Genomic DNA, 57,671 nt, shown 5'->3' on the forward strand with positions numbered 1-57,671 from the left:
CTCAGTGAGCTGTTCTTCCTCTTCCTCACTGATCTTCTGGGTCGAGCGGATGCCTTCGAGGAACTTCTCCTCGGAGGCCCGCATGTGGTCGAGGAGTTCGGCTTCGAATCGCTTGACATCTTCAACCGGCACCGAGTCCAGGTGACCGCCGGTGCCGAGGAAGATCGAAACCACCTGCTCCTCAACGGGCATCGGCTGGAACTGTGGCTGCTTGAGCAGCTCCACCAACCGCTCACCGCGTTCCAACTGCGCCTTTGACGTGGCGTCCAGGTCAGAGGCGAAGGCGGCGAAGGCTTCCAGCTCGCGATACTGGGACAGGTCCAGGCGCAGACTTCCCGCCACCTCTTTCATGGCCTTGATCTGGGCGGCCCCACCAACGCGGGACACCGAGACGCCGACGTTGATGGCCGGCCGGACGCCCTGGTTGAACAGGTCGGTCTCCAGGAAGCACTGACCGTCGGTGATCGAGATGACGTTGGTCGGGATGTATGCCGAGATGTCGTTGGCCTTGGTCTCGATGATCGGCAAGCCGGTCAGCGAACCGCCACCGAGGTCTTCGGACAATTTGGCGCAGCGCTCGAGCAGCCGCGAGTGCAGGTAGAACACGTCGCCGGGATAGGCCTCGCGGCCCGGCGGGCGGCGCAGCAGCAGCGAGATGGCCCGGTAGGCCTCGGCCTGCTTGGTCAGGTCGTCGAAGACGATCAGCACGTGCTTGCCCTGGTACATCCAGTGCTGGGCGATGGCCGAACCGGTATACGGCGCAAGCCATTTGAAGCCGGCAGATTCCGAGGCCGGCGCCGCGACGATCGTGGTGTAGTCCATCGCCCCGCCCTCGTCCAACGCGCGGCGGACGGCGGCGATCGTGGTGCCCTTCTGGCCGATGGCCACGTAAACGCAGCGCACCTGCAGCTTCTCGTCGCCGCTCTCCCAGTTCTGCCGCTGGTTGAGAATGGTGTCGACACAGACGGCGGTTTTTCCCGTCTTGCGGTCGCCGATGATCAGCTGGCGCTGGCCGCGACCGATCGGCGTCATGGCGTCGATAGCCTTGATCCCAGTCTGTAGCGGCTCTTTCACGCCTTGTCGCTGCACCACGGACGGCGCCTGAAGCTCCAGCGCGCGCCGCTCGTCGGTCTCGATGTCGCCGCCGCCGTCGATCGGCTGGCCGAGCGGGTTGACCACCCGACCCAGGAACGCGTCGCCGACCGGCACGGACAGCACGTCGCCTGTGCGCTTGACCTGTTGGCCTTCTTCGATCTTGTCGAAGTCGCCCAAGATCACGGTGCCGACGCTGTGCTCGTCGAGGTTGAGCGCGACGCCAAGGACTCCGCCCGGGAACTCGAGCAGCTCCTGGGTCATGACGGACGGCAAACCTTCCACGTGCGCGATGCCGTCGCCGGCGTCGACGACCGTACCCACCTCTTCGCGGGAAGTGTCGGCGGTGAAGGAACTTACGTACTCCTCAATGGCGCTCTGAATGTCATCAGCGGAGATTGTCAAGTCTGCCATGGCTTTTCGTCTTCCTACTTCGATTTGTGCTGACTAGTTCGTGTTTTCGTCGGGCTTGGTTTTTCAGTCGGGGCTTCGTTTTTCAGTCGGGCAACTGAGCCTCGGCCGCGGTCAGACGAGACTTGAGGGTGCCGTCGATGACCTCGTCGCCTACGGAGATCAAGAGGCCACCGAGGAGTTCGTCGTTGATTTGCAACTGCACGGCCACCGGATGGTCGTAGATGCGGCTCAATACTTCGGTGAGGCGCGTGCGCTGTGCGTCGGTGAGGTCGGCCGCAGCGCTGACTTGCGCGACGATTTCGCCGCGCCGCGCCACTGCCGATTCGGCCAAGAATTCGACGGCCTCATCGGCGGTCTGGTGACCCCTCAACAACTCGACGGTGTGGGCCAGCAGCGCATTCGTAAGCCTGTTACCTCTGCCGCTCGCGCTCTTGAGCACATTGCGCAGCAAGCTGATGCGGCCTTCGGCCGGGCTTGTGTGATCGCCCAACAGGATGGCGAGGCGTGGCTGCGCTTCAAGAAGGCGGGAAAATCGGAACAACTGGTCCTCGACCTCGTCGATCCGCCCCTCGTTTTCCGCGACTTTCAACAGGGCTTGCCGCGACAGGTGCTCTATCGCGTCGACCAGGTCACGGTTGGCCGACCAACGTTCCGAAACGGCTGCCCGCAGCATGTCGAGCGTGGGATCGGCGACCTTGCCGTCGAGTATGCGCTCGATCAATCTGACCCTGGGACCCGAATCTTCTGCGGGCACAGTGAGATACCGGGTTACCACAATTTCGCGATTCAGCATGCTGGCTACTTTGACCAGCTCATCGGCGAGCTTTTCCAGTCCTTGATCGTCGAGGTTCCCGGCAATGGTTTCGAATCGCTCCACCACGTTGCCCAGCGCCAGGCGACTCGACGATCGCAGCTTTGCCAACACGGGAGACTCGACCTCAGCCGTCTCCGGTGCCATCGCGTTGAGCTCGTCCAGAAACCGATCCACCGTGGCCGACTGCTGCCGCGCATCGCTCACGTAGTCGCGCACCAATTCGCCTGCCTGACGCACCGATTCGTGGCCTAGCTCCAGACGAAGCTGACGGGTCAGTTGTGCGCGCAGCAGGTCAACTTGCCGACCACCCTGCGCTTTGATGCGCTCCGCCTCGATTTCGGCTTGGGCCTGTAACTGTTCGGCGATGCGTTCGGAGTCTGACTTGGCCTCTTCGACAACCCGCTTCGCCTCTTCTTTGGCGGCTTCGACGGCTTTGCTGTGCGCCGTAGTCGATTCGGTCAGCCGCTCGGCGGCGGCGGCCGAATCCTTCAACTGCTGGCGCACGGTTTCCTGGCGTGCCGTCATCAAACGGCGCACCGGCGGCACTACATAACGCACCACCAGGAAAACGATGAGCGCGAACCCGATCAGCTGTCCGACAAAAACGTCCATCGATGGTTACCTCGTCGCAGCCGAGGGCGTGACGTCGACGCCGAGAATTCGACTCGCCAGGGTGGATGACATGGACGCGACGTTGGCACGCAGATCCAGTTCCACGGCATCGCGCTCCCGCTTCAACTGCTCATTGGCCATCGCCAATGTCGTTGCCACCTGCTGTTCGGCGGCCGCGCGCGCGTCGTCGACGACCTTGCGTCCCTCTGCCCGGGCATTGTCGCGCAACGACGACGCCTCGAGTCGGGCTTCCTTCATGGCCTCTTCGTAATCGGCCTGGGCGGCGGCGAACTGCTCCGCCGACTTTTTGTTGTCGGCAGTCGTCTTGTTGACCATCGCCTCGCGTTCATGCAGCACGCGCATGATCGGCGGCACCACGAAGGTGCCGATGACGGCAAGCACGATGAGAAAGATGGCCAGCACGAAGAAAAAGGTGCCGTTAGGCGCGAGGAAGTTGTTGTTCTCGCCTTCCTCGGCTGCCTGGCTCGCGGCCAGAACAATCGCGGTCGCGTCCCCCATCACAGCGGATTACTTGACGGGAGTTGCGAAGACGAACAACGCCATAAACGCCAGGTTGATGAAGTAGGCCGCCTCGACCAAACCGACGGTGATGAAGAACGGCGTGAACAAGCGACCCTGAGCCTCCGGCTGCCGGGCGATACCCGAAACCAGCGCGTTACCGGCGATACCGTCACCAATACCGGCACCGATCGCGCCGCCGGCCATGATCATGCCGCCGCCGATGAGTGCACCCTGAGCGATCACGGGATCCATACCTTGTCCTCCTTTATCTGGTGGCTATCTGGTAGCGGTCTACCAGGCTTCTGTAATAGTGCGTGCGCCAGGCCAATTCGTGGCGGTTTCAGTCATGGTTGTCCTCGATCTCCATCGCCTGGCTGAAGTACAACACCGTCAGGATGGAGAAGATGAAGGCCTGAATGGCGCCGACAAACAAGTCAAACGACTTCCAAATCGCATTGGGCGCCCACATGACGACCGACGGGATAAGGGCCGCGATCAGCGTCACCAAGATGCCGCCGGCGAATATATTGCCGAAAAGTCGGAGGGACAACGAGATCGGCTTGGCGAGTTCTTCGACGATGTTGATCGGCGCCAGGAATGCGACGTGGCCCTTGACGAGCTTGATCGGATGGCCGAGGATCCCACGGCGCCAGACCCCGGCAGCGTGGTAGCAGAAAAACACGAAAAGTGCGAGCGCCAGCACGTAGTTGATGTCACCCGCCGCCGGTGTAAGCAACTCGGCGGCCTTTCCCGTTTTTGGGTCTTTGTATTGCAGGGGCAGCACCGACAGCCAGTTGGAGATCAGGATGAACACGAAGATGGTGACCGCCAACGGCAGCACGAACGGGGCGATCCGCATACCGATTGCGCTTTCGATCTGATCGCGCATCTGGATGGTGATGGCCTCCCAGAACAGCTGGACCCCGCCAGGCACATCCTTCGAGGTGACCTTCCTGCGCAGGTAGAAAGCCAGCGCGAGGACGATCAGCGCGGCGAGGGCGGTCGATATCACCGTATCGACATTGACCACCAACCCCAGCCAGTGTTCCTTGTGGTGATGGCCGACCTCGATTTGGCCGGCGGCCAGGACCATCTCAGTCGTCACTGGTGCTCCCCCCTTCCGTCCCTTGCGATGCAGCGGCCGTCGGTTCCCCTTCGCGCAGCTTCTTCACGACCGGCAGCGCGGTGGAAAACACAAGTAGTACCTGGAACAGGGCCAGGCCAAACACCACGCCCAAGCCGGCCGGCCGGAAAACGTAAGCGATGACCAGCCCGACAACGGTGATGACCGTCAGCCTCGACACCGAATTGAACGCCATCGACCTTTTCAGCGGGTGCTCTTGGGCCGTGATCGCTCCGACCGAACGCCGCACCAGAAGGGCGTTGAGCAAACCCAGGAGCAATCCAACACCGAAGAACACGCCGAGCATCAGATGGTTGATGTAGGCAGCCCCGAGCGTCGCGGCCGCGGTGAGCACAACGCAGATGACGAACAGGCGAACGGGTCGGAAAGCAACAGCGGGAAACACCAACGGCGCGTCTTGCGCTGGTGTCGTCACCGCAGCACCTCAATCCCAGGTTGATGGAGCCGATACCACCCAACTGACCGATCGGTGGCCCGCAGAGCGTATCGCAGTCGTCACGTCGGAATCACCCAAGGGGTAGCTCCTTTGTCGGTCGTGCGTCGGCACGGTCGAATCAGCGTCCGATCTGCCGGGTAGCCAGCGACCAGAGAGGTTGGTTTTCGGGGTTCTAGCTGCACCGTACCATATGGTAGAGCCCACTACTACTTTGTGTCGTAGTCCTCGCGGTGGTCATCCTCGAAGTCGTCGTCGTAGCCATCACCGCGACGCAGTAGCGGGATCACCGTCGCGATTCCGGCAACCACAATCGCGCCCAGCATCACCGCCGCGGTGTGCCGGGGATTGAAGAAGATCGTGCTCGCGGCGCCGAAGGCGACGATGCCGACCCAGAGGTAGATCAGCAGCACCACCCGGCGGTGTGAATGGCCGATCTGCAGCAGCCGGTGGTGCAGGTGCATTTTGTCGGGGCTGAACGCGCTGCGGCCGGCGCGGGTGCGGCGGACGATCGCCAGGAGAAGGTCGAGCATCGGCACGAACATCACCGCGACCACCAGCAGGAACGGTGACAGCAGAGCAAACACGTCGCGAGCACCGTAAGCGTTCTGCGAGATGGGTCCGGCGGCGGTCGTGGAGGCCGCGGCCAGCATCAGGCCGATCAGCATCGAACCCGAGTCGCCCATGAAAATCCTGGCGCGGTGAAAGTTGTGCGGCAAAAAGCCGAGGCATGCGCCTGCCAGCACCACCGAGATCACGGCGGGCGGATAGAACAGCACGTCACCGCCGTGGTCGCGAAGCAAACCGACCGAGAAGATGCAGATCGCCAACGCCGTGATGAGTCCCAACCCGGCCGCCAGGCCGTCGAGCCCGTCGACGAAGTTCATCGCGTTGACGATCGAGACGGTCAGCGCCAGGGTGAGCAGGATCGAAGACGCCTGGTCTAAGACGATGGTGCCGACGCCGCCGATCGGGATGTACAGCACGCTCCAGGCGACCCCCATGGTCACGAGCACGCTTGCCGCGGTGATCTGACCGGCGAACTTCGTCAGCGCGTCCAGGCCCCAGCGGTCGTCGATCAGCCCGATCCCCATGATCACCGCGCCCGCCACCAGCACCGCGGGCATGCCGGTGGAGTAGACGAAGCCACGGGTCAGCGCCGGAAGTTGGGACGCCAGGAAGACCGCGGCCAGCACGCCGAGGAACATCGCCAGCCCGCCCATCCGCGGGGTCGGGGTCACGTGCACGTCGCGCTCCCGTGGGTAGGCGACGGCTCCCAATCGAGTGGCCAGCACCCGGACCGGCCCGGTTGCGAAGTAGGTGATGATCGCGGCGGTCAACCCGACCAGCGCGAGCTCACGCAACGGGACACCGGCACCGCGATCAGACAGCGCGAGCAAACCACCGGCAAGGCTGGTTACATCGCTGGACACGTCGAGACCGTACTGCACCAACCTGAGTCGCGGACAACCGCGATGGGTTGCCGGACGCCTTTCGCCGAACGTGGGGCTTACGGATGAAATCCGCGGCGTGGACGTTCGTAGCCTCGCCCCTTGAGAGCTGGCGCGTGCTAGTCGACCAGACTGGCCGGGTCGACGCCGAGGACTTCGGCGATCCGCTCGGTGCTCACCGGTCCCGCTCTGAGCACGCGGGGCGTCTCGCCGGTCAGGTCGACGATCGTGGAGGCGGCCTGCTGCGCGGACGGGCCCGCGTCCAGGTAGACGTCGACGAGATCGCCCAGTTGATTGCGCGCCTCGTCCGCGTCGACGGCGGGTGGGCGGCCCGAGACGTTGGCGCTCGACACCGCCATCGGCCCCACCTCGCGCAGTAGTTCTATGGCGACCGGTTGCAACGGCATGCGCAGCATCACGGTGCCGCGGGCGTCGCCCAGATCCCATTGCAACGACGGGGCTTGCCGCACCACCAGACTCAGCGCGCCGGGCCAGAATGCGCGAATCAGTTCGCGGGCGCCGTCGGGCACGGTGTAGACCAGGCCTTCGATGGTGTGCCACGAACCGACCAGCACACCCACCGGCATATCGCGTCCGCGGCCCTTTGCCGACAGCAGCGCGGCCACCGCGGCGCTGTCGAAGGCGTCGGCGGCGATGCCGTAGACGGTGTCGGTCGGCATGACGACGAGTCGGCCGGCCTTGAGCGCTTCTACCGCCGCAGCGATTCCGCCCGCACGCTGGTCAGGATCTGCGCAGTCGTACGTGTCACTCAACGGCAACACTCCTTGCTGCCGTCACGAACCTGGGTCGGCCAGCCAAATCGTGCCGCGCCGCTATATCGTCGAAAAGGCCTGTGCTCGACACTAATTCGACGGTTGACGACCACGTGGTGTCGTCGTGCTCGACGGCCAGCAGGCCACCGGGACGCAGCCAGCGTCCGGCGAGGTCGACGACGGCCGCGATCACTGCCATCCCGTCCGGGCCGCCGAACACCGCGTGCGGCGGATCATGTTGGGCTACTTCGGGTTCCAGCGGGACATCCTCCGGCACGTAGGGCGGGTTGGCCACCAGCAAGTCGACCTGTCCGTCGAGTCCGGGAAGCATGCCCGGCTTCGTGATGTCGGCGCGCACGAGTTCTACCGCCGTGCCCTCCACGTTGCGCCGCGCGTACTCGAGGGCTGCCTCGGAGTCGTCGACGCCGACCACGCGGGCAGCCGGCCAGTGGTTGGCCAGCGCGACCGCCAATGCGCCGGATCCCGTACACAGGTCGACGATCAGCGGCTGCGTCCCAAGTCGCTGCACGGTCGCCCATTCCAAGATGGACTCGGTCTCCGGGCGAGGTATGAACACACCCGGGCCCACATGCAATTCAACCGGGCCGAAAGCCACAGTCCCGATGATGTGCTGCAAGGGAATTCGACGCGAACGCGCGGCGACGACGTCGTGGTAGCGCCCGAAGAATTCTTCGTCGGGGGGCTCGAGCACCGCGAGCCGGCCGCGGTCGGTGCTGGCCAGGTGAGCGGCCAGCAGCTCGGCGTCGTAACGGGCGGAGTCGATTCCCGCGTCGGCCAGCAGTGCCGCGGCGGAGTCGATCGCGCGGAGCAGTTGGGTCATGTCGTCTGTTGCAGCCGGGACTGCTTGTCGGCGGCACCCAGCGCGTCGAACAGCGCATCGAGGTCCCCGTCGAGCACCTGGTCGAGATTGTGTGACTTGTAGCCGATTCGGTGATCGGTGATCCGGTTCTCCGGGAAGTTGTAGGTGCGAATACGTTCGCTACGGTCGACCGTGCGGATCTGGCTGGCGCGGTCCGCCGAGGCGTCGGCCAGTGCCTGCTCCTCGGCCATCGCCTGCAGCCGCGCGGCGAGCACTTGCAACGCCCGCGTCTTGTTCTGCAGCTGCGAGCGTTCGTTTTGACAGGTGACCACGATCCCGGTGGGCAGGTGGGTGATCCGCACCGCGGAGTCGGTGGTGTTGACGCCCTGGCCGCCCTTCCCCGACGAGCGGTAGACGTCGATACGCAGATCCGACTCGTCGATCTGGACCTCGCCCACTTCTTCGGGTTCCGGATACACCAGCACGCCTGCGGCCGAAGTATGCACCCGCCCTTGAGATTCCGTCACGGGTACCCGTTGGACGCGATGCACACCGCCCTCGAACTTCATGCGTGACCACACCCCGTCGGCGCTGTCGCCCTTGCTCGCGATGGCCAAAGTAGCGTCCTTGTAACCGCCCAGATCCGACGTGGTTTCGTCCAGCACCGTCACGTTCCAGCCGTGTCGCTCGGCATAGCGGATGTACATCCGGGCCAAGTCGGCGGCGAACAATGCGGATTCTTCGCCTCCCTCACCGGATTTGACTTCGAGGAGGATGTCGTCGGCGTCGTGCGGGTCGCGGGGGGCCAGCATGTCGGTGAGTTGGGTGTCCAGTTCGGCCACCCGCGATTCCAATTCCGTGACCTCTTCGGCGAATGACTCGTCGTCGGCGACCAGCTCGCGCGCAGTCTCCAGGTCGTCGCGCGCCGACACCAGCTTGCGGTAGGTGGCGACGATCGGCGCCAGTCGGGCGAACCTGCGTCCGGCCTTGCGCGCCTCGTCGGGCTTGCTGTGCAGTTCGGGATCGGCCAGCGCACGCTCCAGGTCCGCGTGCTCGGCGAGCAGCACGTCAATGGTCTGTACCGGCTGCGTCATGTGTCACCTCCTTGCACCTCTTCGCACGATCCACCGCAAACGCGAACCGACGCCCGGCCTGTGCAATTTCCAGCACAGTTCGGGCGTCGGTGAGCCAGCTATTTGTCGGTTGAAGCCGCGTCGGCCTTGGGGCGCTTGCCGTAGCGCTTCTCGAAGCGAGCCACCCGGCCACCGCTGTCCAGGATCTTCTGCTTTCCGGTGTAGAACGGGTGGCACTGAGCACACACTTCGACCACGATGCGACCGCCCGGCTTGGTGCTGCGTGTCTCGAAGGTGTTGCCACATCCGCAGACCACCGTCGTCGCCTCGTAGGCCGGATGAATGTCTGATTTCATGCTGTCCCCTTCGATCGTTGGCCGCCCGCCACCGCCTTGAGCGATCGGGCGGTCGGGCTCGAACTCCTCCGGACCTGAACCGGTCCTGGGGTGGTCGACCGTCGATTATGCCAGGTCAACCAACATCAGCCCAAACACACAGATGCACCCGCGCATTCCCGGGCCGCCGGGCACCGTTCGTTTCGCCAAACTTAAGCTACTGCGGCGCTCACCGGCGTGTCGTCGCAGCGATTTAAGTGTCGCGTGAGCGGTGACGGATCTCGTCACGATCCAGCCGGGTATAAGTGCTGCTTTTCCCGTTGCGCGTCCACAGCACGCCCCCGTGGGGAGTGGCGCCACGAGCGGAGAGCTCGCGCTTGAGGACCTTGTTGGTCGCTGTAGCCGGCAGGCGATCGGTGAGCCAGACCCGTCGGGGCCAGGCCTTCGGAGACAGATCGGGCTGGCCGGCCAAGAATTCGCCGAACTCCTCGGGCGTCAGATCGGCGTTGTCGGCCAGCACGATCGCTGCCATCACCTGGTCGCCGACGTGTTCGTCGGGCACCGCGTACACGGCAACCTGGCTGACCGGCGTCAGCCGCTGCAAGATTCGTTCGATCGGCGCCGTGGTCATGTTCTCACCGTCGACGCGCAGCCAGTCTCCGCTGCGTCCGGCGAAGTAGATCCAGCCGTCGGCGTCCCGGTAGGCGAGGTCCCCCGACCAGTACATGCCGTTGCGAAGCCGCGCGCTGGTGGCATCCGGATCGTTGTAGTAACCGGAGAACAAACCGGCGCCCGTGGTGTTCACCAATTCGCCGATCGCCTCGTCGGCATTGGTCAGCGCACCGTCTTCACCGAAGGTGGCCGGTGGGCACTCGGTGAGCGTCTCGGGGTTGTAGATGGCAACCCCAGGGAAACCCCGGCCCAGCGACCCCGGCGGGCAGCCGTCTTCTCGGGTGATGATGATGGCGCCTTCGGTGGCGCCGAAGCCGTCCCACACCGTGCAGTCGAACCGGCGACTGAACTCGGCGATATCCCGCTCGCTTGCTTCGTTTCCGAACGCGACCCGCAGCGGGTTGTCGTGGTCGTCCGGTTGTTCGGGGGTGGCCAGCACGTAGGCTAGCGGCTTACCGACATAGTTCATGTAAGTGATGCCGTATCGCCGCAGGTCGGGCAGCAGTCCGGAGGCCGAGAATGTCGCGGGGACCATGGCCGCGCCGGCACCCACTGCCACGCTCCAACCGGCCAGCAACGCGTTCGAGTGAAACAACGGCATCGACAGGTAGCAGACGTCACTGCCGGTGATCTCGAAGCGCCCGATCAGGTTCATTCCGGCAAACAGGACGGTCAGGTGGGCGATTTGCACCGCTTTCGGTTCCCCGCTGGTCCCCGAGGTGAAGATCATCATGACCGTATCGGTCGGGGTGACCTCGCGATACGGGGTCAGCGGTCCCGCATCGGCCAGCCGGGCGGACCAGGACTCGCTGGTCACGTCGAACACCTGCACGCCGGGCAGGTCGAGACCGTCGAGCAGCTCCCGATGCAACGGATCGGTGAGCAGAATCTGGCAATCGGCGCGCACGATGTCCCGGACCAGCGCGGGACCGCGGCGCGTGTCGTTGATCCCGCACAGCACATATCCGCCGAGGGCAGCCGACGCCATGGCGGTGAGCATCTCGGGGGTGTTGCCCAGCAAGGCCCCGACATGCAGCGGTCGGTCCATGTCGGCGGCGCGGATCAGGGCCGCGGCGGTGGCGCTGGCATCGGCGAGGTGTTCGCGCCAAGTCCACACTCGCTCGCCGTATTTGAGCGCGGGCGTGTCCTGCTCCAAACGCTCACGAAGCAGTTGCTGAAGCGTCTCGGCCATGCGTCGATGGTGGCAGGCCGGAATGGGCGCGTCCCCGGCTGGGTGGGACCTGGAGTGCGATCGCCAGCTGTCCGATGCTGGCGACCCGCTTCGCCCGGCTACGCCGCGCTCGCGATCGCCAGCTGTCCGATGCTGGCGACCCGCTTCGCCCGGCTACGCCGCGCTCGCGATCGCCAGTTAGTCGTTGTCCATGGAGCCGGGCGTCGTCTTGGACACCTGAACCAGGAACTCGTAGTTGGTCTTCGTCTTACGTAGCTGCGACATCAGCAGGTCGATGGCCTGGTGGGAGTCCAGACCCGACAGCACGCGGCGCAGCTTGTGCACGATGGCGAACTCGTCGGGCGACAACAACAGCTCGTCCTTGCGGGTACCCGACGGGTTCACGTCGACCGCGGGGAAGACGCGCCGCTCGGAGATCTTGCGGTCCAGCTTGAGCTCGGCGTTACCGGTGCCCTTGAACTCTTCGAAGATCACCGTGTCGCCGGTGGAGCCGGTTTCGACCATGGCGGTGGCGATGATGGTCAGCGATCCGCCTTCTTCGATATTGCGGGCGGCGCCTAGGAACCGCTTGGGCGGGTAGAGCGCGGTCGAGTCGACGCCACCGGACAGGATGCGGCCCGATGCCGGCGATGCGTTGTTGTAGGCGCGGCCCAGGCGGGTGATCGAGTCGAGCAGCACCACGACATCCTTGCCCTGCTCTACCAGGCGCTTGGCGCGCTCGATCGCCAGCTCGGCAACCGACGTGTGATCTGATGGCGGCCGGTCGAACGTCGAGGCGATGACCTCGCCCTTGACCGAGCGAGTCATGTCGGTGACCTCCTCAGGCCGCTCGTCGACGAGCACGACCATGAGGTGGCATTCCGGGTTGTTCTTGGTGATCGCGTTGGCGATGTCCTGCAGGATCGTCGTCTTGCCCGCCTTGGGCGGCGACACGATCAATGCACGCTGGCCCTTGCCGATCGGCATGATCAAGTCGATGACCCGGGTGGTCAGCCGATCCGGGGTGGTTTCCAGACGCAGCCGCTGATTGGGGTAAAGCGGCGTCAACTTCTGGAAATCGGGACGCTTCTTGACGTCCTCGACAGGTCCGCCGTTGACGGTGTCCAGCCGTACCAGCGGGTTGAACTTCTGCCGCTGGTTGGGCTGCTCGCCTTCTTTGGGCACCCGAACCGCGCCGGTCACCGCGTCACCGCGGCGCAGGCCGTTCTTGCGCACCATGTTCATCGACACGTAGACGTCGTGCGGGCCGGCCAGGTAACCCGACGTGCGCACAAACGCGTAGTTGTCGAGAACATCGAGGATGCCTGCCACGGGCTGGACGACGTCGTCCTCCCGCAGTTCGGTGTCGGCACCTTCGCCTGTGCGCTCGCCGCGGCGCCTGCGGTCCCGGAACCGGCGTCCCCGCCGGCCCTGACGTCCCTCGCCGTCGTCTTCCTGCTGGTTCGAGCCGCCGCGAGGCTGCTGCCCGCCCGAGCTTTGTTGGTCGCCGTTGGAGTCGGCGTCTGGAGCGGTCTCATCGGGCTTGGCGTTCTGTCGGCCGTCCTGACGCTTGTCATCCGCGTCGGGCGTCGCACTCTCGCGATCCGGCTGGGTGGCCGTGCGGGACCCCGATCCGGCGTCCCGGGAGGCTTCCCTGGAGGCATTGCGGCGCTCGCGGCGCGGCGCCTCGGCTGACGAATCCTTCTGCTGCTCTTGGACAGCCGGACTTTCGGTACTGGCCGACGACTGCGGGGCCGAAGTCTCGGCAGCCTCTTCGGTTGCGGGGGCGGACGGGGCAGCGCTGGCGGATGCGCCGTTGGCCTGTCCCCTGATTTCCCGGATTGCGGCTATCAGTTCGTTCTTACGCATTCCCGACGTGCCCTTGACACCGGCTTGATTAGCCAGCGCGCGCAGTTCGGGTAGCACCATGGTGGCCAGGGAGCCGCCCGACGCAGCGGTCTTGACGTCGGAAATGTCGGAGGTCACGGCATTCGAGGGCGCATCGCCCTCGGTGCTTTCGCCAGCCGTGATGAGGTCCGTATCGGTCACGGATTTCCTTTCTTCCCTCGCTGATCAGGTCATACGAGGGTTTCTGAACCATCGGAGCATTCAGCTAGATTGCCGAATGCGCCTCATCGACTCTGCAACGGTGATCGCCAGGATTGGCGGTATAAAGCGGCGAACCTCGTCCACGAGAAGAATTGGTAAGTTGTCCTAGCGGTTAGGCAGTATGGATGCAGATGCAGATGCTGCGATTGCTGGACGGCTCCGAGGATAGCCCGCTTCCCTGCGCGAAGCAAGCAAACCCACCGGCAAGGGCGTGTTTCAACTGGCGACCGTGACTCCCGGGCTCCAGCGAACTCCGTCGCCGGCGGTCATCTCGGTGATGTGAAACCCATTTGCGGAACCGAACTGCAACGCTTCGGTGGGCAACTCCGCCTCCGTACTTAGTGCAATCACCGCAGGTCCCGCGCCGGAAAGCGTTGCTGCCACGTTATGACGCCGAAGGAGTCGCAGATATTCCGCGGAAGCCGGCATCGCCAGAGCGCGTTGCGGCTGATGCAGCACGTCTTCGGTGGCCGCCATCAGCAGGTCTGGCCGTTCGGTTAATGCCAGCACCAGCAACCCAGCTCGGCTGACGTTGAACCTGGCTTCTTCGTGGCTGACCTGGGCCGGAAGCAATACGCGAGTCTCCGCGGTCGACGAATGCTCCTGCGGAATCGCCAGGAAAAGCTGGATCTCCGGGTGTAGTCGCAGCGACGCCGCCGAGTAGACCGGCGCACCGCGGCTGCGGTCGATCCACGACACCACCGCGCCGCCGAGTACGGCAGCCCCGGCGTTATCGGGATGACCCTCGAACTCTGACGCCAGTTGGATCAGCTGGGTTTCGCTCATTGGTTTTGAATCCATTTGCGTGACAAGGCCATTCACGGCAGCCAGACCGCCCACGACCGCAGCCGCCGAAGAGCCCAGCCCGCGCGAATGCGGAATGGCGTTGCGGCAACGCACCGCCAGGCCGGCAGCGCTGACTCCCATCGCTTGCAGCCCACGAGTGACGGCTCGCACCACGAGGTGATCGGGGCCGAACGGGACGTGGTCGGCACCCTCGCCCTCGACGTCCACGACCAAGCCGGAATCCGTTGTCTCGACTACGATCTCGTCACTCAGGTTCAACGCCAGGCCGATGCTGTCGAAGCCCGGGCCGAGGTTGGCGCTCGACGCCGACACCACGGCGCTTCCCACCAGCCCGGCAGGCAGCACGGGGTCCGATACGTGGCGACCCGCTTCGCCCGGCTCCGCCGCGCTCGCGATCGCCACAGGGTCCGATACGTGGCGACCCGCTTCGCCCGGCTCCGCCGCGCTCGCGATCGCCACTACGTCAATCCCAACTGCTTGACGACAGCGACTGGATCTACGGGCAGCGGAGAAACAATCGGCATGTCCTTTAGCGCCGTGTCGGGATCCTTCAGACCATTGCCGGTCACAGTGCACACCACGGTCGAACCGGGGGCCACCCAGCCGTCGTCAATGGCCTTCAGCAGCCCCGCGATGCTGGCCGCGGACGCGGGTTCGACGAAGACGCCTTCGGTGCCGGCGACCAGGTGGTACGCGGAAAGGATCTCCTCGTCGGTAGCGGCCAGGAAGCGCCCGTTGGACTCCTGTTGAGCCGCTACGGCCGAAGCCCACGATGCCGGTGCGCCGATCCGGATCGCGGTAGCGATGGTCTCCGGATGGCTCACCGGCTCGCCGTGCACCAACGGCGCCGCGCCCGCAGCCTGAGTGCCCAGCATGCGCGGCAGCTTGTCGATGACACCGTCGCGGTGGTACTCGGTATAGCCCTTCCAGTAGGCGGTGATGTTGCCCGCGTTACCGACCGGAAGCGCGTGCACGTCCGGTGCTTCGCCCAGCGCGTCAACGATCTCGAAAGCCGCCGTCTTCTGACCTTCGATTCGCACCGGGTTGACCGAGTTGACCAAGGAGATCGACGGAAAGTCGGACGTCATCTTGCGGGCCAGTTCCAGGCAGTCGTCGAAGTTGCCGTCGATTTGGATGATCTTGGCGCCGTGCATAACCGCCTGCGCGAGCTTGCCCATCGCGATCTTGCCCTGCGGTATCAACACCGCGCAGGTGATGCCGGCGCGGGCGGCGTACGCTGCTGCCGACGCCGAGGTGTTTCCCGTCGATGCGCACAACACCACCTGCTGCCCACGGGCAACCGCATCGGTGACCGCCATCGTCATGCCCCGGTCTTTGAAGGAACCGGTGGGGTTGAGCCCCTCGACCTTGAGATAGATGGTGCAGCCGGTCTTTTCGGAGAGCCGGGTTGCGGCAATCAGCGGGGTGCCGCCTTCGAGCAGTGTTACCGGGGTCCAATCGTCGCCAACCGGCAGGCGGTCGCGGTACGCCGCGATCACCCCCAGCCAAGGTTGGTGGACGGCCGTCCGAGGGGCGCTCACCGGCCGTTTCCTTCGAGTCGCAGCACGCTTGTGACGCTCTGGACCACGTCCAAGTCCGCGAGCGCTTCGACGGTTTCGGAAAGTGCGGCCTCGGGGGCATGGTGGGTGACCACCACGAGGCGGGCTCCCACCCGCCGTCCGCCCTCGTCCGCCACACCTTCCTGGCGGACCTCGGCGATGCTCACCTCGCGCTTGGCGAATTCGGCTGCTACCGAAGACAAGACACCGGTCTTGTCGGCGACGTTCATGCTGACGTAATAGCGGGTAGAGATGAAGCCCATTGGCGCGACCGGAAGTTGAGCGTACTTGGACTCGCGCGGCGCGCGGCTGCCCAGCACCCGGTTGCGGGCCGCCATCACCAGGTCACCCGTCACCGCCGACGCGGTTGGCGCGCCGCCGGCACCCTGGCCGTAGAACATCAGACGACCCGCCGCCTCGGCCTCGACCACCACCGCGTTGAACGCTCCGTTGACCGAGGCGAGGGGATGCGACAACGGCACCAACGCTGGATAGACCCGGGCCGAAAGTCGTTGCTGCTCTTCGTCGATGGTGATGCGTTCGCAGATCGACAGGAGCTTGATGGTGCAACCCAGCGCCCGCGCGGACACGAAGTCGGCCGGGGTGATCTTGGTGATGCCCTCGCGGTATACGTCGTCGGCGGTCACCCGGGTGTGGAACGCGATGGAGGCCAGGATCGCGGCCTTGGCAGCGGCGTCGTAACCTTCGACGTCGGCAGTGGGATCGGCCTCGGCGTATCCCAACGCGCTCGCGTCAGCCAGGGCACTGTCGTAGTCGGCGCCCGTGGTGTCCATGGCCGAGAGGATGTAGTTGGTGGTGCCGTTGACGATGCCGGCCACCCGCAGCACCGTGTCTCCGGCCAGCGACTGAGTCAGCGGACGGATGACGGGGATGGCGCCTGCGACCGCCGCCTCAAAATACAGGTCAACATGCGCGTTTTCAGCGGCCTGTGCCAGTTCGCCGGTGGATATCGACAGCAACGCCTTGTTCGCCGTGACGACGGACTTGCCGTGCTTCATCGCACCGAGGATGGCCCTGCGAGCCGGCTCTAGCGGACCCATCAGTTCGACGACGATGTCGACGTCGTCGCGTGACACGAGTTCGTCGATGTCGTCCGTGAGCAGATCGATCGGCACACCACGGTCGTCGGCCACACGACGGACACCGATACCGCGCAGCACCAAGGGCGCGCCGACACGGGCTGCGAGATCCTGCGCGCTGTCCTCGATGATGCGGACGACTTCGCTGCCGACGTTGCCGAAACCGAGTACTGCTACGCCGATTGCCTTTTCGTCACCCGCCACGGGTCACCTCACTTCCAGACTCAGCAGATCGTCGACCGTCTCGCGGCGCAGTATCAGGCGTGACTGCCCGGAGCGCACCGCGACTACTGCGGGACGACAGATCATGTTGTAACGGCTCGACAATGAATAGCAGTATGCGCCGGTAGCGGCGACCCCGAGCAGGTCGCCGGGTTGCAGGTCATCCGGCACCCATGTGTCGCGCACAATGATATCGCCGCTTTCGCAGTGCTTTCCGACGATGCGCGCGAGCACCGCCGGCGCTTCGCTCAGTCGTGACACCAACCGGGCGTCGTACTGCGCGTCGTACAGTGCGGTGCGGATGTTGTCGCTGATGCCGCCGTCGACGCTGACGTAGCGGCGGTTCGCGCTGGCACTCACGTCGACGTCCTTGACGGTGCCGACTTCATAAAGCGTGATGGTGCCCGGCCCGGCGATGGCACGTCCGGGCTCGACAACCAGTTTCGGTGCAGGCAGCCCGACGGCCGCTGATTCCTTGTTCACGATGCCGCTGAGCTTGGCGGCCAGCTCGGCGATCGGGGGCGGATCGTCAGGTGGCAAATACGAGATACCCAGCCCGCCACCGAGATCGACGGTGGATAGCTGCGCGGTCTTCTCGGAACCGAATTCACCGACCACCTCGCGCAGGAGGCCGATGACACGGTGTGCGGCGACTTCGAAGCCGGCGACGTCGAAGATCTGCGAACCGATGTGGCTGTGCAGACCGACCAGTCGCAGGTGATCGGCGGCGAATACCTGTCGGATCGCTGCCATCGCCGCACCGCTGGCCACCGACAGTCCAAACTTCTGGTCCTCGTGGGCGGTGGAAATGAACTCGTGGGTATGTGCTTCTACGCCTACGGTGAGGCGCACCAGAACGTCTTGGACGATGCCCGCCTCGCCGGCGATCGCGTCTAGGCGCTCGATCTCGATCATCGAGTCCAAAACCACGTGCCCGACGCCGGCCTTGACTGCCGCTGTCAGCTCCGCGACCGATTTGTTGTTGCCGTGCAGGGTAATCCGCTCCGGCGGGAAGCCGGCGTGCAGCGCAACGGCCAGCTCTCCGCCGGTGCACACATCGAGCGAGAGCCCTTCTTCGTCGATCCAGCGCGCAATTTCGCTGCACAGGAATGCTTTCGCGGCGTAATGCACATTCGCTCCGCCGCCGAACGCCGCGGCGGTCTCTTGACAGCGAGAGCGGAAGTCGTCTTCGTCGACAACAAACAGCGGAGTGCCGTATTCTCCGGCGAGGTCGGTCAGCTTGACCCCTGCAATGTGGGTCACGCCGTCTTGGTCACGAATAGTGTTGCGCGGCCACACATTCAGGGCCAGTCGCAGCAGTTCGTCCGCCGACTGAGGCCGCGGCGGACCACTGGCGGGGCGGGTCTCTTCGGCGTGCCGGGGACCGGCGGGATGAACGTTCACATGCGCTCCGAAGCAGTGACGCCCAGTATTGCCAACCCGTTGGCAATCACCTGACGAGTGGCCTGGCACAGCGCCAGGCGTGCCGTGTGCAGGTCGGTAGGCTGCTCGTCGCCCTGAGGCAGCACGCGGCACGAGTCGTAGAACCGGTGATAGTCGCCGGCGAGGTCTTCCAGGTAGCGGCATATACGGTGCGGTTCCCGCAGGGAGGCAGCGGTTTCGAGTACCCGGGGGAATTCGCCGATGGTGCGCAGCAGCGTGCCCTCTTTATCGTGGTTGAGCAACTCGAGGTGGTCCGTGTCAGCGATCAGGCCCAATTCGGCGGCGTTGCGTGCCAGCGCCGACAGCCGAGCGTGCGCGTATTGCACGTAATAGACCGGGTTTTCATTGGACGCCGAAGACCAGAGTGCCAGGTCGATGTCGATGGGTGTGTCCACCGACGAGCGGATCAAGCTGTACCGGGCAGCGTCTACGCCGATCGCCTCGACCAGGTCGTCAAGCGTGATCACGGTGCCGGCCCGCTTGCTCATCCGGACCGGCTGACCGTCACGGACCAGGTTGACCATCTGGCCGATCAGCACTTCGACGGTGGCGGGATCGTCGCCGAACGCGGCGGCGGCGGCCTTGAGCCTCGCGATATATCCGTGATGGTCGGCGCCGAACATGTAGATGCACAAGTCGAAGCCGCGTTGCCGCTTGTCCAGGTAATAGGCGAGATCACCTGCGACATAGGCCGGCTTGCCGTCGCTCTTGATCACGACGCGGTCCTTGTCGTCACCAAAAGCACTGCTGCGCAACCACGTTGCGCCGTCCTTCTCGTAGATGTTGCCGGTCTCACGAAGCCGGGCGATGGCCTCCTCGACGCGGCCGCTGGTGTGCATCGAGTCTTCGTGGGTGTAAACGTCGAAGTCCGTGCCGAATTCGTGCAGCGACTCTTTGATGTGGGCGAACATCAGATCGACACCGATTTCGCGGAACGTTTCGCGCATCTCGGATTCTGGCAGGCTCAGTGCGTCGGGGGCCTTTTCCAAGACCTGCGCGGCGATGTCGCCGATGTAGGCGCCCGCGTAGCCATCCGCCGGGGTGGGCTCGCCTTTGGCCGCTGCGACCAGAGAGCTGGCGAATCGGTCGATCTGGGCGCCGTGGTCGTTGAAGTAATATTCCCGCACCACCTCGGCGCCCTGCGTGGACAGCAGGCGGCCCAGCGCGTCACCGACCGCTGCCCAGCGGGTACCGCCGATGTGGATCGGACCTGTCGGGTTCGCCGAGACGAATTCCAGGTTGATCTTGTGACCGGCCAGTTCGGCGGAGTGGCCGTACGCCGCGCCGGCGTCAATGACATCGTTGACGATCTTGGCCTGCGCCGAAGTCTCGAGGCGCATGTTGATGAAGCCCGGTCCTGCTACCTCAGCAGAGGCGATGCCGTCGACCTGGGTCAGCGCCTCGGCGAGCCAACCGGCCAGGTCACGGGGGTTTGCCCCGACTTTCTTGGCGAGCTGAAGCGCCAGGTTGCTGGCATAATCGCCGTGCTCGGGATTCCGCGGACGTTCCACGGTGACTGTCTGCGGCAACACCGACACGTCGAGGTCATGCTCGGCCAGCACCGCTGCGGCGGTGATTTTGAGCAGCTCAGCCAGGTCGGCGGGGGTCACGAGCGTCCATCCTATTGGCTAGTGTGCTCGCGCCCCGAATCCGTTGCGGTGGTCAGGCGGTCATGCCGATGAGTTAGTCTGTTCGGGCCCATTGGCGCAGCATGGTTTGGGTGCGCCCCCGTAGCTCAGGGGATAGAGCGTCTGCCTCCGGAGCAGAAGGCCGCAGGTTCGAATCCTGCCGGGGGCACTGTAACTAGCGGAATCGAAAGACTTGCTAGGCAGTGCTTTTGAAGGTTGCTACAGCGACCATCTGAACCGGCCTACCTATCCGATCCAGAAAAGTGCGGGATCAGTCCTATGAACCGGTGCTGGCAGACCCTAACCGCTCAGCCACACGCTCTTCGAGCGACCGAAGGTCATAGTAATCACGCCAGCGTGAAATTAGTCCATCGCTGTTGACTTCAAAAACCGCTGCCATTTCAACGTCGAACGTCTCGCCCGCCATCTGAAACACGTCAATGCGCTCCACCATCACGACGCTGTCGCTCACGACGAGATTCTTGACATCAGGCGTGGTGGTAGGCACTAACTCCACCAACGCTTCCATCTCGGTCTTGATTGCCTCCTTACCCTTGAACGTTCCGCGCGGACCGTCGGTATAAACAGCGTCATTGCTGAAAAAAGCGATCATTTCATTGACGTCAGATCGGGGCCATGTATCGAAGAACTTACGAATGACCGACTCCCGTGAATCTCCCACTTCCAACTCCTTGGCCTATACCAACACTGCAACGCGCCGCGGGGCGCGGGGGTAGCGTCAACAATCTACTCAAGCCACCTGCGTTTGAAGGTACGAATCCACGGACGGGGGTGCAATCGGCTCAGACCGGCTGTTCAAGCTCTCGGACTTCGGGTTTCGTGTTGGAATCCAGATGCGCTTTGATATCGGCCCTGATGTGCGGCGGGATCTCAACGGTTCTGGCCCGGGCAAAGCGATCCTATGCCGCTTACTTCATTGCTGGACGATTTTCACAACCGACCGGTATATGAAAGTCAGACCATTCCTGTCTTATTTGGGCCTGATGTGAGTGACCCGTGCAATCGCACAGTTTGCGCGCGACGTCTCGTGCAGTCGATCAAAGACGCGGTACCCCTTATCGGTATTGTGCGTCCTACCGTTATTGCGGCACGTTCGTGCGTCGAGGCCCCCATTCGTTCGGACGCGGCTTGTTTCGTTGCCTACAGGGGCAGCGGTGGTGCCGACGTTGTCGGAACACTCGGCCGAGGCGACTTTTCCGTACGTGGCTGATCGATCAAGACCATCGCCACCGCGATCAGGGCTATAAGCACTATGCCCGCCGCGATGATGGTCACGGTCGTCGTCACAACCGCTATCAGAACATCGCGGCGCATGCCCATCACCTCACCTCCAGCGGGGATGGCAGTGGGACGGGTTGCGAACGAGTGCAGTGGGCACGCAGCAAGTTCCTCCCCTGCCGGGTTTGCCCAGCGGCGCACTACTGCGCGTCTAGCCGGAAGTCCCTGACGGCGGATCTAAAGTCCCTGACGGCGAATCTAGTAGGTGCAGACGCCCTCGGTAGCCGCTTCATGACTACCGAGGACTAAGCAGCGCGAGTAGTGCCGGCTCCCCCCACGCGCCTAATACACGGCCTACCCGTCCCGACTTCAGCGAAACCGGAAACAGCATTCACTTGCCGAAACGGCTCGTTTCGTCGTTGTCAGCCAATAAGGGGCGGCCCTTCTCCGTCGGTCGCTGCAGCGACGCGAGGTGCCCTCGACGGCCGGGGGCGGACCAAAGTCTTGGGCGCGGGTGAACGGCTGGAAACCGCCCGACATAGCAGCACCTAGCCTCGGCCGGCAGTCAGCCAGCTGTCATCGAGTTCAAAATCCTTGCATAGCAATGTGGTTGTGGTGCGATTAGCCACACCACTCGCGCACATCCTTCGGATAGCCGTCGAGCGGTCCCAGGTCCTGACAGCGTTGCCCCGGCGGGTAGTTGACGCGGGCGTTGAGCAGATCACAGGGAATGTAGACCTGCTTGCCCTTAGGAGTGTTGGTCAAGCACTGCGTCGGCGGCTGGGCATGAGCTGGGGCGGGAGCACTGGGTGTCAGCAATAAGGAGGTGAGCACGACCACCACACGGCGATAGGTCATAGCGACTCCTTGAGTGGGGATCTGTCTGCAATTGGTAGTAGCCGTCAGAGCGAATAGCTTACTTTCGGATAGCGCAATCAGCGTCTGAGCCGGTACCTCAGCTCACCGCTATCGGAGTCGACGACGCGCCCATCGTCGCGAATGCGAAACAGTAGCTGCGTCCTGTCGGCATCGAGAATCCGGCTGTCGTCGGGAATGCGAAACACTAATCGGCGTGAGTTGACATCGACGATCCGTGGACCACGTACTCGAAAGACGGTCTTTCCGGAGCTCGCATCAATCATGCGGTGCCCGTCATAGCGTCCCTCGTACACGTCTACAAGCCTAGGGTTCTCAGCGCGTCTCGATCACGCCAAGGATTTATTGAGAATTCATCAAGGCTGGCTGCTGAGTGTGGGGACAACGCCATCCAGCGTTCGTCACCACCGAGGTCAGTACACGGAGATCGCGATGTCTTCTCATCGACTTACCGCCCCCTTGGCCGGCAGCGCCTTGACTGCCGCCACTCTTGGCTTTACCGCACTCGGCTTCGCTGGCACCGCCAGCGCGAGCGCGGTCGACGACGCATTCCTCGCCCAGATACAGGCGGACGGGATCACTCCGCCAAGCGCTGAGCGCGCCATCAGCGAGGCACACAAAGTCTGCGACTCCCTCAACCAGGGACACTCAAGCCAGCAGGTTTACAGCGAAGTGGCCGAAGCGACCGGTCTGAGCGCCAAGGGGGCTAAGGTATTCGCCGTCGACGCTGCAACGGCCTACTGCCCGCAGTACGTCGCCCGCAGCACCTAGGCGTGGTTAAGACCCGGGAGCCGCAGGGGTCCCCGCATCGTCTGCTTGAGCACGCGCGTGGGGACTGGCGTCCGGCGTCAGGCTTTGCCGCAAAACTCATCTCGGCGCGGTGAACGCCGCGTAAGATTCGCCCGTAATCCGCAGACCAAGCTCGCTGAGTGACGCCAACGTCGCCAGTAGGCCGCCCGAGGAGGGGACTTAGGACCATGGGCATGCGAGACATGATGCGCGGCGAGTTCGTCGACATCATCGAATGGCTCGACGACACGAACACCACATTGGCGTGGCGCTTCCCGCGGTATCAAAACGAGATCAAGAACGGCGCTCAGCTGGTTGTCCGCGAGGGTCAGCGCGCCATGTTCGTCTATCGCGGGCAGCTGGCCGATCAGTTCAATCCCGGTCACTACACCCTGACCAGTGAGAACATGCCCATCTTGGGCACACTGCAGGGTTGGAAGTACGGATTCAACAGCCCCTTCCGCTCCGAGGTCTACTACGTCAATACCCGCCCCTACCCCGACTTACGTTGGGGCACACCGCAGCCGGTGACGGTTCGCGACCCGGACTTCAAGATGGTGCAGGTACGAGCCAACGGCACCACCGTTGTCAGGGTGACTGACCCGACCGTTTTCCTGCGTCAGGTGCTCGGTACCCAGAGCGTGGTTGACATGGACCAGATCACCGAGATGATCCGCCGCAATATCGCGCTTGCGTTCAACGACATGGTCATGGGCAGCGGTCTCGGCGCGATCGATCTACAGGGCCGACAGGTGGAGTTGTCAGACAAGCTGCGCGAGTTCGTCGCCCAGCGCGTACAGGCGTTTGGCCTCGGTATCGACGCCGTGACCATGACTATCTCGCTGCCTGAGGAGATTCAGCAGGCCATGACCCGCGGTGTCGCGCGAGGTCTCGAGGAGAGCGGCTTCCTGAACAATGTCGGCGATCTCGACCGCTTTGCCAAAGCCCGCCAAGCCGACGCGATGTTGGCGGCGGCGCAAAACGAGGGCGGGGGCGCCGCCGGCTCGGCCATCCAGGCGGGCCTCGGCGTTGCGCTAGGCAGTCAGATGGCCAATGCGGCGCAGGGCGGTTATGCCCAGCCACAACAACCGCAACACTTTGCGCCGCAAGGGGCGCCGCCGCCGTTGCCGCCGCAGCAGCAATTCCATTTCGAGCGGGAAGGCCAGCCCGCCGGTCCGTACCCCATCGAAGGGCTGCGGCAGTTCGTCGCCAGCGGTCAACTGACCCGGGACACCGTGGTGTGGACCGAAGGAATGGCAAACTGGGCTCCCGCGTCGACGGTGCCGTCGCTCCAGTCGCTGTTCAGCACGCCGCCGCCGCTGCCCGGCACCCCTCCGCCGCTCCCACAGCAATGAGCTTCGAACCCATGGATCCTGCGCGCAATCAGCCGCACGCGCAGCCACCGCCGTTGCCGCGCCCACAGAGCGGCCCGCCACCACTGCCACCCCGGCCGCCGGCAGGCCCGCCGCCGATGCAGCGCCCGCAAGCAGGTCCCCCACCGCTGCAGCGCCCGCAAGCGGGTCCCCCGCCTCTCCAGCGCCCGCCAGCGGCTCCACCCCCGCCGACCATTCAGCCGTTCGCCGGACAACCGGGCGCGCCCGCGATGTTCCATCACACAGAGCGCACCCGCACCTATCCCTGCGCGTCGTGCGGTGGTCAGCTCAACTTCGACATCGCCAGCCAAAAGCTGCGCTGCCCCAACTGCGGCAACTACTACGACATCACCGCGCCGAACACTCCGGTCAGATCTCGTGAACTGAGCGGCGCGATGCAGGAACTACGGGCGTTGCAACAACGCCAGGACGGGCCAAGCGTTACCGGCATGCGGGAAGTCGCGTGCCAGAACTGCGGTGGCACAACAGAATTCGCAGGCAGCCTGACAGCCACCAAGTGTCCTTACTGCGCGACACCCATTCAGCGCGACGACGTGCACAACGCTCCGGCGCGACTCCCGGTCGACGGCCTGGTGCCGTTCCGAGTCGACGAGAAACAGGCCCGCGAGCTCATCGAAAAGTGGGTGACCAAGCGCTGGTTCGCGCCAACCGATTTCAAGAGGTACCGCGAACTCGGCGCCTTCTCCAGCCTGTACACCGCTTACTTCAGCTACGACGCCGACACAGACACGCAATACGAAGGCGAACGCGGCGAGGATTACGAAGTACGGGTCGGCACCGACAGCGACGGCGACCCGATATACGAAACGCGAACCAGGTGGTACCGCGTCGCCGGTCAGGTGAGCAACAACTTCGCCGACCTGCCCGTGCTGGCCAACGACGGCGAAAGTCTCAACCGCAAGCGGATCAAGGCGCTCGAGCCGTGGCCGATCGACCAAGCGCGGTCATACTCCCCCGAATTCGTCGCCGGCCACCTGTGCCGCACCTACGACAAAGACGCCGAGCAGGCGCTGCCGGAAGCGAAACAGGAGATGGAGAAAGCCGTCGAACAGACGGTCCGCTCTAACATCGGCGGAGACCGTCAGCGCATCCACCAGCTCCGCACCACCTGGAACTACCTCGGGTTCAAACACCTGTTGCTGCCGATATGGCTGCTGACCGTCATGTACAGCAACCGGCCGTTCCAGGTGTGCATCAACGGGCTCACTGGCGAAGTCGCCGGTGATCGGCCGTGGAGCAAAGTCAAGTTGGCGATCGCCATCGCGATTGCCGTCCTGGTCGTGATCCTGGTCATCTCGATCTTCGTCTACCTCCGCTCCCACGGGCATCATTCGACTCGAGTTCCGACCCACCACATCCACAAGAGGTAGCCAATGGAAGTCGTCATGGCGGTGATCCTCACGCTCGCCGTCATCGCGGGTTTGGCGGTCGCCGTGGTAGCGGTCGTCAATGCCAACCAGCAGCGGGCCGTCGCGCGCGCCAATCAACTGATTCCGGGCCGCCCGACGCACGCCCCTCGGACATGGGCCGTATCGCACGAGCCAGAAGCCCGGCTGCACCGCAGGCTGCGTGATGCGATGTCGGCGTTGCACGCCGTCAACGCACTCGATACCGGTTCAACACTTGTGCTACGTGCCGATCTGGAACAGACCGCACTCAGCCTTGACGATCACCTAGTGGCCGTCGCGCAGCTTGCGCCCGACCACAAAGACGAGTTACTTCAATCGATCACGACAACAGTCGAATCCATCGAAGCCGCAGTCGCGCGTTACGCCGCCGCCGCGACGATGCCCGACACGACCGCTCTTGAAGCCGACCTCGCCACGGTCCAACGCCAGCTCGACACCGTGAGCGAGCTGCAGAGGGGCCTTCCTCCGTCATGAACGACGCGGCTGCAACACGGGCGTGACCAGCTCGCCGGTGCTGAGGTAACTGTCCAGGTTGCGGATCGCGAGCAGCGCCATCGCCCGTCGCGTCCGCGTTGTGGCACTGCCGATGTGCGGGAACAACACCACGTTGTCGAGGGCCAATAACTGGGCGGGCACATGCGGCTCGTCGACGAAGACGTCCAGGCCCGCACCCGCCAGCCCACCGGCTTCCAGCAACTCCACCAGCGCGTCCTGGTCTACGACGCTGCCGCGCGCAATGTTGATGAGGTATCCCTCGGGACCCAACGCCTCCAGGACGGCCCGGTCCACCAGATTGCGAGTCTTTTGGTCGCCCGTCGTCGCGACGACGAGGACGTCGACCGTTTGGGCCAACTCCACGGGCGACTCGACGTAGCGGTACGGCGACCCGTCAATTCGCCGGCGGTTGTGATACGCGATGGCACAGTCGAACCCGAGGAGGCGAACCGCGATGGCCGAGCCGATACGTCCCAGGCCGAGGATGCCGATCTGCAGGCCGCTGACGTCCCTGCCGTACGGGAACGGACCGTCCTGCGCCCATCGACCGGCACGCACGTAGCGGTCGGCGGCGCCGAACCGGCGCGCTGCCATGAGGATCAGCCCCACCGCAGTGTCGGCTACGGTGTCCGACAACACATCCGGCGTGTTGCTGACCCCGATGCCTCGGCGCTTGGCTGCCGCCAGATCGATTGCATCCACACCGGCGCCGTTGTTGACGATCGCTTCCAAGTTGGGCAGCGCAGCAATGATGTCGGCGTCGACACCGGGACGGCCCCAAGTCACGACGACGCGGATGTCGGCCGCATGCTCCGCCAGAAATTCGGCCCGTCGCGGACCGTCGGGCAGCCGGGGGATTTCGTAGCGCGCCGCCAGTTCGGCATCGAATATCGGCTCGGACTCGCCGATGCGTAGCACGTGGTTGGTCTTCTGCGCCGTCACGCTGCCATCATCCAGGACCATTGGCGAGCAGACGCATAAGCACCCGACACGCCGAGGATTTGGGTGCTTTTGCGTCTGCTCGGCCCACGAACGCGCGCCTCAACTGCCGATGAGTTTTCCGGACCACAACGGTCTTCCTTGAGGTACCCGATCGCTCTCGAACGGAGGCGCGTTGACCAGAACCAATCTTTCGATGTCGATCTCTGCCGACGGCTACGTCGCCGGGCCCGACCAGAGCGAAGAGCACCCGCTCGGTGTCGGTGGCAGGACGCTGCATGAGTGGCATCTCGGCCCCGCGAAAGACCATCCGGTCAACCGACAAGTGATGTCAGACATGCTGGATGACATGGGCGCAACCATCATGGGGCGCAACATGTTCGGTCCTATTCGCGGCGAATGGGGGGACTCGGACTGGAAGGGGTGGTGGGGAGACGTCCCGCCGTATCACTGCCCGGTTTTTGTGCTGACCCACTATCCCCACGACCCGATCGAAATGACGGGGGGAACCACCTTCCACTTCGTCACCGACGGGATCGAATCTGCGTACGCCCAGGCCGAGGCGGCTGCCGGTGGCCGAGCCATCTCAATCGCGGGAGGCGCATCGTGCGCACGGCAAGCCATCGACGCCGGGCTGGTCGACGAAATCGACCTCCAGATCAACCCGGTGATCCTGGGGTCGGGTGAACGCCTGTTCGACGGCTTCGAGGCCGGCCGACCCAATCTCCAGCTCGTCCGCGTACTCGAGGCTCCGGGCGTGGCCCATTTGCGTTTCCGCGTGATCCGATGACACCTCGTTCGGTGGTCATAGCCGTTGCCGCGGCTAAGGCGCCGTTGGCGAGCAGACACAGAATCGCATGAATCAGCATCGAATCGTGCGATTCTGCGTCTGCTCGCCGGAAGAAGGCGCGCGTTCCAAGAATCCTTCAAGGATTTGCCAAGGATCCGAAAAGGCGGCTGCGTAATGGTCATACCGTCAAGCAACCCACACGGATTCGGACACTCGAATGACCGCTCTACCGGCCGACGCGCGCACCGTCGACGTGACAGCCCAGTTCGGACACGAGAACCTCGTTGCACACCTCCGGTCGCAATTCGACACCTACGGCGACACCCGCAGCTTCACCTACCTCCGCGAATTCGGCCGTGGACTCGTAGAGGAAGTGACGTCATTCCGCGACCTGGACCGCGGTGCGCGTGAGGTCGCCGCCTGGCTTGCCGACATGCCACAAACCAACAGGCCGGTGGTGCTCCTGTTCGAGCCCGGGGTGGAATTCTGGCGAGCCTTCCTGGGCTGCCTCTATGCGGGGGTCATCGCTGTGCCTGCGCCGCTTCCCCACGATCAACGCAGCCTGAAGCGCGTCGCCGGAATCCTTCGCGACGCCGACAGCCGCCTGCTGCTGACCAGTGCCAATCTGTTCGACCTGATCGCCAGGGGCATCGGCGGACTCGACCTCGAGCACCACGTCGAATGCATGGCCATGAACGAGGCGACGTTTTCCGATGGGGCCTCGTGGACGATGCCGTACCTCACCGCCGAGACCGTCGCGTTTCTGCAATACACCTCCGGATCGACGGGCGACCCCAAGGGCGTCGCGGTGACCCACGGCAACATCCTGCACAACGAATACGCGATCACCCAGTTCCTGGACTTCGACGACAACTCGAAACTGGTCGGCTGGATCCCGCACTTTCACGACATGGGCTTGATCAGCCAAATCATGTGCTTCTACGCCGGTATGGACCTGGTCATCATGTCGCCGCTCGCCTTCCTGAAACAGCCCATCCGACTGCTGCAAGCGATCAGCAGGTACCGCGCGACGGCTACCGCTGCCCCTAACTTTTCTTACGATCTGATCGCTCGCCGCGTATCGCCGGAGCAGCTGGACGGCCTCGACTTGTCCACCGTGCGGGTAGCTTTCAACGGCGCAGAGCCGATCCGTCGCCGCACTATCGAGGCGATCAACGAGTTGCTGGGGCCGGCCGGTTTTCGTCCGTCGGCCATGCGGCCGGGTTACGGACTCGCCGAGGTGACGCTGTTTGCGACGGCCACCCCGGAAACCGAGGCCTTCGTATGCCTCGACGCCGACGCCGCCGCGCTCGAGCGCAACGAATTCGCGCCGCCGGTGGAACGGGCCGTCAGCCTGGTCAGCTCCGGGATCCCCGGCCCCGGCATCGACGTCCGCATCGTCGACCCGGAGACACGGCAGCCGTTGTCGGATGGCAGCGTCGGCGAGATCTGGCTGCGCGGCGACAGTGTCGCCAGCGGTTACTACAACCGTGCACCCGAAAGCGAGGACCGATTCGGCGGCCAGACGGCCGACGGTGAGGGTCCTTATCTGCGCACCGGCGACCTGGGATTGATCAAGGATCGGCACCTCTACGTGACCGGCCGCCGCAAAGACCTGCTGATCGTCAACGGCCGCAATCTGTACCCGCAGGACATCGAGGAGCTGGTGCAGGACGTGCACCCAGCCACCTATGCCGCGCGCGGTGTCGCGGTCGCCGTCGACGGACTCGAAAACGAGCGCCTGGTCGTCATCCAGACGGTCCGGACCGACCAGCTCGACGGAATGTCGCTGACTCAACTGGCCAGCGCGATCAAGGTGGGGGTGGCGCGCGCGTTCGAGATCCCCGCCCCGAGCGTGGTCCTGGTGGGCCGCAACGGAATTCATCTCACCACGAGCGGGAAGGTGCAGCGCTCGTCCATGCGAACGGCCTTCCTGCATCGAGAACTCAGCGATGTCCTTCACGAAAGCATCGACCCCGCCGTCGCCACCGCGCGGATCGGCCAACTCGCACTCTTCGAAATCGCGTAATCAAAAGCAAACAAGGAGCTGTTAATGCACACCTCGCCGACGACTCGTAATGTGCTCGCCTGGCTCACCTCTCGGCTCGCCGGCCACCTCGAGGTGCCGTCGCACACCATCGACCCGACCCTTCCGCTCGCCGAAATGGGGGTCGATTCGGTTCGCGCGCTGGGCCTCGTCGGGGACGTCGAGTCGCACTGGGACATCGACGTCGACCCCACGCTGGTGTTCGACTACCCGACGCTGGCGCATATCGCGGACTTCATCCGCGACGCCGTCGGACCCCGGGAACTGGTAACGCAATGAGCTCAAGCGACATCGCGATCGTCGGGATCGACTGCCGCTTTCCCAAGGCGCCCGACACGGCGGCCCTGTGGGACCTGCTGATGAGCAGCGACGAGGGTATCGCCGAGGTGCCCGAGCACCGGTGGGACGTCGAGCAGTTCTACGACGAAACCGGTAAACCGGGCGCTGTCAACCACCGCACCGGCGGATTCATCAGCGACGCAGACGCTTTCGACCACGAGTTCTTCGGCATCACCCCCCGCGAAGCCCAGAGCATGGACCCCCAGCAACGGCTGCTCCTGCAGGCGGCGTGGCGCGCACTCGAGGACGCCACGCTCGACCCCAGATCGCAGGCCGGCTCCAACACCGGAGTCTTCGTCGGCGTGATGGCCAACGAATGGGCCCATCAGCACATGCGCGACTTTTCGCAGATCACCGCGCAAGCCGGCTCGGGCAACGGCTATTTCATGACAGCCAACAGGCTCTCGTATCAGCTCGACCTCAAGGGCCCCAGCCTCGCGGTCGACACCGCATGCTCGTCATCGCTGGTTGCCGTGCACGTCGCGGCGGCATCGCTGCGTGCCGGCGAATGTGACCAAGCCCTGGCCGCGGGTGTGAACATCATCATCAGCCCCGCGCTCAACGTGTTCTACACGCAGGCCGGCCTGTCCGCGCCCGACGGCCGGTGCAAGCCGTTCAGCGGCTCGGCGGACGGCATCGGCCGGGGTGAAGGCGTCGCCGTGGTCGTGCTGCGGCGGATGGACGATGCGCTGGCCGATGGCCTGCCCGTCTACGCGGTCATCAAAGGCAGCGCCGTCAACAACGACGGGCGCAGCAACGGCATCACCGCACCTAACCGGTGGGCTCAGGAGAAGGTTGTGGAAACCGCGCACCGGGCCGCCGGCGTCGCACCCGAGCAGATCAATTTCCTCGAAGCACACGGCACCGGAACGCTGCTCGGCGACATGATCGAGGTGAAGGCGTTGGCCTCCGCCCACCGTCGACGGCAGGCCGAGCCCTGCGCGATCGGGTCGATCAAGGGCAACCTCGGTCACACCGAAGGTGCCGCGGGCGTCGCGGGCCTGATCAAAGCGGTGCTGAGCCTGCACCACCGTGTCGTGCCACCTTCGCGTTTCGCCGATCAGGAGAACCCGCAATTACGGCTCGCTGCAAGCGGTTTGCGGTTGGTCACCGAACCGATGCCCCTTCCCTCGGACAACGTGCACGCGGGGGTGTCCAGTTTCGGTATCGGCGGCACCAACTGCCACGTCGTACTGGCAAGCGCTCCGGCGCGAGACGATGCGCACGTCGTATCGGGCGGCGGCGTACTGACGCTGTCGTCGAACAGCCGCGAAGGCCTGTACCTCAACGTCTCTCGTCTGGCTGACGACATCGCTTGCAGTTCAGCGCCTCTCGCCCAGTTGTGCTGGTCGAGCAACCGCATCAAGTCCTCCGGCAAGGCACGGCTGGCGATCTACGTCGACGACCGCGACGACGCGGTGCGGCGGCTGCGCATGCTCGCCCATCCCGCGGGCAAACTCGAGGCCGTCTCGGGTACCGCGCAGGGCATTGCGGCGGGATGGCTGTTCAGCGGTCAGGGCACCCAGTATCCGGGGATGTCGCGTCGGCTGCATGACAGCAGCGATGCCTACCGCTCCACGCTCGCCACCGTCGAGGCCGCCGCGCTGCCATACGTCGGCCAGCCCATTCGGGACGTGCTGTTCGGCACGGACGATCGGATCAATCGCACCGAATTCGCTCAGCCGGCAATCTTTTCCGTGCAGTATGCGCTTGCCGGCGCGCTGATCGAGCTGGGCGCCGAACCGGCCTGGGTGCTCGGACACAGCATCGGCGAATTCGCCGCCGCCGTGATCGCGGGCGTCCTCAGCCTCGACGATGCATGCCGGCTCGTTGTCGCGCGCGGCCGGCTGATGCAGCGATTGCCGCGCACCGGCAAGATGCTCGCCGTTCGTGCCGGCGTCGACGACGTCGCGCACTTGGTCGAGGCGGATCCCGTGCTTGCCGTCGCGGCCGTGAACGGACCCAGCGAACTGGTCCTGTCCGGTGCCGCCGACTCGGTCGACCGGGCCACTGCCATCTTGCGCGAAAACGGCGTGTCCGTCCGCGAACTCAGCGTCTCGCACGCGTTTCACTCGCCGCTCATGGAACCGATGCTCGAAGAATTTCGGGGCGTGGCGAACACGTGTGCGTTCGCCCCGCCGAGCATCCCGGTGTTCTCCACCCTGCGTGGCCGTTTGCTCGGCGACGACGAACTGATGGACGCCGACTACTGGGTTGATCACGCCGCTGAGACGGTGCGGTTTGCGGACGCGACATCGGCTGCGCTGCAGGCCGAACCGACTCACCTCATCGAACTCGGCCCGAAGCGGAACCTGCTGCCGATGGTGACCCGGTCACACCCGGCGATCGGCTTGAAAGCGCTGGCTCCGCTTCCCGGTCCATACGCCACCGGCTCGGAGCTCACCGAGGCCATCGCGGCACTGTATCGAGATGGACTGAACCCGACGTGGGACAAACTCTATCCGCCGCACGCTCATGTCCCGCAGCGGCTCAGCGGCTACCGGTTCACTACGACGAACCGCTCTTGGATCGCGCCGGTCCAGCCGGCCACGGTCGACTCGCAGCTGCCGACGGTCGCCGCGCTTCCGCTCACCGAGGAAGCAACGATGGATAATGTCGTCGCGTTGTTCAGGGAGCAGGCCGCGGTCCTCGCTTCGCTGGCGCAGGCCGGCATGGGGACCGCGCAGCCGGCGCCTCCGTCCGTCGACGATCTCGGCTCAGTGGTCCGCGCCGAGGTGGCGCGGGTGAGCGGCTTCCCGGCCCACTTGCTGCGCGCGACCCAAACCATCATGGGTGAACTCGGTTTCGACTCGATCATGGTCGCTGACCTGTTCAGTGGGTTGGCCCGCAGGCCGCCCGGCGTCGTGATCGATCCAGGCTGGTTTGGGACGGCGACGACGGTCGGGGACGTCATCGCTCACGTGGGTGGCACGCCCACGGACAAAGTCTGCCCCGATTCGACTGCGCCGACGGTGACACCCGAGCACCGAATTGCCCAGTTTCCGGAGGTCGTCGCCTTCGCCGAACGACTCAAGCTCCCCGCAGAATTGGGCGTCGACAATCCTTACTTCGTGGTGAACGACGGGGTCACGCGGGACACGTCAATCGTCAACGGCGAAGCGGTGCTGAACTTTTCGAGTTACAACTACCTCGGCATGTCCGGTCATCCGGGCGTGGCCACTGCGGTCTTGAATGCTGCCGTGCAGTACGGCAGCTCCTGCTCGGCTTCGCGGCTGCTCTCGGGCGAGAAGCCAGTGCACCTCGAGCTCGAGCGTGAGCTCGCCGACCTGATCGGTACCGAGGACGCGATGGTCCTCAACAGCGGTCACGCAACCAACGTCACCGTGATCGGTCACCTGCTCGGCGAAGGCGACCTCGTCATCCACGACAGCCTCGCACACGACAGTATTGTCCAGGGCTGCAAGCTTTCCGGCGCAACGCGGCGATCGTTCCCGCACAACGACCACGCCGCGTTGGACGACATACTCGTCAACATTCGCCATCAGTACCGCCGGGTCCTGGTCGTCATCGAGGGTGTGTACAGCCAGGACGGTGACCTTCCCGACCTGCCCGCCTTCATCGTCGTCAAGCAGAAGCACCAGGCGCTGCTGATGATCGACGAGGCCCACAGCATCGGTGTCCTGGGTCGCAGCGGCGGCGGCATCGGAGAGCACTTCGGGGTGAACCGCGACGACGTGGAACTGTGGGCCGGCACCGTATCCAAGGCGCTCGCAGGCTGCGGCGGATACGTGGCCGGAACCCGCGAGGTAATCCAATATCTGAAATACACGACGCCGGGGTTCATCTTCAGCGCCGGTATGCCACCGCCAATTGCCGCGGCTTCGGTGGCGGCGATCCGGCTGATGCGGTCGCAGCCCGAACACCTGCGCCGGCTGCGTGAAAACGCCGAGCTCTTCCTGAACCTGGCGCGAGAAGCCAATATCGACACCGGAGACAGCGCGGGCACACCGGTAATCCCGTGCATCGTCGGCAGCTCGGCCAAGGCGCTGCGACTGTCGGACGCCCTGATGCACCGCGGCATCAATGCCAACCCGATCCTGTATCCGGCTGTGCCAGAAGACAAAGCGCGGCTACGGTTCTTCGTCACCAGCTGCCACTCCGAGGAACAGATTCGGTTAGCGGTCAAGGTGCTGGCCGAGGAATTGTCCCTGCTGGGCTGATTGCTGCGGACGCGAATCTTTTGAGAATCCACCAAGGATCCGCCAAGCACCTTGCGCGATGGTGACTACAAAAGCCACTGATCGGAAGGGCGACTGACACCATGCGGCTGTTCTGCTTCCACCATGCCGGGGGCGGCGGGTTGGCGTTCAAATCCTGGAACAGGGCGCTACAGCCGGCCTTTGAGGTGATTCCTGTCGAAATCGCCGACCGCGAGCGGTTCAGCACGCTGCGCCACCTTGTCGACGAGGTGAACAATCAGTTGCAGTCCCGCCTCGATGCCCCGCATATGTTCTTCGGTCACAGTTTCGGCGCCCTGCTGGCATACCGGTTGGCATGTACGCGTGCGGCGCAGGGTGCTCCGCTGCCGCGGGCGATGTTCCTGTCTGCCTATGCCCCACCGCATCTCCCGCCGCCACTGCATGCTGTGGATATGCTCGACGACCAGCAGCTCGCCACCTTCCTTTCGCATATCGGCGGGCTGCCTTCGGAACTGATGCGCTGGCCCACACTGCATGAGCGTGCCTTGACGATCGCGCGGCACGACTTGCGGCTCTGCATGACCGACGAGGAAGCCGACAGCGCGGAGCTACCCTGCCCCATCCATGTCTTCGGTGGCAGTGAGGACCCGATCGTCAGCGAGTCCGATTTGCACGAATGGCGCTCGCGGACAACGGCGGACTTCTCGGTGCAGATCCTTCGCGGTGGGCACTTTTATCTTCGTGACCGGCAGCCGCTGTTCGAAACGCTGCGGCCGCTGATGTCGACGATTGCCGCGGCGTAGGAGATCTGGCACGGCTTTCGGTGTGAATCCACGGCTTTCGGTGTGAGTGTAGGGCGGGAATCGGCGCGAAATTGCGCCCAGGCTGCACACGCGAAGCCCACTATTCACACCGAAAGTTGACCCCCGTCGACGTCATCGAGAGCCCGAAGGAAACGCCGCCACCGGCATTTCGACGGTTCCACGGCAGGGACCGCTGCCGATGTCGGTGTGCCAGGTACCACGCAATGTGCCGTCCGGCGCAGGCGAGTAGTACGCCCACGACGTCGCAGGTGCCCACACCTTTGGAATGCCCTCTCCCATATAGCAATCCCACTGGAAGTCGAAGCGCTCAACCCATTTGGCCCCGTCCCAGGTGTAGTGGGATGGCTGGGGCAGCGTCGGATTCTTGGGAGCGGGACCGCCGGTGGCAGTGGCGACGCACTTGCTTGCCGAACATGCCGTCGCGAAGACGTAGTCGGCGCTGAAGGTGGGCTCGGCCTGACGAGCGGCCATGCTGGTGCCGGACTTGTCGACGGCGTACCGCACCAGTGAGTACTTTCCATTCCACGCCGGCGTCGCCGCGTGTGCCGGAACAGTCGACGCACCGAATAGCGCCACCGCAACGGCGGTTAGCACGGCAAACGTCGGACGCACCGTGACAATGTTGTCGGATCGATGACGCGGCAAGGTATCGCCGCGGACACGATCCCGCGATCAGTCCAAATCGAAGCGTGTGGCGCCGAACGGTTCCGACGTGCCGAGGGCGTATACCGTGGACGGCTGCACTCGGTAGCAATACCAGGGCGGAGGACCGGCCGACGGGGCACTGTACTGCGCCGTGAATGCCTCGCCGTCGACCTCGGCAGGCCAGCCGTCAGCCGCGAAAGCCGCCGCCACCGTTCGCAATTCGTCCGCATCGTTTACCCGAGCGGCGGCGCCTTCGACGACGAGGTCGAACGGCTCGGTGGCGACGCTGATTACGCATCTCGGATCGCGCGCCAGATTACGCGACTTGCGGGTGGCCGGGCCGGAGGTGAAGTACCAATTGCCCCTGGACCGAATCACCCCTACCGCCATCACATGCGGGCTGCCATCGGGATTGATGGTCGTGAGCCAGGTCGTGTGACGCTGCGGGCCGCCGGTTCCCGGTGCCTGCGGCAACTGGCTATCCAGCACGGCATAGACGCGGGACCACTCGATTAACGGTGCTCCATATCCGTCGAGGTTGCGCTGCGTGATCGTCATATCGATATCGACTGTGGCCGGCCGCAGAACTCATCGCGTCCGCAACAGGAACAGACCGTAGGCGGCGATCGACTGAGCATCAACGATGACTCCACCGCGAATCATCTGCTCGACGTCCGCGCGGGAAAACCAGGCGCTGTGCATGTCCTGCTCCTCATGCTCGCGATCCACCTGACCTTCCGATATTCCGGTGGCCAAGAACACCCATCCGCGCTGACTACTCATCCCCGGCACCGCATCGAGCCGGCCCAGGACTTCGAGCGACGCCGCACGCAAACCCGTCTCCTCGCGCAGCTCACGCGCCGCGAGGGCAGACGGTTCGAGTTCGGCGAGGTCGGGAGCGGTGCCCTGCGGAAACTCCCAATGTCGCGCCCCGACGGGATAACGGTATTGCTCCACCAACCGGAAACGGCCTCCGTCGTAGGGCACCACCAGCGCATACGCCGGCTTGTCGACCACCGCGTAAATGCCGGCGCTGCCGTCTGGTCGGCGGATGTCGTCCTCGCGGAGCACCATCCAGGAATTCCGGTAGATCTCACGGGACGCGACGGATTCTATGAAAGGCACGCTGTCAGTATCGACTCGCCACGCTGAGTGCAATCGTCCGCGTCGGTGAAAGTCCGTGCTGATGAAAGGAGTGACGATGTTGAGGTTCGACGAGATATGCATAGACGCCGCCGACCCAACCATGCTCGGACAGTGGTGGGCGCGCGTGCTGGGTTGGCTGCCCGACATCGACGACGAAGGGGAGGTGCGGTTGACGCCGCCGCCCGGTGCGGGCCCGACCTGGATGTTTCTTCGCGTCGCCGACAGACGAATCGTCAAGAACCGCATCCACTTCGACTTTCGGCCCGACAACCAGGAAGCCGAGGTCAGCCGGCTGCTGGAGCTGGGCGCACGCCATGTCGACATCGGCCAGGGCGAACAGAGCTGGGTCGTGCTCGCCGATCCGGAGGGAAACGAATTCTGCGTGCTGGCGCACGTTGTCTGATAGTCATAGAGACAGACAGGCGACGATGTCACCAGAAGTGGGTGTTTATGCGGGAACTGAAACGCATGAACACGCATGGTCACATCATCGTCAGCGGTGACGACTCGCTGGCGACGACGATCGTCGACGAGCTGAACAACGCGGGCACGCGCATCGTGAAAATCACGGACGCCACCGAGCTGGCCGACGCCGGGATCGCAGAGGCGCTAGCCATCATCTGCGCCGGGGATGACGACGCGACGAATCTCGAAATCGCGCTGCTGGCAAGGAAAGCCAACCCCGCTGTGCGGATCGTGGCGCGCCTGGCCAACGACGTGCTGCGAGCGGCGGTGGCCGCCGACAACGGACCAGGAGCGATCCTGGACGTCGCCGAACTGGCCGCGCCCTCCGTCGTCGAGGCCTGTCTGGCGCACAATATGCACCCATTTGAGGCGGCCGGCATCAAATTCGTCGTCTCGGGCACCGACGCACCCCGCAACGCGACGCTGCGCGAAATCTTCGGCGACCTGGCACCGGTCGCGGTGATCGCGGGCGAGAACTCCGCCGACCCTGGCAAGGTTGTCGCGTGCCCCGGCCGCGATCTGCCGGTCCACGCCGGTGACTGGACCGCGATGATCGGCACCGCCGACGAGTTGGCAGCGCGCGGTATCAAGTTCCCCCGTCCGACCGAGCGGCGCATGCAGCGTCGGCGATCACGTCGAATGCTCGACGCCGCGCGCACCTTGCGCAGCGACGTCAACCCGATGTTCGGGGGCGCCGTAGCCGCAGCGCTCATCGTGCTATTCGGCTCAACAATCTTGTTGCGCTTCGCCTATCAGCGCCCGGGCATGGCGTGGATCGACGCGTTGTACTTCAGCACCGAGACAATCGCGACGGTCGGCTACGGCGACTTCAGCTTCTCCCATCAGCCCACCTGGCTACGACTGTTCAGCGTCATGTTGATGTTCGCCGGCGTGCTCACCACGGCGGTGCTGGTCGCGTTCATCGCGGACCTGCTGCTGTCGCGCCGGTTCACCCAATCGGCCGGACGCCACCGCGCGCGCCACCTGCGCAACCATGTCATCGTCGTCGGCCTCGGCTCCTTCGGCATTCGTGTCGTCCGTGACCTCATCACCGCGGGATACGACGTGGCGGTTATCGAGCTTGACGAGAACAACCGCTACCTGTCGACGGCGGCCGATCTGGACGTGCCGGTGATCTTCGGGGACGCGACGCTGCGCCAGACGCTGGAATCGGCTCGCGTCGACACCGCCCGCGCGGTGGCGGTGCTGACGCAGGACGACATGGTGAACATCGAGACCGGGATCGTATTGCGCGAGATGCTCGGGGTCCGCTTCATGGGGGACGTCAACCGGCCCGATGTACCGGTTGTGCTGCGCGTATACGACCGTGCACTGGGGGCGGCACTGGCGCAGCGGTTCGAGTTCGTCAACGTGCGGTCGACGGTCGAACTGGCCGCGCCCTGGTTCATCGGCGCCGCGATGGGCCTGCAGGTGCTGGGGACGTTTTCGGTCGGGCAACGCTCGTTCATGGTCGGCGGGATGCACGTGGCCGGCGGCAGCGAACTCGACGGCCTGCGAATGTTCGAGTTGTCGACTCAGACGCGTGTCATCGCGATCACCCGGCAAGATGCGCCGGTCGCGCTGCACCCCCGCCGCGACGCCCTGCTGCGCGCCGGCGACACCGCATACCTCGTGGGTCCCTACCGCGAACTGTTGGCCACGCTGCGCAAGGGCCAACCGCCGCAGCAGTCCTCTTTGGAGGAGCGCCCGCCCGAACCGGGCTGATACGACTCACCGACGGGAGAGCGACAGCCCAGGAGCGTTGAGCAGCAGAGCGATTCGGCGGTTGTCATCTTCCTACGCCGGAATTCGCGGCGCGGACGAACGCCTCACACTTGGCATAATCTTTCCGTCCCTCGGGACCCTTGAGCCGGCTGTTGGCGTCGACACCGTACGGGCGGACTACTCGGACCGCCGACGACACGTTCGACTCGTCAAGCCCTCCCGCGAGGATTACCGGATGGCCATCATGGTGGAGTGCTTCGGCGATGCGTCGGCTGATGGTCCAGTCGTGGGTAAGCCCCGTGCCGCCGAGGCGAGCGTCCGTCCGGGTATCGAGTAGCACCGCGTCACACACTTCCGAAACTTGTTGCGCGGTTGCGAAGGCTTGCTCGCCCGTGACATGGACCGTGCCGATGACTCGCAATGGGCGGCGACGGTGATGCCAGACGGCGCGCATGGTGTCGATCGAGACTTCACCATGCACTTGCACGACATCCACACCGACTTGGTCCGCCAGCTCAAGAATTGCTTCAGCGCTGACTACGTGGGTTACCAGCACGGTGGAGACGAAAGGTGCTGCAGCCGAGGCGATCTGTTGGGCCCGCTGGACCGAGAGTTCATCTTCACTGATATGGGTGGTTCCGACGATCAGGCCGATAGCGTCGGCGCCGGCAGCAACGGCGGCATCGAGGTCGCCGGCCGTGCCGATTCCGCAGATCTTCGTACGAACCCGTACCACGCCGCCAGCGTGCCAGCAGGACAAAGCGGTGTCCAGGAAGGTGACACGCCCATCCGCTAAGCCGCTGCACGCTAGGCGAATTCGGCCGCCACATCGGCGGCGCGGCGCAGCTGCCCGATCTCTGAGCTGGTCGGGATAAGTTGAACTTCGTCGGTGCCGATCGCAGCGAATTTTCGCAGCACCGCGGCCAGCTCTTCTTCGCTGCCGGCCCATCCGGTCATCGGCGCCATCGCGTCGACGTACTCGGCCGGTATCCAGTTCATGTAGCGGCGCAGATGACGGTGCATCTGGGCGCGAGCCTGCTCGGGTGACCCGAATGCGAACCAGAACGACGTCGCCAGGTGAGGTTTGGGCTTGCCGACCGCGGCCCACGCCTCCCGCGCCACGTCGAACAGCTCGTTCTGCTTGGCGGCATCTAGGTCCAGGGTGGTGCCCGCCAACCCATCGGCCCAGGCAGCCGCGCTGCGGATGGTCTTGGGCCCGATGCTGCCGACGAACAGCGGCGGACCCCCGCCCTGGATCGGGCGCGGCCCGACCGGCACCACCGAGTCGGTGATCTTCTCGCCGGCCCACACCCGCTTCATCACCGCTACCCGTTCGGCCATCCCACGCATCGTCTGCGTCGCCGGGTCGGCACCGACGGCGCGGTAGTCCTCGTGCCTGCCGCCGACGCCGACGCCCACCGTCAAGCGCCCGCCACAGAGCACGTCGCCTGTCGCCAGCGCTTTCGCCAGCATCACCGGATGGTGCAACTGAGGCACGATGACCGTCGTCAGCAGCCGTACTCGATCGGTCCAGGCGGCCAGCGCACCAAGCAACGTCAGGTTGTCGGGGTTGTCGAACGCGATGCGCTCGCCCCAGCAGAGCGACGAGAACGGGCCCTCGTCGATGGCGCGCGCCCAGCTCTTCAACAAGGCCCCATCCAAGTCCGGCTCCATCACCGGCATGGTCATTGCTATCCGCACGTATGGGATTCTGGCAGCATGGGTCGATGGGCTTAGGCACCACTTCCATCGCGCACGTCCGCCTGACCGTCACCGATATCGAGCGGTCCAGGCAGTTCTACGAAAGCGTATTCGGTTGGCCGGTGCTGATCGAGCTGCCCGAGAACGCCGACGAGGCAACGCGGCGCCAGTTGGACTTTCTGTTCGGCGGTGTCATCTACGACCTTGGTGGCACACTGCTGGGGCTGCGGCCGGTGGCCACCGACCGCTTCGACGAGGATCGCACCGGACTGGACCACATTGCGTTCCGCATGGCGAGTAGAGCCGAATTGGATTCGGCCGCTGCGCATCTCGACGAACTCGGTATTGGGCATGAGCCGGTGAAAGACATCGGGCCGTCCTACATTCTGGAGTTTCGCGACCCCGACAACATCGCCCTGGAGCTGACCGCACCGAAGTGAACCCGCCGCGAGCGTGCGCAAAATGACAGCCCGGACGGCGTGTCGTCGCACAAACGCGCACACTCGCGGTCAATAGGCACTCGCGGTCAATAGGAAGGAGAAGTTATGCCTATCAGCTTCAACCACACCATCGTCCGGTCACACGACAAGCGCGAATCCGCGGAGTTTCTCGCTGAACTGTTCGGCCTGCCCGGCCCGGAGCCGTTCGGCCCGTTCATGGTTGTCGCGCTCGAGCATGGCGCCAGCCTGGACTTCGCGGACGTCCCCGAGGGTGAACAGATCCCCCGTCAGCACTACGCGTTCCTCGTTTCCGAGGAAGACTTCGACGCCATCTACGGCAAGATCCAATCGCGTGGGCTGGAGCACTGGGCGGACCCGGGCGCCAACCGGCCCGGCGAGATCAACCACCGAGACGGCGGGCGCGGGGTGTACTTCATGGACCCTTCGGGACACGCAATGGAGATTCTCACCCGTCCCTACGGCTCCGGCGGCTGAGGACCCGTTACCCGCGGAGCACCGTGCCGCTCGCTCTCCTGATCGCGGTAGTCGTCGGCAAGCTTCGCAACGTGCCTGGGCAAGGCACCAGACGCGACGTCGGCCAGCGTCGTTTCTTCCAGCACCGATCGCATGCTGGCGCGCAACGCCCGCCACACGTCGGTAAGTGCGGTCGTCGGACCCGAGTACGGCAGGTCACCCAGCCCGATGTCGCGGACGCTTGCCAACGGCCCGTCGATGCACCGCAGCACATCGGCAATGCTGATCTCGTTTCCCGGACGAGCGAGCTCGTAACCGCCATCGCGACCGCGGTGGCTTCGTACCAGACGGTCGGTGCGCAAGTTGGTCAGAATGTCGACGAGGAACTGTGGCGGTATGCCTTGGGCCTGAGCCAAGTCCTCGGTCTTGACCAGGGTGCCGCTGGTGGCCACGGCCAGTTGGACCATCGCCCGGACCGCGTATTCCGCCTTGGCCGACATCCGCATTTGGAGAATTCTGCCAGTCAGCCGGTGACGCTGAGCACCGCCTCGGCGAACTCCGGGCGGCACACCACCAGATCGGGCAGCAGTGGATCGGGCCGGTTGTACTGCAGGGCAGAACCGTCGAGGCGCGAGGTGTGCAGGCCCGCCGCGCGCGCGACCGCGACCGGCGCCGCGGAATCCCATTCGTACTGACCGCCGGCATGGACGTACACATCGGCCAGCCCCTGGATGACCGCAGCGACCTTGGCCCCCGCCGACCCCATCTCTACCAGGCTGCCGCCGAGACGCTCACGCACCTGCAGCGCGATAGCCGGCGGACGAGTACGCGATACCACTATCCGGGGCGAGCCCGGACCGGTGGACGGCGGGATGACGTGGGGTGTGGCCAACGTGATGCCCTGCGCCGGAAGGCCCACCGCGCCGGCGACGAGTTCCCCGGATTCCCATAGCGCGACGTGTACGGCCCAATCCTGGCGGCCGGGCTCGGAGAATTCGCGAGTCCCGTCCAGCGGGTCGACGATCCAGACGCGCTCGGAGCGCAGGCGCACGGGGTCATCGGCGCCTTCTTCGGACAGCACCGCGTCACCCGGCCGCGACTGGGCCAGGGCCTGCATCAGAAAGTCGTGTGATCGCTTGTCCCCCGCGGCTTTTCGCTCAGATTGAGTCGCATCGGCCAGCTCGTCGCGCACACCGAGGAGCAGCTCGCCCGCCTGGCTGGCCAGCTGGTGGGCGAGCTCGTGGTCACTCACGACCGCGATTCAATCAGATCGATGACTTGCTGCGCCAACTCGTCGAGCGTGCGGTCCGGGGTAAGCCTCAGATCGGGCTTCTTCGGCCGCTGATACGGGCTGTCGATCCCGGTGAAGTGCGTGATCTCACCCGCGCGGGCTTTTGCATACAGCCCCTTGGGATCCCGCCGCTCGCAATCTTCCAGCGGGGTGTCACAGAACACCTCGAGGAAGTCGAATCCGGCGTCGGCGTGCACCTTTCGGGCCATCGCGCGGTGCTCGGCCAGCGGGCTGATCGCCGGAACCAACACGACTTGGCCGGAGTCGGCGAGCAGCGTCGCCACATGCGCCAGCCGCCGCAGGTTCTCCGCCCGGTCGGCCATGCTGAAGCCCAGGTCCGCGTTCAAGCCGTGGCGCAGGTTGTCACCGTCGAGAACATAAGCTGGAACGCCTTTTTCAAGCAGCTTCTGTTCGACCAGCATGGCCACCGACGACTTGCCGGAACCCGACAAACCGGTGAACCACACTGTCCTGCCGTGGCCCGCCCGATCTTCGGCAGCAGCCAGTGACTTGTGCCGCACCGTGTTCGGGCTTGCCGTTTGCGCTGACACGTCGCGCAACACCATGCCCGCCGCAACGGTCCCGTTGGTGTCGGGATCGATCAGGATGAATGATCCGGTGCTCGCGTTGCGGGTGTATTCGTCGAGCAGCAAAGGTACCTGTGTGCGCAATGAGATCCGGCCGAGTTCGTTGAGCTGCAACGCCTTTGCCGTCTTGTCACGGTGCAGTGTGTTGACATCGAGCCGATAGTCGAGCTCGGTGACCCGGGCTCGGGTGGTCCGGGTGGTGTGCTTGATGATGTAGTCGCGGCCGGGCTCGAGCACCGCGGAATCGGACATCCAGCACACCGTGGCGTCGAACTGCTGCGCAATCCTCGGCTGGTTGTTGGTGCGCGCGATCATGTCCCCGCGCGAGATGTCGATGTCGTCTGCGAGAGTCAGCGATACGGCCATCGGCGGAAACGCTTCGTCGACAGGCCCAGTGGGCCCGTCGATCGCGGTGATCCGGGTGGTCTTGCCGATCGGCAGCACGATCACCTCGTCTCCCGGCCGCATCACCCCACTGGCCACGGTGCCCGCGTAGCTGCGGTGGTCTTGATGCTCCAGGGTGTGTGGCCGGATGACGTACTGAACCGGGAACCGCACGTCGACCAGGTTTCGGTCACCGGCGATGTAAACCTCTTCGAGATGCGACAGCAGGGAGGGCCCCTCGTACCACGGCGTCTGGTCCGACTTGGTCACAACGTTGTCGCCGTGCAGCGCCGAGATCGGGATGGTGGCGACGTCCTGCACATCCAGACGTGCGGCGAAGGCATGGAACTCGTCGCGGATGGCCTCGAATTTCTCTTTGTCCCAACCGATCAGGTCCATCTTGTTGACCGCTAGCACCACATGCTGGATGCCCAGCAGCGAGGCCAGGAACGCGTGCCGGCGGGACTGCTCCAGCAGGCCGTGCCGGGCGTCGACCAGCACGATCACCAGTTGAGCGGTGGATGCACCGGTCACCATGTTGCGGGTGTACTGGATGTGTCCCGGAGTGTCGGCGATGATGAATTTCCGCTTGGGAGTGGCGAAATAGCGGTAAGCGACGTCGATGGTGATGCCTTGTTCACGCTCGGCCCGCAGCCCGTCGGTCACCAGGGCCAGGTCGGTGTATTCGTGACCACGCTCTTTCGACGTGCGTTCCACCGACGCCCACTGGTCTTCCATCACGGCCTTGGAGTCGTACAGCAAGCGCCCGATCAGCGTGGACTTGCCGTCGTCGACGGACCCGGCGGTGGCCAGCCTCAAAAGGGTGGCGGGTGCGGCCATCAGAAGTACCCCTGCCGTTTGCGGTCTTCCATCCCGGCTTCCGAGATGCGGTCGTCGGCCCGGGTCGCCCCGCGTTCGGTCAGCCTGGCCACCGCGGTCTCGGCGATGACCTCGGACACGGTGGCGGCCTTCGATTCCACGCAGCCGGTACAGGTGACATCGCCGACCGTGCGGAATCGCACGGTGGCCTCGAACACCCGCTCGTCGGGACGAGGCTGCATGTGTCGGTGTACCGCCAGCAACATGCCGTCACGTTGAAAAACCTTGCGCCGGTGCGCGAAATAGATGGAGGGCAGCTTGACCTTCTCGGCGCCGATATATGACCAGATGTCGAACTCAGTCCAGTTGGACAGCGGGAAGACCCGGATGTGCTCTCCCTTGTGGTGCCGACCGTTGTAGAGGTTCCACAGCTCCGGCCGTTGCGACTTGGGGTCCCACTGACCGAATTCGTCGCGGAAACTGAACACCCGCTCCTTTGCGCGCGCCTTTTCCTCGTCGCGTCGCGCGCCGCCGAATGCCGCGTCGAACTTGTTCTCCCGGATCGCGCGTAGCAGCGTCACCGTCTGAATCGGATTGCGCGACGGGATGGTTTCGACGACCCGGCCGGCGTCGATGTCGTCCTGCACGGAGGCGACCACCAGGCGCACCCCATGTTCGGCCACCAGCTCGTCGCGAGTGGCGATGACCTCGTCGAAGTTGTGGCCCGTGTCGACATGCATCACCGGAAACGGCAGCCGGCCGGGGCGAAAAGCCTTGAGCGCCAAGTGCAGCATGACGATGGAGTCCTTGCCACCGGAGAACAGCAGCACCGGCCGCTCGAATTCGGCCGCGACCTCCCGAATGATGTGGATGGCCTCTGCCTCCAGCGAGCGCAGGTGCGTCAGCTCATATTGCCCGGCCGCGGGGGCGGCCTTTACGTCGACAGTCATCGGGTTGCCCGCATTCCTGATAAATCTGGTAGAACTGACCATGTTTACGGTCATTGTCGTATATACAAGCAGGCGGTGCCGCCGCTGTCAACGGCGCCTTTCCCCGGGGCGGGCCGGTGGGAAAGCGTGGGCTAGTCGCGCGAACAGCTACAGCTTGACCTCGTTGAGCTTGCCGGTGGCGACATCGAAGACAAAACCACGCAGCGACACGTGCTTGGTGACGAACGGACTGTTCTCGATGCGGCGCAACGACTGCCGGACATCTTCCTCGACATCGGGGAAGGCCTCGGCCGCCCATGGCGGCTTCACCCCGGATTCTTCCTGGATGCTGCGCTTGAAGTCGTCGTCGGTGAAGGTGAGCATCCCGCAGTCAGTGTGGTGAATCAGGATGATCTCCCGGGTTCCCAACAGGCGCTGGCTGATGGCCAGCGAGCGGATCGCGTCGTCGGTGACGACTCCGCCGGCGTTCCGGATAACGTGAGCTTCGCCCTCGTTGAGGCCCAGCAGGCGGTACACGTCGAGCCGGGCGTCCATGCACGCGAGGACCGCGACGTGTTTGCTGGGCGGCATCGGAAGCGGACCGTTGAAGTTGCTCGCGTATTTGGCGTTGTTGGCCAGGTATTCCTCGGTAACCGTCACGCAAGTCTCCTCGGGATCACGGGATGGAATTTGCTACACGGGTCGGTGCCGCGCTGGATTTTAACAACCGGCTGCCCTGATTTCACCGGTCTGGATCAACCGGATCGCAATGAGTAGCGGCTGCGCGGGCCCGTTGCCCACGCCAACGGACCCCGCATCTCTTACCCTGTCCCAATGCGAGTGCGGAGCGATCAAGCATGATTCGCTTCCTCGTGCGTCGGCTGCTCAACTACATCGTGTTGCTGATCCTGGCGTCCTTCTTGGCCTTCTGCCTGGCGTCGGTGATGTTTCACCCGCTGGAGACGTATATCCAGCGTCACCCGACGCCTTCGATGGAGGCCATCCACGCCAAGAAGGTTGAACTCGGCTTGGATAAACCCATCCCCCTCCGATACGGGAAATGGGCCTCGGGTGTGGTCCGCGGAGACTTCGGCAAGACGGTGACCAGTCACCCCGTCTCCGACGAGCTGTGGCATCGGATCGGGGTCAGTCTGCGGCTCGTGGTGACCGGTTCGGCGCTCGGCACGATCATCGGCGTCATCGTTGGAGCTTGGGGAGCCATCCGTCAGTACCGGCTCAGCGACCGCGTTATCACCGTGCTGTCATTGATCATCTTGAGCATTCCCTCGTTCGTGCTGGCGGGACTGCTCATCCTGGCCGGGCTGCGGATCAACATGCTCACCGGGCTCCGAATCTTCCAGTACACGGGCGAGACCTCACCGATTCCCCCCAACGGGATGTGGAACCACTTCCTCGACCGCGTGCAGCACCTGGTGTTGCCGACGTTGACCCTGGCCCTACTCGCGATCGCGAGCTTCAGCCGCTACCAGCGCAACGCGATGCTGGACGTGCTGAGCGAGGATTTCATCCGGACCGCGCGTGCCAAGGGTCTGACCCGCCGGCGTGCGCTGTTGAAACACGGACTGCGCACCGCGCTGATTCCATTGGCCACGTTGTTCGCCTACGGGGTCAGCGGCTTGGTTGTCGGCGCAGTGTTCGTCGAGAAGATCTTCGGCTGGCACGGCATGGGTGAGTGGGTGGTGCAAGGCATTTCCACGCAGGACACCAATGTCGTTGCGGCCATTACGTTGTTCTCCGGCGCGGCGGTTCTGCTGGCCGGGCTGTTGTCCGATGTCTTCTATGCGTTGTTGGACCCGAGAGTGCGGGTGACATGACCGTTCAAGAAGCGACCGCGGATGTCAAGTCTGGTATTCACCCGGCAGGCACCTTCACCTCACGGCGAAACCTGATAGCACGCAGATTCATTCGCAACAGGCCCGCGGTCGTCGCGTTGATTCTGCTGCTGGTGGGATTTGCCGGTTGCTATGCGCTGCCGCCGTTGCTTCCCTACGACTACAACCATCTCGACCTCGACGCGCTGCTGCAGCCACCGTCACTCAAGCACTGGTTCGGCACGAATGCGCTCGGTCAGGACCTGCTGGCCCGGATTCTGCGCGGCATGCAGAAGTCGATGCTGATCGGTTTCTGCGTGGCTTTGATTTCGACGACGATCGCCGCCACCGTCGGCTCAGTTGCCGGTTATTTCGGCGGCTGGCGCGACGGGGCACTGATGTGGCTCGTTGACCTGTTGCTGGTGGTGCCGAGCTTCCTGCTGATCGCCATCGTTGCTCAGCGCACGAAAGGGTCGAGCAACATTTTCTGGCTGATAGTGCTGCTCGCGATCTTCGGCTGGATGGTCAGCTCGCGGATGGTGCGCGGTCTGACGATGAGCCTGAGGGAACGCGAATTCGTTCGTGCAGCAAGGTATATGGGTGTCTCCAGCCGTCGGGTCATCGTGCACCACATCGTGCCTAACGTGGCGTCCATCCTCATCATCGACGCGACGCTGAATGTCGGGCTCGCGATCCTCGCCGAAACCGGTTTGAGCTTCCTCGGATTCGGTGTCCAGCCACCCGATGTGTCGCTGGGGACGTTGATCGCCGACGGCGAGCCTTCCGTCACCACATTCCCATGGGTCTTCCTGTTTCCGGCCGGTGCGCTGATTCTGATTGTCCTGTGCGCCAACCTCACCGGCGACGGCCTGCGCGACGCGCTGGACCCGCGCAGTCGCCCTCCGCGCCGCAAGAGGCGGCAGTGACCGCGCTGTTAGAGGTGACGGATCTGAACGTCACCTTCGAGGCGGGGGACGCCGCGGTGTCCGCGGTGCGGGGCATGACCTATCACATCGATCCGGGCGAAGTCGTAGCCATCGTCGGCGAATCCGGTTCGGGCAAAAGCACTGCGGCGATGGCGGTAATCGGACTGTTGCCCGAGTACGCGAAGGTGTCCGGATCGGTGCGCTTGCACGGCGAGGAATTGCTCGGACTGTCCGACCAGGCGATGTCACGAATCCGTGGCAACGCGGTCGGCACCATATTTCAGGACCCGATGTCGGCGCTGACCCCGGTCTACACGATCGGCGACCAGATCGCCGAAGCGGTCGAAGTTCACCACCGCGACATCAGCCGAGCGAATGCCCGCAAGCGTGCCGTCGAGCTGCTCGAGCTGGTCGGTATCTCGCAGCCGGCAAGCCGGGCAAGGGCTTTCCCGCACGAGCTGTCCGGCGGCGAACGTCAGCGGGTGGTGATCGCAATCGCGATCGCGAACGATCCCGACCTGTTGATCTGTGACGAACCGACCACTGCACTGGACGTCACAGTTCAGGCGCAAATCCTCGACTTGCTGAGAACCGCGCGCGACGTGACCGGCGCCGGGGTGCTGATCATCACCCATGACCTGGGTGTGGTATCCGAGTTCGCCGACCGGGCAATCGTCATGTACGCCGGACGTGGCGTGGAGATCGCCGCGGTCGACGATCTCTACCGCGACCGCCGGATGCCGTACACCGTCGGGTTGCTCGGTTCGGTGCCGAGACTGGACGCACCCCAGGGCACCCGGCTGATCCCCATTCCGGGTGCGCCGCCGACGATGTCGTCACTACCCCTCGGTGAGTGCCCGTTCGCCCCCCGGTGTCCGCTGGTGATCGATCGATGTCGTTCGGCGGAACCCGATCTCGTCGTGGTGGGGGACGGCCACCGGGCGGCGTGCATTCGCACCAACGACGTCGCAGGACGCAGTGCGGCCGAAATCTTCGGCGTGTCAACGCAACCGCTTGAGATAGCGGGCGCCGATGGCGAGCCCCCGCCGGTGCTGCAGGTTACCGATCTCGCCAAAACCTACCCGCTCACGAAGGGAGTGGTGTTCCGCAGGCGGGTGGGTGAGGTACGCGCGGTCGACGGCGTGAGCTTCACGCTGGAAGAGGGCCGCACCCTTGGCATCGTCGGCGAATCCGGTTCGGGTAAATCGACAACGCTCAGTCAGGTGCTGGAACTCAACACACCGCAGGCAGGTTCCATCGAAATTCTCGGCACCGACGTATCGGCGCTCGACAAGGCCGCCCGTCGCAAACTGCGGACCGAGTTGCAAGTGGTGTTCCAGGACCCGGTAGCCTCGCTGGACCCACGCCTGCCGGTATTCGACGTCATCGCTGAACCGTTGGTGGCCAACGGGTTCGACAGGCCGCGGTGCGAGGAGCGGGTAGCCGAGCTGCTTTCGGTCGTCGGACTGGACCGTGCCGCCGCCAGCCGGTATCCCGCCGAGTTCTCCGGCGGACAAAAGCAACGGATCGGCATTGCGCGGGCGTTGGCTTTGCAGCCGAAGATCCTTGCGCTCGACGAGCCGGTCTCTGCGCTCGACGTGTCGATCCAGGCGGGCATCATCAACCTGCTCCTTGATCTGCAGGCACTCTTCGGATTGTCGTATTTATTTGTGTCGCACGATCTTTCGGTGGTCAAACATTTGGCGCACCGGGTGGCGGTGATGTATCGGGGAACGATCGTGGAGCAGGGCGACGGCGACCAGGTGTTCTGCAATCCGCAACACGAGTACACGCAGCGACTGCTGGCTGCGGTTCCGCGGGCGCGACCCCAGGGAGATTGATGTCGCCGGCGGTTAACATCGTGCGGGTGAGGCGTCCGCCGACTGTTCGCAGGTTTGCGCTAGTGGCGCTGACCGCTGTTTTGGTCGTCACCGGCTGCTCGGAGGGCTACCGGGACATCACGGAGGCGCATGCCGCGCGGATCGGCACCACCAGCGACATCAACCCCCGGGACCCGGCGACCCTGCGCGACGGCGGCAATCTGCGGCTTTCGCTGACGATGTTCCCGGACAACTTCAACGTGTCCAACATCGACGGCAACACGGCTGCCACCGCATCCGTTATCGGCCCGACGCTGCCGGGAGTCTTCGTCACCAGCGCCGACGGCTCGCAACGGCTGAACACCGACTACTTCACGAACGTCGAGTTGACCGGTACCAACCCACAGGTCGTCACCTACACAATCAATCCCAAAGCGGTATGGACCGACGGCACCCCGATCGTCTGGGAGGACCTCGCGGCCATGGCCCACGCCTGCAGCGGCCGCGACGAGCGGTACTTGATCGCCAGCAGCGCCGGCTACGAACAGGTCAAGTCGGTGACCAGAGGCGTTGACGACCGTCAGGCGGTGGTCACTTTTGCCAAGCCGTACTCGGAGTGGCGTGCGTTGTTCGGCGGCCTGCAACCCCACAGCATGACGGCGGACCCGGATGTGTTCAACAAGGGCCAACTCAACGCGCCCGGCCCGTCAGCGGGACCGTTCGTCGTCTCCACGATCAACAGAACCGCACAGCGCGTTGTGCTGACTCGCAACCCCCGTTGGTGGGGAGCCAAGCCGCGGCTCGACTCCATCACGTTCCTGGTCCTCGATCCCCTCGGCGTCATCCCCGCCCTGCAAAACAATGCGATCGATTCCGCCGAGGTGGGTTCGCTTGCCGACATGGTGACCGCACGACGCACACCGGGCATTGTGATTCGAAGCGCGCCGGCGCTGGAGTGGTACCACATCACCTTCAACGGCGCGCGCGGGTCGATCATGGAGGACCCCAGGCTGCGGCTGGCGATCAGCAAAGGCATCGACCGCCAGGCCATCGCCAACGTAGTCCAGCATGGCCTGACCCCGCATCCGACGCCGCTGAACAACCACATCTTCATGGCGGGACAGGTGGGTTACCAAGACAACAGCGCACCGGCCGCCTACAACCCCGAACGAGCCCGTCAAGAGCTCGACGCCTTGGGCTGGAAGCTCAATGGGGCGGTACGCGAAAAAAATGGCAAGCAATTGGTCATTCGTGATCCGTTCTACGATCAGGAGTTCCGGCGGCAGATCGGGCTTGTCGCGCAGCAGAACCTGGCGCAGATCGGCGTCAAGCTGGTGCTCGACCCCAAACCGGGCACCGGATTCTTCAGCCAGTACGTGAGCACTGGCGACTTCGACGTCGTCGAATTCGGTTGGGTGGGTGGCGGTTATCCGCTTTCCGCGTTGCGTCAGATATACGCTTCGAAGGGCGAGAGCAATTTCGGCAAAATAGGTAGCCCGGAGATCGACGCCAAGATCGACCAAGCTCTGTCCGAACTGGACCCGGACAGAGCCCGTGCGCTCGCCAACGAGATCGACAGGATGCTCTGGTGGGAAGGATTCAGCCTGCCGCTGTTCCAGTCGCCCGGCGACGTCGCGGTACGCAGCGATCTGGCCAACTACGGCGCGTTCGGGTTGGCCGACGTCGATTGGACGACAGTCGGATTCACCAGCTAGCCGGTGCCTAGCCGTACTATCGGCAACGCGCGCTCGGCTGTGGCCGCCCAACGAATTGTCTTCCACAGCACACGCATTACCGGGCGCTCCGGAAGCGCGTCCAGCGCAGCGGCCCGTTCGGCAAGCCCGTCGAACTCACCGGCGCACACCGCCTCCGCGACGGCCAGGGCGGCAGCCTCACGAAAGTCCAGAGCGCCGTGGGCCATCGTCGGCAGGGTCAGCAGCACTGAATACGGCACCAGTGATGCGATGCGCTCGGCCACCGCCGGCGGTGTGACGAGGTCACGGCCGCCGGAAATCACCACAGTGGGCCACCCGAATTTCGGCATCTCGGCGACCAGGTCATATGGCTCTGCCTCGAAAGGTGCTGTCTGCGGGATCATTTCACGCATCGCGACGGCAGGGTCCAAGGGTAGGCCGTCGGGTTTCGGAGCGTAGTCGAGTTCGCGGAGCGCGATGCGGTTGACCAGATCGGTCTCGAAGCGGTAAGGCGCCTTGCGACCCAGAATTGCGCCGAACCTAATCATGCTCTGCCACAAGATAGTTCGTCCGGTGAGTAACAGGTCGAGTTGGCGGTCGAGCAGGTCGATCCCGCCGTAGCCGTAGAACCTCGCGGCGATTTGACCACCCGAAGGGGTCATCACACCTTCGTCGACCAACCGGCGAACCTTGGGTGCCAGCGCGGCGGTTTCCGGATGGTCGCCATGCAGCAGCAGCCCGCGAATGGCGTCCCGTACGTGGACGATGTCGTCGCGGGACAAAAGTGGCGAATCGAGGATCATTGCGCGCACCCGTCCCGGATGCCGGACGCCGAGTCCGGCCGCAATGTAGGTGCCGTAAGACGTCCCGTAGACGACGGCCGACTCCACGTGTGCGTCGTCCAGCACCGCGGCGACGTCGTCGACCACTTGATCGACGGTGAGCGCTTGGGGTGGCAGGTCGGCGCCGGCGTCGTCGTGTCGCGACATGCCGACGCCGCGATGCTCGATCATGATGACGTCCAAACCCGCGGCCGCGAAACGGCGGCGCAGTCCCTTGTACAGCCGCATCGACGCCACGCCCGGCCCGCCGGGCAGGATCACCAACGGGTGTGCGGACTTGCGGCCGGTGCGCACGTAGTAGAGATCGAACTCGTCAACGCTGCCCGGCGAGACGGGCCGGCGCACCGGCCGCACGCCCGGCATACCCGCCAACTTGTCGTGCACCCGGGGCCGTTTGGCGTTCATCGTCATCGGTTGCCACCAGTCACTGCCCCATTGTGCCGAGAGCGCGCGGACCGCGCAGTCCGCGGCACGTTTTCAGCCGCGGATCAGATCGGCCGCTTTCTCTCCGATCAGGACCGAGGGCGCGTGGGTGTGGCCGCGAACCGTGCTGGGCATCACCGAGGCATCGGCAACCCGCAGTCCGTCGACGCCGCGGACCCGCAGTTGGGGATCCACCACACTCGCCTCGTCGCTGCCCATCCGGCAGGTGCCCAGCGGGTGGTACAGAGTGTGCGAACAGGTGGTCAGCGCCTTTTCCAGGGTGTCTTCGTCCAGCTCCGTGCAGTTACGTGGTCGTGCTATGGCGCCGAGCAGGCTTTTCAGCGGCGGGGCCGCGGCGATCCGGGCGCACATCCGCATGCCTTCCATCATCGCGGCACGGTCGGCCCCGTTCGCGTCGGACAGGTACCGCGGATCGATGACCGGTTTGGCATGCGGGTCTGCCGATCGCAGCGTGATCTGGCCGCGGCTTTCGGGTGCGACCAGGATCGGCCCGAAGACCACGCCATGCCCTGGCGACTCGGTGAGCAGGCCCTCGTCGTAGAACGGTGCCGGGGCGAAGATCAGCTCGATGTCCGGAAGCTGCAGCTCGGGCCGGCTGCGGACGAATCCATAAGCCTCCCCGACGTTGGAGGTCAGCATGCCGCGGCGACGCGCCAGGTAGTTGATCAGTTGCATGGGCTTTTCGGCATCGGCCACGCTGTCGCCGCGGACCTCGAAGCCCAGCACGGCCACCAGGTGATCGATCAGATTCTGCCCCACCTCGGGTGCGTGGTGAACGCTGTCGATGCAGTGTTCGGCGAGGTGGTCGCGGTCGCCGATGCCCGAGAGCATCAGCAGCTGCGGGCTGTTGACGGCGCCGCCACAGAGCACCACCTCACGTCGGGCGTTGACGACGTGTGTTTGACCACCTTGCTCGTATTCCACGCCGACCGCGCGGTTGGCGTCGAACACGACCCGTGTCGCGGTGGCGCCGGTGAGCAGGCTGAGGTTCTTGCGCCGTCGGGCCGGCTTCAGGTAGGCGTCGGCAGTGCTGTAGCGAGCACCGCGGCGCTGCGTGACCACTGTCTCGCAGAACCCTTCCGGCACAGCAGAATTCGGTTGCACCATGGGGAAGCCGCAGTCCCGCACCGCCGCCAGCCATGCCGCGGTAGCGGGCCGCGGACTGCGCTGACGCGAAATCTGCAACGGTCCGGTGACTCCGCTGTCTTCACCGCTGACAAAGTGCCATGCATCCTCGACGTTCTCGATTCGGCGGTAGTAGCCGAGCGCTTCGGCGTAAGACCACTCCGGGCCCGCGTGCTGCGCCCATTCGTCGTAGTCGCCGGCGAACCCCCGCACCCACATCATCGCGTTCATCGACGAGGATCCGCCGAGCACCTTGCCTCGGGGCCAATAGATCTGGCGATCGGCAAGGCTTGGTTGGGGCTCGGTCAGGTAGTCCCAGTCGATCTCGCTGCGGAACAGCTTGGAAAAAGCCGCCGGGATCCCGATGAATCTGTTCTTGTCGGGTGGCCCCGCTTCCAATGCCACTACCGCGGTGCCTGGGTCGGCGCTGAGCCGGTTGGTCACGACCGCACCGGCCGAGCCGGTGCCGACCACGACGTAGTCGCACTGAATGTCCATCGCACATCCCCGTTTTCGTGTGAGTGTACGACGTGCTGGTCAGCCGTCGGTTGCTAAACGTCGAGATCGATGCGATGCGCCCCCTTGACTCCTAGATAGCGGTCGGGGCTACAGGTCAACACGATCACCTGTCCGTGGGTGCCGACGGTGTCGAACACCTTCCCCATCTTGGCCAGCCGGTCCGGATCGCTGAACCCCAGCGCGTCGTCGATCACCACCGGCACGCTGTCCTCCTTGGCGACCAGTGCCGAGCCCGCCAGCCGGGCCAGGATGCCCAGTTGCTCTTTGGCTCCGCCTGACAGGGATTCGAAGGGCACGGTGCGACCGTCCAGGGTACGGCTGCGGATGCACAGGTCGCTGTCGATGTCGACCTCGAAGGTGGGCCCGAACACCGGACGGCCGAGCCGTTGCAGCTCATCGCGGTATGGCTCCACGTAGCGCAGCCGGGTGGTGTCGCGGTGGCGCGCCATCACCGACCGCAACAGCTGCGCTGCGCGAGCCCTGCCACCTACTCGGGCGTGCTGGCTGCTCGCGTGTTCACGCTCGGTCTCGGCGGCGTCGAGTTTGCCTTGGCGGCCCTCGCCGCCGAACACCGAGAGTTCGATGCTGACTTCGCGCAACGCACGCGACGCCGCCTCATAGCTTTTATGTAGCGACTCGGCCGCAGCGGTGGCCTCGGCCAATTCGGCCGCGACCGCGTCTGGTTCGGCGGCGGTCAGCCTCTCGGTCAGCTCGGCGACCCGACGCTCCGCGGCTTGCGCCGCCGCCAGTGCGGCGTCTGCCGCCGACGCCAGGTCCGCGTCACTGACCGACGCCCTCTCCTGTGCCAGCAGGTCGGTGACGGCATCCAGCTCGGCGCGCTGGGTTGCCGCGTATTCTTGCAAGACCGTTGCCCGCGTGGATGTCTCGGCGAGCCGGCAGCCGGCGGCAGCTGCGATGCGGCGCTTGGCTTCGCAATCGGCGTCCGCAGCCGCGCGGGCGGTCTCGGCCGCCTCGAGCTCGCTACGCGCGGTCGCGGCATCGGGCGTTCCGGCTTCGGCGGATTGTTCGGCCCGTAACTGGGCCAGCCGGCAACGGAGTTGGTCTATCTCGTCATCGCCGCACAGGCCTGCCAGGGTGGCGGTCAATCGGTCGCGGCCGCTGTGCAGTTCGCGGCGGCGCTCGTCGGCAGCACGCGCGGCGTGCACGTCGGCGACATCAGCGGTGACCAGCGCAGCCGTCAACTCCTGTTGTGCTGCAGCGTGTTCGGCTTGTATGTCGAGCGCCGTGGCGCCGGGTGTGACACGCGCCGTCAGGACACCGGGAACCTCGATCTCGGTGGGCTCGGTGGCAGCGATCGACCAACTCTGACCGGCCGACAACGACACCCGTTGTTCGCCGGCCACCAGCTCGAGGTCAGCAACGGCGGTGAATTGGACCTCAGCCGAGATCGACGCCAGCTGGGCGCCTGTGCGATCGACTGCGGCCGCGGCGTTCTCGATTCGCCGCAGCAGCTCGTCGGTGATGGCGACTTTCGACAGCTCCTGGCTGAGGCGATCACAATCACGCTGGATCCCGTCGACCTTATCCAGCCGGGCGCTCAGCCGGTCCGCCTCCTCCAGCGCGGCGAGTTGGTCGACGGCATGCCGCGCCGATTGCACGCGAATTTGAATGTCCGCGAGGGCGGCGGTCGCCACCTCCACGGCGGCATCCGCGGTTTCGGCATCGGTGCGCGCCACCCCCAGTGCCTCGATGGCCGCCTGTGCTTCAGCTTGAGCTTCGCTGAGAGTTATTGTGCGACCGTTGATTTCGGCTAACAAGCGAAGCCGGCCAGCGTGGGCGGCCTTCGCGGCGACGCTGTTCGCGGCCGCGGCGGTTGCGACGAGTTTGGCCTCGTGCGCTTGGCCGGTGAGATCGGCGATCTTTTCCGCGGCAGCCTCGGCCGCTGCGAGCCGAGGACCGGTAGCCAGCCGCTGCTGGGAAAGCTCAGCGACCTGCTCGGTGAGGAGCGCATGGCGGCTTACCCGTTCGTCGACCTCCGCGACCGCGGCTGCGCACTCCGCGACCGCGGCGTCGGCTTCGGCCAGCCGTGAGATTGCGGCGGCCCACTCCGCGGTGGGACGTCCAGTCGGGGTGAAGTAGCGCGCATATTCGGCATCGATCCGTTCGATGAGCAACGGCTCGCTGCCCGACAGCGCCGCCTCGGTGTCGGATTGTGCCGCGGCGACGTCGAGCGCACGCGAAAGCGCGTCGCAGCCAGACAGATTCACCGCCGCCGTCGACCCGGTTTGCAGCACCCGCTGGGCATGCCACAGTTCGTTGTCCACCGTCTCAGCCAGCATCGCGCGGACTCGATCGTGAGCTTCGTCGCCGGTCAGCTGTTCGCGGCGCGGCGCCAGCATGGTCAACT

General features: G+C 64.8%; 50 protein-coding genes, 1 tRNA gene and 1 pseudogene (2 of these 52 cut by a window edge). 18 read left to right on the forward strand and 34 right to left on the reverse strand.

Annotation, left to right across the window (positions count from 1 at the left end; all coding sequences use genetic code 11):
- The 18 genes and pseudogenes from atpA to argS form a co-directional block, all read right to left on the reverse strand.
- A pseudogene (gene atpA, locus A5791_RS09705) lies at positions 1-1,506 on the reverse strand (F0F1 ATP synthase subunit alpha); its annotated part reaches 141 nt to the left of the window's first position; the annotation flags it as partial.
- An 82-nt stretch (positions 1,507-1,588) separates the two neighbouring features.
- Positions 1,589-2,932 (reverse strand): F0F1 ATP synthase subunit B/delta, encoded by a 1,344-nt coding sequence (locus tag A5791_RS09710; protein ID WP_067234588.1) that lies wholly within the window; start codon positions 2,930-2,932, stop codon positions 1,589-1,591.
- Between the two features lie 6 nt (positions 2,933-2,938).
- Entirely contained in the window at positions 2,939-3,451 is a 513-nt protein-coding gene (locus tag A5791_RS09715; RefSeq protein WP_067234591.1) for a F0F1 ATP synthase subunit B, read from the reverse strand.
- Positions 3,452-3,460: 9 nt separating this feature from the next.
- Entirely contained in the window at positions 3,461-3,706 is a 246-nt protein-coding gene (locus A5791_RS09720) for a F0F1 ATP synthase subunit C (protein WP_067234595.1), read from the reverse strand.
- A gap of 88 nt (positions 3,707-3,794) precedes the next feature.
- A complete protein-coding gene (atpB, locus tag A5791_RS09725; protein ID WP_067234768.1) occupies positions 3,795-4,547 on the reverse strand; it encodes a F0F1 ATP synthase subunit A in 753 nt (250 codons plus the stop codon).
- 1 nt (position 4,548) lies between these two features.
- Entirely contained in the window at positions 4,549-5,013 is a 465-nt protein-coding gene (locus A5791_RS09730; RefSeq protein WP_067234598.1) for an ATP synthase subunit I, read from the reverse strand.
- 227 nt (positions 5,014-5,240) lie between these two features.
- Positions 5,241-6,482, reverse strand: coding sequence for a UDP-N-acetylglucosamine--decaprenyl-phosphate N-acetylglucosaminephosphotransferase (gene rfe, locus A5791_RS09735; protein WP_156661114.1), 1,242 nt, complete (start codon positions 6,480-6,482; stop codon positions 5,241-5,243).
- 119 nt (positions 6,483-6,601) lie between these two features.
- Positions 6,602-7,255, reverse strand: coding sequence for an L-threonylcarbamoyladenylate synthase (locus A5791_RS09740; RefSeq protein ID WP_067234771.1), 654 nt, complete (start codon positions 7,253-7,255; stop codon positions 6,602-6,604).
- A complete protein-coding gene (prmC, locus tag A5791_RS09745) occupies positions 7,248-8,096 on the reverse strand; it encodes a peptide chain release factor N(5)-glutamine methyltransferase (RefSeq protein ID WP_067234601.1) in 849 nt (282 codons plus the stop codon). Before prmC ends, A5791_RS09740 begins: the two co-directional genes overlap by 8 nt.
- Positions 8,093-9,169, reverse strand: coding sequence for a peptide chain release factor 1 (gene prfA, locus A5791_RS09750; RefSeq protein WP_067234604.1), 1,077 nt, complete (start codon positions 9,167-9,169; stop codon positions 8,093-8,095). Before prfA ends, prmC begins: the two co-directional genes overlap by 4 nt.
- Positions 9,170-9,267: 98 nt before the next feature.
- Positions 9,268-9,504: a 50S ribosomal protein L31 gene (gene rpmE, locus A5791_RS09755; protein WP_067234608.1), complete on the reverse strand. Its 237-nt coding sequence runs from the start codon at positions 9,502-9,504 to the stop codon at positions 9,268-9,270.
- 232 nt (positions 9,505-9,736) lie between these two features.
- Positions 9,737-11,347 (reverse strand): fatty-acid--CoA ligase FadD1, encoded by a 1,611-nt coding sequence (gene fadD1, locus A5791_RS09760; RefSeq protein ID WP_067234612.1) that lies wholly within the window; start codon positions 11,345-11,347, stop codon positions 9,737-9,739.
- Positions 11,348-11,524: 177 nt separating this feature from the next.
- The gene (gene rho, locus A5791_RS09765; RefSeq protein ID WP_067234615.1) at positions 11,525-13,375 is read right to left on the reverse strand and encodes a transcription termination factor Rho; all 1,851 of its coding nucleotides are present in this window, start codon (positions 13,373-13,375) and stop codon (positions 11,525-11,527) included.
- Between the two features lie 276 nt (positions 13,376-13,651).
- On the reverse strand, positions 13,652-14,587 hold the full coding sequence (gene thrB, locus A5791_RS09770; protein WP_067234774.1) for a homoserine kinase: 936 nt from the start codon (positions 14,585-14,587) through the stop codon (positions 13,652-13,654).
- 113 nt (positions 14,588-14,700) lie between these two features.
- Complete coding sequence (gene thrC / locus A5791_RS09775) at positions 14,701-15,783, reverse strand: threonine synthase (RefSeq protein ID WP_067234618.1); 1,083 nt, start codon at positions 15,781-15,783, stop codon at positions 14,701-14,703.
- Positions 15,780-17,105, reverse strand: coding sequence for a homoserine dehydrogenase (locus A5791_RS09780; RefSeq protein WP_067234621.1), 1,326 nt, complete (start codon positions 17,103-17,105; stop codon positions 15,780-15,782). Before A5791_RS09780 ends, thrC begins: the two co-directional genes overlap by 4 nt.
- A 3-nt stretch (positions 17,106-17,108) precedes the next feature.
- Positions 17,109-18,527, reverse strand: a complete 1,419-nt coding sequence (gene lysA / locus A5791_RS09785) for a diaminopimelate decarboxylase (RefSeq protein ID WP_067234624.1) — start codon at positions 18,525-18,527, stop codon at positions 17,109-17,111.
- Complete coding sequence (argS, locus tag A5791_RS09790) at positions 18,524-20,176, reverse strand: arginine--tRNA ligase (RefSeq protein WP_067234627.1); 1,653 nt, start codon at positions 20,174-20,176, stop codon at positions 18,524-18,526. Before argS ends, lysA begins: the two co-directional genes overlap by 4 nt.
- A 114-nt stretch (positions 20,177-20,290) precedes the next feature.
- Between argS and A5791_RS09795 the strand changes: the two genes are divergently transcribed.
- A tRNA-Arg gene (locus A5791_RS09795) sits at positions 20,291-20,363 on the forward strand.
- 108 nt (positions 20,364-20,471) lie between these two features.
- Here A5791_RS09795 and A5791_RS09800 read toward each other — a convergent pair.
- Positions 20,472-20,876, reverse strand: coding sequence for a nuclear transport factor 2 family protein (locus A5791_RS09800; RefSeq protein WP_197504642.1), 405 nt, complete (start codon positions 20,874-20,876; stop codon positions 20,472-20,474).
- A 1,178-nt stretch (positions 20,877-22,054) separates the two neighbouring features.
- A complete protein-coding gene (locus tag A5791_RS09810; protein WP_067234639.1) occupies positions 22,055-22,291 on the reverse strand; it encodes a hypothetical protein in 237 nt (78 codons plus the stop codon).
- Between the two features lie 450 nt (positions 22,292-22,741).
- Here A5791_RS09810 and A5791_RS09815 point away from each other — a divergent pair, with 450 nt between their 5' ends.
- The 4 genes from A5791_RS09815 (at position 22,742) to A5791_RS09830 (ending at position 26,375) form a co-directional block, all read left to right on the forward strand.
- Complete coding sequence (locus A5791_RS09815; protein WP_067234643.1) at positions 22,742-23,080, forward strand: DUF732 domain-containing protein; 339 nt, start codon at positions 22,742-22,744, stop codon at positions 23,078-23,080.
- 206 nt (positions 23,081-23,286) lie between these two features.
- Positions 23,287-24,453 (forward strand): SPFH domain-containing protein, encoded by a 1,167-nt coding sequence (locus A5791_RS09820; protein ID WP_067234646.1) that lies wholly within the window; start codon positions 23,287-23,289, stop codon positions 24,451-24,453.
- 248 nt (positions 24,454-24,701) lie between these two features.
- Entirely contained in the window at positions 24,702-25,862 is a 1,161-nt protein-coding gene (locus A5791_RS09825; protein ID WP_231995842.1) for a hypothetical protein, read from the forward strand.
- A gap of 3 nt (positions 25,863-25,865) precedes the next feature.
- On the forward strand, positions 25,866-26,375 hold the full coding sequence (locus A5791_RS09830) for a hypothetical protein (protein WP_067234653.1): 510 nt from the start codon (positions 25,866-25,868) through the stop codon (positions 26,373-26,375).
- On the opposite strand, the gene A5791_RS09835 is transcribed toward A5791_RS09830, so the two are convergent.
- Positions 26,370-27,359: a 2-hydroxyacid dehydrogenase gene (locus tag A5791_RS09835; RefSeq protein WP_369828040.1), complete on the reverse strand. Its 990-nt coding sequence runs from the start codon at positions 27,357-27,359 to the stop codon at positions 26,370-26,372. The genes A5791_RS09830 and A5791_RS09835 overlap by 6 nt on opposite strands.
- Before the next feature lie 151 nt (positions 27,360-27,510).
- On the opposite strand from A5791_RS09835, the gene A5791_RS09840 reads away from it, so the two are divergent.
- The 5 genes from A5791_RS09840 (at position 27,511) to A5791_RS09860 (ending at position 35,474) form a co-directional block, all read left to right on the forward strand.
- On the forward strand, positions 27,511-28,125 hold the full coding sequence (locus A5791_RS09840; protein ID WP_067234656.1) for a dihydrofolate reductase family protein: 615 nt from the start codon (positions 27,511-27,513) through the stop codon (positions 28,123-28,125).
- 217 nt (positions 28,126-28,342) lie between these two features.
- A complete protein-coding gene (locus tag A5791_RS09845) occupies positions 28,343-30,154 on the forward strand; it encodes a fatty acyl-AMP ligase (RefSeq protein WP_067234659.1) in 1,812 nt (603 codons plus the stop codon).
- Between the two features lie 24 nt (positions 30,155-30,178).
- Positions 30,179-30,451: an acyl carrier protein gene (locus A5791_RS09850; RefSeq protein ID WP_067234662.1), complete on the forward strand. Its 273-nt coding sequence runs from the start codon at positions 30,179-30,181 to the stop codon at positions 30,449-30,451.
- The gene (locus tag A5791_RS09855; RefSeq protein ID WP_067234665.1) at positions 30,448-34,692 is read left to right on the forward strand and encodes a type I polyketide synthase; all 4,245 of its coding nucleotides are present in this window, start codon (positions 30,448-30,450) and stop codon (positions 34,690-34,692) included. The genes A5791_RS09850 and A5791_RS09855 overlap by 4 nt, the downstream gene beginning before the upstream one ends.
- A 101-nt stretch (positions 34,693-34,793) precedes the next feature.
- Entirely contained in the window at positions 34,794-35,474 is a 681-nt protein-coding gene (locus A5791_RS09860) for a thioesterase II family protein (protein ID WP_067234669.1), read from the forward strand.
- Between the two features lie 132 nt (positions 35,475-35,606).
- On the opposite strand, the gene A5791_RS09865 is transcribed toward A5791_RS09860, so the two are convergent.
- From A5791_RS09865 to A5791_RS09875, 3 genes are read right to left on the reverse strand one after another with little or no spacing between them, the layout of a single operon-like run.
- Positions 35,607-36,107: a hypothetical protein gene (locus A5791_RS09865; protein ID WP_369828041.1), complete on the reverse strand. Its 501-nt coding sequence runs from the start codon at positions 36,105-36,107 to the stop codon at positions 35,607-35,609.
- A gap of 60 nt (positions 36,108-36,167) precedes the next feature.
- On the reverse strand, positions 36,168-36,698 hold the full coding sequence (locus A5791_RS09870) for a pyridoxamine 5'-phosphate oxidase family protein (protein ID WP_067234672.1): 531 nt from the start codon (positions 36,696-36,698) through the stop codon (positions 36,168-36,170).
- A gap of 30 nt (positions 36,699-36,728) precedes the next feature.
- Positions 36,729-37,214: an NUDIX hydrolase gene (locus A5791_RS09875; protein WP_231995844.1), complete on the reverse strand. Its 486-nt coding sequence runs from the start codon at positions 37,212-37,214 to the stop codon at positions 36,729-36,731.
- Positions 37,215-37,341: 127 nt separating this feature from the next.
- Here A5791_RS09875 and A5791_RS09880 point away from each other — a divergent pair, with 127 nt between their 5' ends.
- Together A5791_RS09880 and A5791_RS09885 are read left to right on the forward strand one after the other, a co-directional pair.
- Positions 37,342-37,689, forward strand: coding sequence for a VOC family protein (locus A5791_RS09880; RefSeq protein ID WP_067234779.1), 348 nt, complete (start codon positions 37,342-37,344; stop codon positions 37,687-37,689).
- Between the two features lie 47 nt (positions 37,690-37,736).
- Positions 37,737-39,476: an NAD-binding protein gene (locus A5791_RS09885; RefSeq protein WP_067234679.1), complete on the forward strand. Its 1,740-nt coding sequence runs from the start codon at positions 37,737-37,739 to the stop codon at positions 39,474-39,476.
- 64 nt (positions 39,477-39,540) lie between these two features.
- On the opposite strand, the gene A5791_RS09890 is transcribed toward A5791_RS09885, so the two are convergent.
- A complete protein-coding gene (locus tag A5791_RS09890; protein WP_067234682.1) occupies positions 39,541-40,212 on the reverse strand; it encodes a phosphoribosylanthranilate isomerase in 672 nt (223 codons plus the stop codon).
- 71 nt (positions 40,213-40,283) lie between these two features.
- Complete coding sequence (locus A5791_RS09895) at positions 40,284-41,165, reverse strand: LLM class flavin-dependent oxidoreductase (protein WP_067234686.1); 882 nt, start codon at positions 41,163-41,165, stop codon at positions 40,284-40,286.
- A 38-nt stretch (positions 41,166-41,203) separates the two neighbouring features.
- On the opposite strand from A5791_RS09895, the gene A5791_RS09900 reads away from it, so the two are divergent.
- Positions 41,204-41,617, forward strand: coding sequence for a VOC family protein (locus A5791_RS09900; protein WP_067234781.1), 414 nt, complete (start codon positions 41,204-41,206; stop codon positions 41,615-41,617).
- Between the two features lie 105 nt (positions 41,618-41,722).
- Entirely contained in the window at positions 41,723-42,112 is a 390-nt protein-coding gene (locus A5791_RS09905; RefSeq protein ID WP_067234689.1) for a VOC family protein, read from the forward strand.
- Here the strand turns inward: A5791_RS09905 and A5791_RS09910 are convergent.
- The 5 genes from A5791_RS09910 to A5791_RS09930 form a co-directional block, all read right to left on the reverse strand.
- Positions 42,094-42,597, reverse strand: a complete 504-nt coding sequence (locus tag A5791_RS09910) for an RrF2 family transcriptional regulator (RefSeq protein ID WP_067234694.1) — start codon at positions 42,595-42,597, stop codon at positions 42,094-42,096. The genes A5791_RS09905 and A5791_RS09910 overlap by 19 nt on opposite strands.
- 17 nt (positions 42,598-42,614) lie before the next feature.
- Positions 42,615-43,343: a 3'(2'),5'-bisphosphate nucleotidase CysQ gene (locus tag A5791_RS09915; protein ID WP_067234697.1), complete on the reverse strand. Its 729-nt coding sequence runs from the start codon at positions 43,341-43,343 to the stop codon at positions 42,615-42,617.
- Positions 43,340-45,193: an adenylyl-sulfate kinase gene (gene cysC, locus A5791_RS09920; RefSeq protein WP_067234700.1), complete on the reverse strand. Its 1,854-nt coding sequence runs from the start codon at positions 45,191-45,193 to the stop codon at positions 43,340-43,342. The genes A5791_RS09915 and cysC overlap by 4 nt, the downstream gene beginning before the upstream one ends.
- Complete coding sequence (gene cysD / locus A5791_RS09925) at positions 45,193-46,176, reverse strand: sulfate adenylyltransferase subunit CysD (protein WP_197504644.1); 984 nt, start codon at positions 46,174-46,176, stop codon at positions 45,193-45,195. Before cysD ends, cysC begins: the two co-directional genes overlap by 1 nt.
- Positions 46,177-46,269: 93 nt before the next feature.
- Positions 46,270-46,761, reverse strand: a complete 492-nt coding sequence (locus A5791_RS09930) for a carbonic anhydrase (protein ID WP_067234704.1) — start codon at positions 46,759-46,761, stop codon at positions 46,270-46,272.
- Between the two features lie 197 nt (positions 46,762-46,958).
- Here A5791_RS09930 and A5791_RS09935 point away from each other — a divergent pair, with 197 nt between their 5' ends.
- Genes A5791_RS09935 through A5791_RS09950 form a run of 4 tightly spaced genes read left to right on the forward strand, consistent with a single transcriptional unit; the run spans position 46,959 to position 52,394 of the window.
- On the forward strand, positions 46,959-47,936 hold the full coding sequence (locus A5791_RS09935) for an ABC transporter permease (protein ID WP_067234707.1): 978 nt from the start codon (positions 46,959-46,961) through the stop codon (positions 47,934-47,936).
- Positions 47,933-48,859, forward strand: a complete 927-nt coding sequence (locus A5791_RS09940) for an ABC transporter permease (RefSeq protein WP_067234710.1) — start codon at positions 47,933-47,935, stop codon at positions 48,857-48,859. Before A5791_RS09935 ends, A5791_RS09940 begins: the two co-directional genes overlap by 4 nt.
- A complete protein-coding gene (locus A5791_RS09945) occupies positions 48,856-50,700 on the forward strand; it encodes an ABC transporter ATP-binding protein (RefSeq protein ID WP_067234714.1) in 1,845 nt (614 codons plus the stop codon). Before A5791_RS09940 ends, A5791_RS09945 begins: the two co-directional genes overlap by 4 nt.
- Complete coding sequence (locus A5791_RS09950; protein ID WP_067234718.1) at positions 50,700-52,394, forward strand: ABC transporter family substrate-binding protein; 1,695 nt, start codon at positions 50,700-50,702, stop codon at positions 52,392-52,394. The genes A5791_RS09945 and A5791_RS09950 overlap by 1 nt, the downstream gene beginning before the upstream one ends.
- Here A5791_RS09950 and A5791_RS09955 read toward each other — a convergent pair.
- The 3 genes from A5791_RS09955 to A5791_RS09965 form a co-directional block, all read right to left on the reverse strand.
- The gene (locus tag A5791_RS09955) at positions 52,391-53,626 is read right to left on the reverse strand and encodes an alpha/beta fold hydrolase (protein WP_067234721.1); all 1,236 of its coding nucleotides are present in this window, start codon (positions 53,624-53,626) and stop codon (positions 52,391-52,393) included. The genes A5791_RS09950 and A5791_RS09955 overlap by 4 nt on opposite strands.
- Before the next feature lie 66 nt (positions 53,627-53,692).
- Positions 53,693-55,282, reverse strand: a complete 1,590-nt coding sequence (locus A5791_RS09960; protein WP_067234725.1) for a GMC family oxidoreductase — start codon at positions 55,280-55,282, stop codon at positions 53,693-53,695.
- A gap of 53 nt (positions 55,283-55,335) precedes the next feature.
- Positions 55,336-57,671, reverse strand: the 3' portion of a protein-coding gene (locus A5791_RS09965) for an ATP-binding protein (protein WP_067234728.1). It continues 289 nt past the right edge of the window; 2,336 of the gene's 2,625 nt are visible here — the last part of the coding sequence; its start codon lies beyond the right edge, outside the window — the gene reads right to left on this strand; it ends in the stop codon at positions 55,336-55,338.

It is taken from the genome of Mycobacterium sp. 852002-51163_SCH5372311, assembly GCF_001667115.1.
Classification (GTDB): Bacteria; Actinomycetota; Actinomycetes; order Mycobacteriales; family Mycobacteriaceae; genus Mycobacterium.

What these genes read in the sequence shown, in the direction of transcription:
- rpmE (WP_067234608.1), bottom strand. Translation starts at nt 9,504, where the DNA reads ATGAAATCAGACATTCATCCGGCCTACGAGGCGACGACGGTGGTCTGC.
- prmC (WP_067234601.1), bottom strand. Translation starts at nt 8,096, where the DNA reads ATGACCCAACTGCTCCGCGCGATCGACTCCGCCGCGGCACTGCTGGCC.
- A5791_RS09950 (WP_067234718.1), top strand. Translation starts at nt 50,700, where the DNA reads ATGTCGCCGGCGGTTAACATCGTGCGGGTGAGGCGTCCGCCGACTGTT.
- atpB (WP_067234768.1), bottom strand. Translation starts at nt 4,547, where the DNA reads ATGGTCCTGGCCGCCGGCCAAATCGAGGTCGGCCATCACCACAAGGAA.
- A5791_RS09835 (WP_369828040.1), bottom strand. Translation starts at nt 27,359, where the DNA reads ATGGTCCTGGATGATGGCAGCGTGACGGCGCAGAAGACCAACCACGTG.
- A5791_RS09885 (WP_067234679.1), top strand. Translation starts at nt 37,737, where the DNA reads ATGCGGGAACTGAAACGCATGAACACGCATGGTCACATCATCGTCAGC.
- A5791_RS09830 (WP_067234653.1), top strand. Translation starts at nt 25,866, where the DNA reads ATGGAAGTCGTCATGGCGGTGATCCTCACGCTCGCCGTCATCGCGGGT.
- A5791_RS09715 (WP_067234591.1), bottom strand. Translation starts at nt 3,451, where the DNA reads ATGGGGGACGCGACCGCGATTGTTCTGGCCGCGAGCCAGGCAGCCGAG.
- A5791_RS09820 (WP_067234646.1), top strand. Translation starts at nt 23,287, where the DNA reads ATGGGCATGCGAGACATGATGCGCGGCGAGTTCGTCGACATCATCGAA.
- A5791_RS09850 (WP_067234662.1), top strand. Translation starts at nt 30,179, where the DNA reads ATGCACACCTCGCCGACGACTCGTAATGTGCTCGCCTGGCTCACCTCT.
- A5791_RS09860 (WP_067234669.1), top strand. Translation starts at nt 34,794, where the DNA reads ATGCGGCTGTTCTGCTTCCACCATGCCGGGGGCGGCGGGTTGGCGTTC.
- A5791_RS09855 (WP_067234665.1), top strand. Translation starts at nt 30,448, where the DNA reads ATGAGCTCAAGCGACATCGCGATCGTCGGGATCGACTGCCGCTTTCCC.
- A5791_RS09810 (WP_067234639.1), bottom strand. Translation starts at nt 22,291, where the DNA reads ATGACCTATCGCCGTGTGGTGGTCGTGCTCACCTCCTTATTGCTGACA.
- prfA (WP_067234604.1), bottom strand. Translation starts at nt 9,169, where the DNA reads ATGACGCAGCCGGTACAGACCATTGACGTGCTGCTCGCCGAGCACGCG.
- cysC (WP_067234700.1), bottom strand. Translation starts at nt 45,193, where the DNA reads ATGGCCGCACCCGCCACCCTTTTGAGGCTGGCCACCGCCGGGTCCGTC.
- A5791_RS09960 (WP_067234725.1), bottom strand. Translation starts at nt 55,282, where the DNA reads ATGGACATTCAGTGCGACTACGTCGTGGTCGGCACCGGCTCGGCCGGT.
- A5791_RS09815 (WP_067234643.1), top strand. Translation starts at nt 22,742, where the DNA reads ATGTCTTCTCATCGACTTACCGCCCCCTTGGCCGGCAGCGCCTTGACT.
- A5791_RS09870 (WP_067234672.1), bottom strand. Translation starts at nt 36,698, where the DNA reads ATGACGATCACGCAGCGCAACCTCGACGGATATGGAGCACCGTTAATC.
- A5791_RS09895 (WP_067234686.1), bottom strand. Translation starts at nt 41,165, where the DNA reads ATGACCATGCCGGTGATGGAGCCGGACTTGGATGGGGCCTTGTTGAAG.
- A5791_RS09900 (WP_067234781.1), top strand. Translation starts at nt 41,204, where the DNA reads ATGGGCTTAGGCACCACTTCCATCGCGCACGTCCGCCTGACCGTCACC.
- A5791_RS09940 (WP_067234710.1), top strand. Translation starts at nt 47,933, where the DNA reads ATGACCGTTCAAGAAGCGACCGCGGATGTCAAGTCTGGTATTCACCCG.
- A5791_RS09720 (WP_067234595.1), bottom strand. Translation starts at nt 3,706, where the DNA reads ATGGATCCCGTGATCGCTCAGGGTGCACTCATCGGCGGCGGCATGATC.
- A5791_RS09880 (WP_067234779.1), top strand. Translation starts at nt 37,342, where the DNA reads ATGTTGAGGTTCGACGAGATATGCATAGACGCCGCCGACCCAACCATG.
- A5791_RS09825 (WP_231995842.1), top strand. Translation starts at nt 24,702, where the DNA reads ATGTTCCATCACACAGAGCGCACCCGCACCTATCCCTGCGCGTCGTGC.
- A5791_RS09955 (WP_067234721.1), bottom strand. Translation starts at nt 53,626, where the DNA reads ATGACGATGAACGCCAAACGGCCCCGGGTGCACGACAAGTTGGCGGGT.
- fadD1 (WP_067234612.1), bottom strand. Translation starts at nt 11,347, where the DNA reads ATGGCCGAGACGCTTCAGCAACTGCTTCGTGAGCGTTTGGAGCAGGAC.
- cysD (WP_197504644.1), bottom strand. Translation starts at nt 46,176, where the DNA reads ATGACCGTAAACATGGTCAGTTCTACCAGATTTATCAGGAATGCGGGC.
- A5791_RS09845 (WP_067234659.1), top strand. Translation starts at nt 28,343, where the DNA reads ATGACCGCTCTACCGGCCGACGCGCGCACCGTCGACGTGACAGCCCAG.
- A5791_RS09935 (WP_067234707.1), top strand. Translation starts at nt 46,959, where the DNA reads ATGATTCGCTTCCTCGTGCGTCGGCTGCTCAACTACATCGTGTTGCTG.
- A5791_RS09910 (WP_067234694.1), bottom strand. Translation starts at nt 42,597, where the DNA reads ATGCGGATGTCGGCCAAGGCGGAATACGCGGTCCGGGCGATGGTCCAA.
- A5791_RS09710 (WP_067234588.1), bottom strand. Translation starts at nt 2,932, where the DNA reads ATGGACGTTTTTGTCGGACAGCTGATCGGGTTCGCGCTCATCGTTTTC.
- A5791_RS09905 (WP_067234689.1), top strand. Translation starts at nt 41,723, where the DNA reads ATGCCTATCAGCTTCAACCACACCATCGTCCGGTCACACGACAAGCGC.
- A5791_RS09875 (WP_231995844.1), bottom strand. Translation starts at nt 37,214, where the DNA reads ATGGTGCTCCGCGAGGACGACATCCGCCGACCAGACGGCAGCGCCGGC.